Annotated in this window: 71 protein-coding genes and 1 other annotated feature (2 of these 72 running past the window's edge); of the genes, 46 read left to right on the top strand and 25 right to left on the bottom strand. The window is 37.9% G+C overall.

Features of this window, described 5'->3' with window-relative positions:
• The 15 genes from rsmD to opp3b all read right to left on the bottom strand — a co-directional run.
• A protein-coding gene (gene rsmD, locus HMPREF3103_RS04890) for a 16S rRNA (guanine(966)-N(2))-methyltransferase RsmD (RefSeq protein WP_070437766.1) crosses the window boundary here: on the bottom strand, positions 1-285 show its beginning. 291 nt of this gene lie to the left of the window's left edge; 285 of the gene's 576 nt are visible here — the first part of the coding sequence; its start codon is at positions 283-285; the stop codon falls past the left edge of the window.
• Between the two features lie 510 nt (positions 286-795).
• On the bottom strand, positions 796-1,227 hold the full coding sequence (locus HMPREF3103_RS04885; protein WP_049554353.1) for a NusG domain II-containing protein: 432 nt from the start codon (positions 1,225-1,227) through the stop codon (positions 796-798).
• Complete coding sequence (locus tag HMPREF3103_RS04880; RefSeq protein WP_148128808.1) at positions 1,211-1,645, bottom strand: hypothetical protein; 435 nt, start codon at positions 1,643-1,645, stop codon at positions 1,211-1,213. Before HMPREF3103_RS04880 ends, HMPREF3103_RS04885 begins: the two co-directional genes overlap by 17 nt.
• Before the next feature lie 180 nt (positions 1,646-1,825).
• Positions 1,826-2,746 carry an ABC transporter permease gene (locus tag HMPREF3103_RS04875; RefSeq protein ID WP_070437760.1) on the bottom strand — a complete coding sequence of 307 codons (921 nt, stop codon included), beginning with the start codon at positions 2,744-2,746 and terminating at the stop codon, positions 1,826-1,828.
• An 18-nt stretch (positions 2,747-2,764) separates the two neighbouring features.
• The gene (opp4B, locus tag HMPREF3103_RS04870) at positions 2,765-3,727 is read right to left on the bottom strand and encodes an oligopeptide ABC transporter permease (protein ID WP_070437757.1); all 963 of its coding nucleotides are present in this window, start codon (positions 3,725-3,727) and stop codon (positions 2,765-2,767) included.
• Between the two features lie 2 nt (positions 3,728-3,729).
• Positions 3,730-4,674, bottom strand: coding sequence for an ABC transporter ATP-binding protein (locus HMPREF3103_RS04865; protein WP_049554349.1), 945 nt, complete (start codon positions 4,672-4,674; stop codon positions 3,730-3,732).
• Entirely contained in the window at positions 4,674-5,675 is a 1,002-nt protein-coding gene (locus HMPREF3103_RS04860) for an ABC transporter ATP-binding protein (protein ID WP_005607318.1), read from the bottom strand. Before HMPREF3103_RS04860 ends, HMPREF3103_RS04865 begins: the two co-directional genes overlap by 1 nt.
• A gap of 308 nt (positions 5,676-5,983) precedes the next feature.
• Positions 5,984-7,768, bottom strand: a complete 1,785-nt coding sequence (locus tag HMPREF3103_RS04855; protein ID WP_070437754.1) for an oligopeptide ABC transporter substrate-binding protein — start codon at positions 7,766-7,768, stop codon at positions 5,984-5,986.
• A gap of 193 nt (positions 7,769-7,961) precedes the next feature.
• On the bottom strand, positions 7,962-9,761 hold the full coding sequence (locus tag HMPREF3103_RS04850; RefSeq protein WP_070437751.1) for an oligopeptide ABC transporter substrate-binding protein: 1,800 nt from the start codon (positions 9,759-9,761) through the stop codon (positions 7,962-7,964).
• Between the two features lie 244 nt (positions 9,762-10,005).
• A complete protein-coding gene (locus HMPREF3103_RS04845; RefSeq protein WP_070437748.1) occupies positions 10,006-11,799 on the bottom strand; it encodes an oligopeptide ABC transporter substrate-binding protein in 1,794 nt (597 codons plus the stop codon).
• Positions 11,800-12,056: 257 nt separating this feature from the next.
• Positions 12,057-12,299 (bottom strand): acyl carrier protein, encoded by a 243-nt coding sequence (gene acpP, locus HMPREF3103_RS04840; protein ID WP_049554341.1) that lies wholly within the window; start codon positions 12,297-12,299, stop codon positions 12,057-12,059.
• Between the two features lie 180 nt (positions 12,300-12,479).
• On the bottom strand, positions 12,480-13,373 hold the full coding sequence (locus tag HMPREF3103_RS04835) for an ABC transporter ATP-binding protein (RefSeq protein WP_070437746.1): 894 nt from the start codon (positions 13,371-13,373) through the stop codon (positions 12,480-12,482).
• A complete protein-coding gene (locus HMPREF3103_RS04830; protein ID WP_070437738.1) occupies positions 13,366-14,412 on the bottom strand; it encodes an ABC transporter ATP-binding protein in 1,047 nt (348 codons plus the stop codon). Before HMPREF3103_RS04830 ends, HMPREF3103_RS04835 begins: the two co-directional genes overlap by 8 nt.
• 10 nt (positions 14,413-14,422) lie before the next feature.
• Complete coding sequence (locus HMPREF3103_RS04825) at positions 14,423-15,415, bottom strand: ABC transporter permease (protein WP_049554338.1); 993 nt, start codon at positions 15,413-15,415, stop codon at positions 14,423-14,425.
• Positions 15,415-16,359, bottom strand: a complete 945-nt coding sequence (gene opp3b, locus HMPREF3103_RS04820; RefSeq protein WP_070437735.1) for an oligopeptide ABC transporter permease — start codon at positions 16,357-16,359, stop codon at positions 15,415-15,417. The genes HMPREF3103_RS04825 and opp3b overlap by 1 nt, the downstream gene beginning before the upstream one ends.
• 147 nt (positions 16,360-16,506) lie before the next feature.
• Here opp3b and HMPREF3103_RS04815 point away from each other — a divergent pair, with 147 nt between their 5' ends.
• Entirely contained in the window at positions 16,507-16,824 is a 318-nt protein-coding gene (locus tag HMPREF3103_RS04815) for a hypothetical protein (protein WP_070437732.1), read from the top strand.
• Between the two features lie 40 nt (positions 16,825-16,864).
• On the opposite strand, the gene HMPREF3103_RS04810 is transcribed toward HMPREF3103_RS04815, so the two are convergent.
• The 8 genes from HMPREF3103_RS04810 to HMPREF3103_RS04775 form a co-directional block, all read right to left on the bottom strand.
• Positions 16,865-17,164, bottom strand: coding sequence for a YlbG family protein (locus HMPREF3103_RS04810; protein WP_005607343.1), 300 nt, complete (start codon positions 17,162-17,164; stop codon positions 16,865-16,867).
• A gap of 12 nt (positions 17,165-17,176) precedes the next feature.
• The gene (locus tag HMPREF3103_RS04805; protein ID WP_246826959.1) at positions 17,177-18,391 is read right to left on the bottom strand and encodes an FtsW/RodA/SpoVE family cell cycle protein; all 1,215 of its coding nucleotides are present in this window, start codon (positions 18,389-18,391) and stop codon (positions 17,177-17,179) included.
• Between the two features lie 12 nt (positions 18,392-18,403).
• Entirely contained in the window at positions 18,404-18,676 is a 273-nt protein-coding gene (locus HMPREF3103_RS04800; RefSeq protein WP_070437729.1) for a DUF1507 family protein, read from the bottom strand.
• Between the two features lie 708 nt (positions 18,677-19,384).
• Positions 19,385-21,580, bottom strand: a complete 2,196-nt coding sequence (locus tag HMPREF3103_RS04795; protein WP_070437726.1) for a Tex family protein — start codon at positions 21,578-21,580, stop codon at positions 19,385-19,387.
• Positions 21,581-21,710: 130 nt separating this feature from the next.
• Positions 21,711-23,174 (bottom strand): NCS2 family permease, encoded by a 1,464-nt coding sequence (locus HMPREF3103_RS04790; protein ID WP_070437723.1) that lies wholly within the window; start codon positions 23,172-23,174, stop codon positions 21,711-21,713.
• Between the two features lie 281 nt (positions 23,175-23,455).
• On the bottom strand, positions 23,456-24,550 hold the full coding sequence (locus tag HMPREF3103_RS04785) for a site-specific integrase (RefSeq protein ID WP_070437720.1): 1,095 nt from the start codon (positions 24,548-24,550) through the stop codon (positions 23,456-23,458).
• Between the two features lie 131 nt (positions 24,551-24,681).
• Positions 24,682-24,888, bottom strand: a complete 207-nt coding sequence (locus HMPREF3103_RS04780) for a hypothetical protein (protein WP_070437717.1) — start codon at positions 24,886-24,888, stop codon at positions 24,682-24,684.
• A 21-nt stretch (positions 24,889-24,909) separates the two neighbouring features.
• Positions 24,910-25,626: an XRE family transcriptional regulator gene (locus HMPREF3103_RS04775; protein ID WP_083278737.1), complete on the bottom strand. Its 717-nt coding sequence runs from the start codon at positions 25,624-25,626 to the stop codon at positions 24,910-24,912.
• 534 nt (positions 25,627-26,160) lie between these two features.
• Here HMPREF3103_RS04775 and HMPREF3103_RS04770 point away from each other — a divergent pair.
• From HMPREF3103_RS04770 to HMPREF3103_RS04555, 45 genes are all read left to right on the top strand, one after another.
• Positions 26,161-26,355 carry a helix-turn-helix transcriptional regulator gene (locus HMPREF3103_RS04770; protein WP_070437714.1) on the top strand — a complete coding sequence of 65 codons (195 nt, stop codon included), beginning with the start codon at positions 26,161-26,163 and terminating at the stop codon, positions 26,353-26,355.
• Positions 26,356-26,402: 47 nt separating this feature from the next.
• Positions 26,403-26,594, top strand: coding sequence for a hypothetical protein (locus tag HMPREF3103_RS04765; RefSeq protein ID WP_070437711.1), 192 nt, complete (start codon positions 26,403-26,405; stop codon positions 26,592-26,594).
• A gap of 5 nt (positions 26,595-26,599) precedes the next feature.
• Positions 26,600-26,782, top strand: coding sequence for a helix-turn-helix domain-containing protein (locus HMPREF3103_RS04760; protein ID WP_148128807.1), 183 nt, complete (start codon positions 26,600-26,602; stop codon positions 26,780-26,782).
• 491 nt (positions 26,783-27,273) lie between these two features.
• Positions 27,274-27,579, top strand: a complete 306-nt coding sequence (locus HMPREF3103_RS04755) for a hypothetical protein (protein WP_070437705.1) — start codon at positions 27,274-27,276, stop codon at positions 27,577-27,579.
• Entirely contained in the window at positions 27,576-27,794 is a 219-nt protein-coding gene (locus tag HMPREF3103_RS04750) for a hypothetical protein (protein WP_070437702.1), read from the top strand. The genes HMPREF3103_RS04755 and HMPREF3103_RS04750 overlap by 4 nt, the downstream gene beginning before the upstream one ends.
• Positions 27,787-27,981: a hypothetical protein gene (locus HMPREF3103_RS04745; RefSeq protein ID WP_070437699.1), complete on the top strand. Its 195-nt coding sequence runs from the start codon at positions 27,787-27,789 to the stop codon at positions 27,979-27,981. The genes HMPREF3103_RS04750 and HMPREF3103_RS04745 overlap by 8 nt, the downstream gene beginning before the upstream one ends.
• Positions 27,982-28,054: 73 nt before the next feature.
• Entirely contained in the window at positions 28,055-28,843 is a 789-nt protein-coding gene (locus tag HMPREF3103_RS04740) for a conserved phage C-terminal domain-containing protein (protein WP_070437696.1), read from the top strand.
• 1 nt (position 28,844) lies between these two features.
• Positions 28,845-30,101, top strand: coding sequence for a replicative DNA helicase (locus HMPREF3103_RS04735; protein WP_070437693.1), 1,257 nt, complete (start codon positions 28,845-28,847; stop codon positions 30,099-30,101).
• Positions 30,098-30,472: a hypothetical protein gene (locus HMPREF3103_RS04730; protein ID WP_070437690.1), complete on the top strand. Its 375-nt coding sequence runs from the start codon at positions 30,098-30,100 to the stop codon at positions 30,470-30,472. Before HMPREF3103_RS04735 ends, HMPREF3103_RS04730 begins: the two co-directional genes overlap by 4 nt.
• Before the next feature lie 29 nt (positions 30,473-30,501).
• Positions 30,502-30,963 (top strand): DUF3310 domain-containing protein, encoded by a 462-nt coding sequence (locus HMPREF3103_RS04725; RefSeq protein ID WP_070437687.1) that lies wholly within the window; start codon positions 30,502-30,504, stop codon positions 30,961-30,963.
• A 16-nt stretch (positions 30,964-30,979) separates the two neighbouring features.
• Positions 30,980-31,330: a hypothetical protein gene (locus tag HMPREF3103_RS04720; RefSeq protein WP_070437684.1), complete on the top strand. Its 351-nt coding sequence runs from the start codon at positions 30,980-30,982 to the stop codon at positions 31,328-31,330.
• A gap of 8 nt (positions 31,331-31,338) precedes the next feature.
• Positions 31,339-31,557: a hypothetical protein gene (locus tag HMPREF3103_RS04715; protein WP_070437681.1), complete on the top strand. Its 219-nt coding sequence runs from the start codon at positions 31,339-31,341 to the stop codon at positions 31,555-31,557.
• A 15-nt stretch (positions 31,558-31,572) separates the two neighbouring features.
• Positions 31,573-31,788, top strand: a complete 216-nt coding sequence (locus HMPREF3103_RS04710; RefSeq protein WP_070437678.1) for a hypothetical protein — start codon at positions 31,573-31,575, stop codon at positions 31,786-31,788.
• 90 nt (positions 31,789-31,878) lie between these two features.
• Positions 31,879-32,439, top strand: coding sequence for a hypothetical protein (locus tag HMPREF3103_RS04705; protein ID WP_070437675.1), 561 nt, complete (start codon positions 31,879-31,881; stop codon positions 32,437-32,439).
• On the top strand, positions 32,440-32,802 hold the full coding sequence (locus HMPREF3103_RS04700) for a hypothetical protein (protein WP_070437672.1): 363 nt from the start codon (positions 32,440-32,442) through the stop codon (positions 32,800-32,802).
• Positions 32,799-33,017: a hypothetical protein gene (locus tag HMPREF3103_RS04695; RefSeq protein ID WP_148128806.1), complete on the top strand. Its 219-nt coding sequence runs from the start codon at positions 32,799-32,801 to the stop codon at positions 33,015-33,017. Before HMPREF3103_RS04700 ends, HMPREF3103_RS04695 begins: the two co-directional genes overlap by 4 nt.
• A 7-nt stretch (positions 33,018-33,024) precedes the next feature.
• Positions 33,025-33,531: a hypothetical protein gene (locus HMPREF3103_RS04690; RefSeq protein WP_070437666.1), complete on the top strand. Its 507-nt coding sequence runs from the start codon at positions 33,025-33,027 to the stop codon at positions 33,529-33,531.
• 156 nt (positions 33,532-33,687) lie between these two features.
• Positions 33,688-33,897 (top strand): hypothetical protein, encoded by a 210-nt coding sequence (locus tag HMPREF3103_RS04685; RefSeq protein ID WP_070437663.1) that lies wholly within the window; start codon positions 33,688-33,690, stop codon positions 33,895-33,897.
• Positions 33,878-34,114, top strand: coding sequence for a glutaredoxin family protein (locus HMPREF3103_RS04680; RefSeq protein ID WP_083278736.1), 237 nt, complete (start codon positions 33,878-33,880; stop codon positions 34,112-34,114). Before HMPREF3103_RS04685 ends, HMPREF3103_RS04680 begins: the two co-directional genes overlap by 20 nt.
• A complete protein-coding gene (locus HMPREF3103_RS04675; protein WP_083278735.1) occupies positions 34,114-34,455 on the top strand; it encodes a hypothetical protein in 342 nt (113 codons plus the stop codon). The genes HMPREF3103_RS04680 and HMPREF3103_RS04675 overlap by 1 nt, the downstream gene beginning before the upstream one ends.
• Positions 34,448-34,852, top strand: a complete 405-nt coding sequence (gene ssb, locus HMPREF3103_RS04670) for a single-stranded DNA-binding protein (RefSeq protein WP_070437657.1) — start codon at positions 34,448-34,450, stop codon at positions 34,850-34,852. The genes HMPREF3103_RS04675 and ssb overlap by 8 nt, the downstream gene beginning before the upstream one ends.
• An 11-nt stretch (positions 34,853-34,863) precedes the next feature.
• Entirely contained in the window at positions 34,864-35,316 is a 453-nt protein-coding gene (locus HMPREF3103_RS04665; protein ID WP_070437654.1) for an ArpU family phage packaging/lysis transcriptional regulator, read from the top strand.
• Positions 35,317-35,585: 269 nt separating this feature from the next.
• Entirely contained in the window at positions 35,586-36,128 is a 543-nt protein-coding gene (locus HMPREF3103_RS04660) for a site-specific integrase (RefSeq protein WP_070437651.1), read from the top strand.
• Positions 36,129-36,380: 252 nt separating this feature from the next.
• Positions 36,381-36,725 (top strand): HNH endonuclease, encoded by a 345-nt coding sequence (locus HMPREF3103_RS04655; protein ID WP_070437648.1) that lies wholly within the window; start codon positions 36,381-36,383, stop codon positions 36,723-36,725.
• 92 nt (positions 36,726-36,817) lie between these two features.
• On the top strand, positions 36,818-38,281 hold the full coding sequence (locus HMPREF3103_RS04650) for a phage portal protein (protein ID WP_070437645.1): 1,464 nt from the start codon (positions 36,818-36,820) through the stop codon (positions 38,279-38,281).
• Between the two features lie 38 nt (positions 38,282-38,319).
• Positions 38,320-39,237, top strand: coding sequence for a hypothetical protein (locus tag HMPREF3103_RS04645; RefSeq protein WP_070437642.1), 918 nt, complete (start codon positions 38,320-38,322; stop codon positions 39,235-39,237).
• A gap of 13 nt (positions 39,238-39,250) precedes the next feature.
• Positions 39,251-40,663, top strand: coding sequence for a terminase large subunit (locus HMPREF3103_RS04640; RefSeq protein ID WP_070437639.1), 1,413 nt, complete (start codon positions 39,251-39,253; stop codon positions 40,661-40,663).
• 84 nt (positions 40,664-40,747) lie between these two features.
• The gene (locus tag HMPREF3103_RS04635) at positions 40,748-41,209 is read left to right on the top strand and encodes a capsid assembly scaffolding protein Gp46 family protein (protein ID WP_070437636.1); all 462 of its coding nucleotides are present in this window, start codon (positions 40,748-40,750) and stop codon (positions 41,207-41,209) included.
• Positions 41,210-41,233: 24 nt separating this feature from the next.
• Positions 41,234-42,139: a phage major capsid family protein gene (locus HMPREF3103_RS04630; protein ID WP_070437633.1), complete on the top strand. Its 906-nt coding sequence runs from the start codon at positions 41,234-41,236 to the stop codon at positions 42,137-42,139.
• Between the two features lie 9 nt (positions 42,140-42,148).
• Positions 42,149-42,277 carry a hypothetical protein gene (locus tag HMPREF3103_RS09690; protein WP_256365584.1) on the top strand — a complete coding sequence of 43 codons (129 nt, stop codon included), beginning with the start codon at positions 42,149-42,151 and terminating at the stop codon, positions 42,275-42,277.
• Positions 42,277-42,669 carry a phage Gp19/Gp15/Gp42 family protein gene (locus HMPREF3103_RS04625; RefSeq protein ID WP_070437630.1) on the top strand — a complete coding sequence of 131 codons (393 nt, stop codon included), beginning with the start codon at positions 42,277-42,279 and terminating at the stop codon, positions 42,667-42,669. The genes HMPREF3103_RS09690 and HMPREF3103_RS04625 overlap by 1 nt, the downstream gene beginning before the upstream one ends.
• A complete protein-coding gene (locus HMPREF3103_RS04620; RefSeq protein WP_070437627.1) occupies positions 42,659-42,994 on the top strand; it encodes a hypothetical protein in 336 nt (111 codons plus the stop codon). The genes HMPREF3103_RS04625 and HMPREF3103_RS04620 overlap by 11 nt, the downstream gene beginning before the upstream one ends.
• Entirely contained in the window at positions 42,987-43,223 is a 237-nt protein-coding gene (locus HMPREF3103_RS04615) for a hypothetical protein (protein WP_070437624.1), read from the top strand. The genes HMPREF3103_RS04620 and HMPREF3103_RS04615 overlap by 8 nt, the downstream gene beginning before the upstream one ends.
• Positions 43,220-43,558 (top strand): hypothetical protein, encoded by a 339-nt coding sequence (locus HMPREF3103_RS04610; RefSeq protein WP_371440381.1) that lies wholly within the window; start codon positions 43,220-43,222, stop codon positions 43,556-43,558. Before HMPREF3103_RS04615 ends, HMPREF3103_RS04610 begins: the two co-directional genes overlap by 4 nt.
• 16 nt (positions 43,559-43,574) lie before the next feature.
• Entirely contained in the window at positions 43,575-44,141 is a 567-nt protein-coding gene (locus tag HMPREF3103_RS04605; RefSeq protein WP_070437621.1) for a phage tail tube protein, read from the top strand.
• Positions 44,142-44,145: 4 nt separating this feature from the next.
• Complete coding sequence (locus tag HMPREF3103_RS04600) at positions 44,146-44,403, top strand: hypothetical protein (protein WP_070437618.1); 258 nt, start codon at positions 44,146-44,148, stop codon at positions 44,401-44,403.
• An 11-nt stretch (positions 44,404-44,414) separates the two neighbouring features.
• Entirely contained in the window at positions 44,415-44,792 is a 378-nt protein-coding gene (locus HMPREF3103_RS04595; RefSeq protein ID WP_070437615.1) for a DUF5361 domain-containing protein, read from the top strand.
• Positions 44,792-46,804 carry a phage tail protein gene (locus HMPREF3103_RS04590; RefSeq protein ID WP_070437613.1) on the top strand — a complete coding sequence of 671 codons (2,013 nt, stop codon included), beginning with the start codon at positions 44,792-44,794 and terminating at the stop codon, positions 46,802-46,804. The genes HMPREF3103_RS04595 and HMPREF3103_RS04590 overlap by 1 nt, the downstream gene beginning before the upstream one ends.
• Positions 46,804-47,544 carry a phage distal tail protein gene (locus HMPREF3103_RS04585; RefSeq protein ID WP_070437610.1) on the top strand — a complete coding sequence of 247 codons (741 nt, stop codon included), beginning with the start codon at positions 46,804-46,806 and terminating at the stop codon, positions 47,542-47,544. Before HMPREF3103_RS04590 ends, HMPREF3103_RS04585 begins: the two co-directional genes overlap by 1 nt.
• On the top strand, positions 47,541-49,622 hold the full coding sequence (locus tag HMPREF3103_RS04580; protein ID WP_070437607.1) for a phage tail spike protein: 2,082 nt from the start codon (positions 47,541-47,543) through the stop codon (positions 49,620-49,622). The genes HMPREF3103_RS04585 and HMPREF3103_RS04580 overlap by 4 nt, the downstream gene beginning before the upstream one ends.
• On the top strand, positions 49,615-51,654 hold the full coding sequence (locus HMPREF3103_RS04575; RefSeq protein WP_070437604.1) for a DUF859 family phage minor structural protein: 2,040 nt from the start codon (positions 49,615-49,617) through the stop codon (positions 51,652-51,654). Before HMPREF3103_RS04580 ends, HMPREF3103_RS04575 begins: the two co-directional genes overlap by 8 nt.
• Before the next feature lie 14 nt (positions 51,655-51,668).
• The gene (locus tag HMPREF3103_RS04570) at positions 51,669-51,884 is read left to right on the top strand and encodes a hypothetical protein (RefSeq protein WP_070437601.1); all 216 of its coding nucleotides are present in this window, start codon (positions 51,669-51,671) and stop codon (positions 51,882-51,884) included.
• Positions 51,884-52,306 (top strand): phage holin family protein, encoded by a 423-nt coding sequence (locus tag HMPREF3103_RS04565; protein ID WP_070437598.1) that lies wholly within the window; start codon positions 51,884-51,886, stop codon positions 52,304-52,306. The genes HMPREF3103_RS04570 and HMPREF3103_RS04565 overlap by 1 nt, the downstream gene beginning before the upstream one ends.
• Positions 52,296-52,556 carry a phage holin gene (locus HMPREF3103_RS04560; protein ID WP_083278734.1) on the top strand — a complete coding sequence of 87 codons (261 nt, stop codon included), beginning with the start codon at positions 52,296-52,298 and terminating at the stop codon, positions 52,554-52,556. The genes HMPREF3103_RS04565 and HMPREF3103_RS04560 overlap by 11 nt, the downstream gene beginning before the upstream one ends.
• 66 nt (positions 52,557-52,622) lie before the next feature.
• On the top strand, positions 52,623-53,582 hold the full coding sequence (locus HMPREF3103_RS04555; RefSeq protein ID WP_070437595.1) for an N-acetylmuramoyl-L-alanine amidase: 960 nt from the start codon (positions 52,623-52,625) through the stop codon (positions 53,580-53,582).
• A 165-nt stretch (positions 53,583-53,747) separates the two neighbouring features.
• On the opposite strand, the gene HMPREF3103_RS04550 is transcribed toward HMPREF3103_RS04555, so the two are convergent.
• Both HMPREF3103_RS04550 and HMPREF3103_RS04545 read right to left on the bottom strand, forming a co-directional pair.
• Positions 53,748-54,596, bottom strand: coding sequence for a MetQ/NlpA family ABC transporter substrate-binding protein (locus HMPREF3103_RS04550; RefSeq protein ID WP_049555001.1), 849 nt, complete (start codon positions 54,594-54,596; stop codon positions 53,748-53,750).
• A 107-nt stretch (positions 54,597-54,703) separates the two neighbouring features.
• Positions 54,704-54,958 (bottom strand) — a binding site (T-box leader).
• 177 nt (positions 54,959-55,135) lie between these two features.
• On the bottom strand, positions 55,136-55,197 hold the 3' end of the coding sequence (locus tag HMPREF3103_RS04545) for a peptidylprolyl isomerase (protein WP_005607355.1). 886 nt of this gene lie beyond the right edge of the window; only the last 62 of its 948 coding nucleotides appear in the window; its start codon lies beyond the right edge, outside the window; its stop codon occupies positions 55,136-55,138.

The raw sequence follows: 55,197 nt of genomic DNA, 5'->3' as shown, positions 1-55,197 counted from the left end.
TAAATGAAACTGCTCGGGCGATTTTGTAATCTCGATATTTTGCTCAATCGTCTTTTGTGCAAGGCGATTGTTCTCGAATAGAAACGCACGGTCCATCCCACGAGAAACGGCCTCAATGGCAACGGCTCCGCTTCCACTGTACATATCGAGCATGACTCCTCCGTCAAAATAACCGCCCAAAATATTGAAGAGCGATTCTTTTATCTTGTCTGTCGTCGGACGAGTATTTTGGCCCGGTACTGCCTTTAAGCGTCTTCCGCCAAATTCTCCTGAAATAATTCGCACAGTGCATTCCTCCTTATTTCACTATAATACCATATTCCAGCGCTCTTTCGTGAGTTTTTTATAAAATAAGTGGTGCATTAACTATTCATAGGATTTCTTTTGGTGCTTCTTGAAGGTTGGGCTTATGACGCTGATTCGAATCCTTGCGGATTTTTTTATTATAGCTGTAATGGGGCACCGGCTTGAGCCATGGTCTCAAGCTCTTTCAAGATTCAAACGTACTCTAGAAAATAAATTTTCAAGAGTACGTAATTCACTTTGAATGCTATCCCCCATTACTGCTATTATAAAATCCGCTTGATTCTCCTCATCGTCTTCTTCATAGAGAAATTCTTACTAGGAGGATGTCCTAATAAAACTCCGAAATAGCTTGGTGTATAAAAATTTGCTGTGTGATTTTAGTCCATTTGGCGTACCGCAAAGGCAACGGGAAAAATACTCTCCTCCTTGGAACGGGAAATGTCGAGAAATCAAAAAGTCCGCTACAACTGCAGCGAACTTTCCTTTATTTTATAACGGGATAATGGTGTCATTATCACTATTGGCAGGCTCGGTTGAGACAATTTCAATCATCAAGCCATGTGGTAAGCAGATGCTGGTCTGCCCCGGTTTAGAAATCCAGCCCGTATTCACAGCAATCTGATCGGGGCTATTATCCTCTTTATCTCTAATTCTAGTTCCATCAACTTCGATAATATTATATTGATTATCATGAGGTTCAAAATAAAACTCTTCACGAGGCGTGTTTTCGCTCAACTCGATGCGCTGAACTTCCTCCCCATCAATGGTAATGATGGCATATATTTTGGCTTCCTCTTTGACGGTTGCTTGTTGGTAAGCATAAATTGCATTTGGTAAAAATGATAAGACCAATAACACGAGCACAATAATAATGTCGAATGGCTTTATCAAATCAGAATACTTCTTAAATATCGTTCTCATCCTTTAACTCTAATAATGTTCTTCGTACTTCTGAGGCAATTTTTGAACCAATCACGAGTAATTCATACAAAGTGAAAGTTTCAAATGGAGTTACTCTTCCCACATAGCGAATAAAAAGTTCACCGTCTGGATCCATGAGTAGCGTATAGTAGGCCACTAACTCCTGGTTTAAGCGATTAATGGTAAAAAGTACATCGAATAAATCTAAACCTAAGTCTTTTCCATTTCCGATTCCTTCATAAGTGATTTGGTAATCGGTACGGTCCTGGCTATCATCAAACACGACGCTAAACGGAAACTCATCTTCTCCTTCTGAATACAGACCCAGAAACGCAATTCCGTCATTGCCTAAATCTTTCTTATCCAGTTTCAATTCACGGTTCTTTAGTACCGTTTCAAATGATTCACTTACGTACATCGTGGCCACTCCTTTCGCCATTTGTATTCTCTATTTTACTAGATTCCCTTCTATTTCACAACCAAACATCGAAAACCTAAACTTTTCTTCTCTATTAGGTACGAAAAAATTTTCTGTTTGGCCTTTTGCGCACAAAAAAAGAGACTGAAGTTTCCTTCAATCTCTTTTGCTGTTTTATGATTAACCTAAACGTTGGCGAGAATCCGCTGCACGTTGTAAGGCTTGACCAACATAGTTGATACATAACATCATGATTAAGATTAAGATTGTGGCTGGTAACCAAACCCATAATTTGTTTTCAATGATGTCCGCATTTTTCGCTGCAGAGATTAATGTACCAAGTGATGGTGTTGTAAATGGTAAACCGAAACCTAAGTAAGTTAACCCTGTTTCAATACCGATGTTCCCTGCTAAACGTAAGATTAAGTTAACGATAATTAATGAACTTAAGTTTGGCAAGATTTCACGGAACATAATACGGATATCACTTGAACCTAATGTCTTAGATGCATTTACATAGTCTAAACTTGCTTCTTGAAGTGTACGTGTTCTGAATAAACGAGCAGAACCTACCCAATAGAAGGCTGTCATGATAAATACGAAGTGGAACATTGTGTAGTTTGGAATCACTGTTACGAACACGATGATGATCATCAATGTTGGTAAGATCATGATAAAGTCAACGACACGCATTAAAGTTGTGTCCACCCATTTACCGTAGTAACCAGAAATCAATCCAACGATGATACCGATGATACATGTCAAGATTGTAACTGAGAAACCGATTAATACTGAGTTACGAGCCCCGATAATTAATAAGGCTAAAACGTCACGACCACTTTCGTCAGTCCCTAAAATGTGCGCATTTGATGGAGCTTTATAACGACCTAAAATGTTTACTTTAAGAGCTGTATCTTCATTAATAAACATTGGTCCAATAAAGATCACTAAGAAAATTAACACTAATAAAATTAACGCTGTTAAGGCAATTTTATCTTTTAAAAACTCCCGTACAATAACCTGAAAACCAGCAGGCGGTGTAGATACGGTGCTTTCTTCAACGACAGTTTCTTCAACTGTATTTACATTATTTTGCTCCATTTGCTACTCCTCCTTTAATTATTGTACACGGACACGTGGGTCTACAATACTCATAATAATATCTGATAATAGCGTACCTAGAAGAGTCGCTGTACCAAATAGTAATAGTAACGCTAAGATTACTGAGTAGTCACGTCCTGTAATAGATGATACGAATAAGTTCCCCATTCCTGGATATGAGAAGATGTTTTCGATAAATACAGAACCACCGATTAAACCAGTGAATTCATATCCTAAGAAAGCTGCAATCGGTAAGATTGAGTTACGGAAGATGTGGCGGTTGAACACAACATTTTCAGGAACCCCTTTCGCACGTGCTGTACGAACGTAGTCTTGGCTCTTCGCATCGATAACCCCAGTACGTAAGTATTGAATCGTACCAGTAGTTGAAAGAATCGCCATCGTAAACGCTGGTAGAATTAAGTGGTGGAATTTGTTCAAGTAGTAAGCTAATGTTCCGCTCACGACGTCTGAATCGACAGAACCACGAGTTGGGAACCAACCTAATGTATAACCAAATAACCATAATAATACTAAGGCGAATACGAATACTGGGATTGAGTAAGTAATGAATGTATATACTACGATTGCTTTGTCAGCCCAAGAGTTTTGGTAGCGACCTGCAATCATCCCTAATGGTAATGCAATTAAGTAAGTTAAAATCAATGTTAATAATGATAACCAAACTGTGTTACCAATACGTTCACCGATTAATTTTGTAACTTCATATTTGTAAGTATAACTTTGACCGAAGTCTCCGCGGAAAGCTTTAGAAATCCAGTTCCAATATTGTACAGGAAGTGGATCATAGAATCCAGATTTCACACGTAAAGCTTCAATTGTATTTGGATCCGTTTCTGGAGTAATTAAACCTGTAAATGGATCCCCTGGCATCATCTTCGCGATTAAGAATGCTAACACACTAAGGATGAAGATTTGTGGCAACATCAATAACACACGACGTAAAATGGTTTTCCACATAATTAGTTTCCTCCTTTTGGATTTAATGCAACAGCATGTGTGTCTGAGATTTTTTGTAAATCGAATACACGACCGTTTTCATCATAATAAAGTTTTTGATTTTCTTGATAGAATTTCTCAGCTTCTTTACGACGAAGTTTGTTTGCTTCACGGTTTTCTGGATCGATAACCGGAATCGCAGATAATAGACGTTTTGTATAAATATGTTGTGGATTTGCATAAATATCCTCAGCACGTCCAGTTTCAACGAAACGTCCACGGTACATGATGAATAACTCATCACACATATGTTTTACAACCCCAAGGTCATGGGAAATAAATAAGTAGCTTAAGTTGAACTCATCTTGGATACGTTTCATGTAGTTTAACACTTGCGCTTGTACAGATAAGTCTAACGCTGATACTGGTTCGTCGGCGATGATTAAACGAGGGTTACTTGCTAAAGCACGAGCAACACCGATACGTTGTCTTTGACCACCTGAGAACTGGTGTGGATATTTTAATAATGCTTCTTCAGATAATCCGATAATTTCCATTAATTCGATAACACGTTTTTTCTCTTCTTCTGGAGATAAACGTTCAAAGTTTCTTAATGGTTCAGCTACGATATCTAAAATACGTTTTTTAGGGTTAAAACTTGATAGTGAATCTTGGAAGATCATTTGTACATTACGGTTATAGTCTGAAGTACGACGACGTGCTTTGTTTGTTACGTCTTGCCCTTCGTAAATGACTTTACCGCTTGTTACGTGTTCTAGACCAATAATCGATTTACCGATAGTTGATTTCCCAGAACCTGATTCTCCAACAAGACCGTAAGTTTTCCCTTCTTCAATTTCAAGTGACACTCCGTCAACCGCATAAACATGATCCGTTACTCGGTTAAAGAAGCCACTACGAATCGGATAGTGAACTTTTAAATCTTCAATGGTTACAAAACCGCTCATTATGCTTCCTCCCCTTCAAAATGGAAATGTTTATAACATGTACAACGAACGAAGTGATTTGGCCCAACTTCATGAAGTGTTGGATCTTCTTCGTGAGCGTCCGCTGAAATCCACGGAATACGTGGAGCGAAACGGCAACCTTTACGTGGTAATTTTGGTAATGGTGGCACTGTTCCTTTGATTACGTGTAATTCTTGACCTTCTGAACCCGCTTGTGGGATTGATTGTAGTAATGAACGAGTATAAGGATGTTGTGGGTTTGTAAATAATTCAGCAACTGGTGCCACTTCTACAAATTGTCCAGCATACATCACGGCTACACGGTCAGCTGTTTCTGCTACTACCCCAAGGTCGTGAGTGATTAAGATGATTCCAGATTCTGTTTCTTTTTGGATATCATTTAATAAGTCTAAGATTTGCGCTTGGATGGTTACGTCCAAGGCAGTGGTTGGTTCATCGGCAATGATGATTGGTGGTTTACATGATAATGCAATCGCGATAACCACACGTTGACGCATCCCACCTGATAATTCATGTGGATATTGTTTGAAAGTACGTTGTGGGTTTGGAATCCCTACTTGTCCTAACAATTCTAATACACGTTCTGTACGTTCTTTTTCATTTAAATCTGTATGATAATAAAGAGCTTCGTCGATTTGAGCACCAATCGTCATCAAAGGATTTAATGAAGCCAATGGATCTTGGAAAATCATTCCGATATCATTTCCGCGAATTTTGTTATATAACGCTTCATTTAAGTTTACTAAATTCACATCATTATAAATAATGTCTCCAGTAATCTTTGTGTTGTTTTTATTGTGTAATCCCATGATAGTTGTCGCTAGTGTAGATTTCCCACATCCTGACTCCCCAACAATGGCCAAAATTTCATTCTTTTCTAATGTTAAAGATACATTATCTACTGCATCATAAAAATCATCTTTGATACGGAAACCAACGTGCAAGTTATTGATTTCTAATAGTGGCTTATCAATTGTCAAATCCGATTCCTCCTTATTTTTTGTAGTGTAACTATTTGTATTTTAAAATAATAAACATTGTTTCCATTATACGTTGATTCCAGCTTGAATGCAAATTGTAAGACAATTCCAGCGCAAATACAACGTATTTTTAGTTTACCATGAATTAGACTTGAATGCTATTATTTATGAGCAAAAAATTAACTTTTCTCATGTTATTTTAATTTTGATTCATTCTAAAAAATGAAAAAATCTTCCAATTGATTTTTCTTTTAAAGCTTTTTTCTATAGGAACGAAAAAGACTGGCAGTGCCAGTCTTTTTGAAACCTTATTTCGCTGCTGTATCACTCGTTAATTCGATTTGATATAGAGCTGATTTTTGACTACCTAAGTTAACATCGTAGTATTTCACACGTTTGTTAACAGCAGTAATCGATTCTCCGACTAACGTTGGGAAAATAAACGCTTTATCATGAACGTATTTTTGCCATTCTTTGTAGAACTCAATGTTTTTCGCTGAGTCAAAGGCTTCTGTTGAACTGATTTTCTTCATAATTGCAGTTCCTTCTGGATCTACATAACGTTCAAAGTTAAATTTCGCTGTTTCCCCGAACAATCCTTCTGGGTTTGGATCGTAACCTGTTGACCATCCTGCTGCAAACACATCGATTTCTGGATCGTCTCCTTGAACTTTATCATAGAATGAGTTCAATTCAATCGTACGTCCTGTGTACAGTTGAACGTCTAACCCGATTTCTTTCCACCAGTTTAAGTATTGTTGTACTAATGATTCGTTGGCTTCGTCACGTGTACGAGCGGCAAAAGTAATTTTCAACTTAGAACCGTCTTTGTTTTCACGAAGCCCATCTCCATCCACATCTTTATATCCTGCTTCATCCAATAATTGTTTCGCTTTTTCAGGATTGTAAGTAAATCCTTCTTGGTCTTTATTATAAACATCATTAAAGAACGGAATGATAATAGAATTTGAGGCATGTTGTAATCCGTTATACAAGTTTTGACCCGCTGCTTCAACATCTAGTGCATACGCCATCGCTTGACGTAGGTTTACATCACTCATTTTTGCATTTGGATTTGTTACGTTTTTACCTGTAGCAGTATCATATTTTCCTAAGTGGAAACCGATATATTCATAGGTTGAAGCTTGTGAACTTAAGAAAGTCACATTTGTTAAATCTTTATAAGCTTCATATTGCGCGTTTGGCATTGTCGCGATATCGTAATTACCAGCTTTCATTTCTGACACGATATTATCTGGTGAAACGACTTCCATTACGACTTTATCTACTTTAGCAACACCTTTATAATAGTGTTCATTTGGAACGAGTGTCACAGATTCTCCGGCTACAATAGAATCAATTTTGAATTGTCCTAGTCCAACGAATTTTTTACCACGAACGTAATCACTTTGTTCCCACTCCGCTTCAGGAATATCTTTGAAGATATGTTTTGGCATGATGTATGCAGAAACAGAACCTCCCGCTAATTGCATTGACGGGCTCATTTCTTTGAAGTGAATTTTTACAGTGTAATCATCCACTTTTTCAAGACCTGAAACACTATCTGCTTTTCCACTGTGATATTCCTCCATTCCGACGACATTTTTAAAATCACCGTCGTAACGAACACCTGTATAGTCTTTATTTCCGATAGCTTGATAAGCGAAAATATAGTCATCGATTGTCACTGGTTGACCATCCGACCATTTATACTCTTTTGAATTTAAAGTGACCGTTGCTGTTTTATTCTCAACATCAAATTCAATACTTGCTAGACCTGTATTGGTTAATTTACGGTTCTCATCATATTCAAACATGCTTTCATCTATAAGCCCCCCGATCGTTGAATCGGTAGTATTTTGAGATAGCTCATCCGCAAAAATTCCAGCAAACGGTGATGAAGATACGATAGCATATTTTAATGTGCCGCCTTTAATCGGCGTGCCTTCATGAGTGACTTCTGATGCATACTTCGTTTTGGGTGTACTAGCTTCAGTACTTGTTGTCGACGAACTACTATTATTTCCGCCACAAGCAGCTAAGGTTAAAGCTGTCGTTGCAGAAAACAAAATCATCATTTTTTTCTTGTTCATATTCATTCTCCGTTCTTTTGTTTTGCGCTTATTTCGAATCCATAAATTTATGTTGGGACTATAATACTTGATTTTTTATCAAATTGCAAGTGTTTTTTAATCTTATTTTAATTTTCATCATTTTTTACTCATTTTTGAATTTTTTCAAAAACAAAACAAGCCTAGGAAATTTCCTAGACTTGTCTTCATTTTATTATTTTGCTCCATCTTCAGAAGTCAATTCGATTTGGTAAACTTGAGCTTTAGAACCACTTGTTGCAATTGAAGTGTCATAGTATTTCACACGTTTATTAACAGCAGTTACACTATCCCCTACTAAAGTTGGAATCATGAAAGCTTCATCTTTAGCATATGCTTGCCATTCTTTGTAGAACTCTTTATTTTTCGCATCGTCAAAAGCGTCTGTTGAAGAAATTTTCTTCATAATTTCAGTACCTTTTTCATTTACATAGCGAGAGAAGTTAAATTTAGCTGTTTCACCAAACAAGTTAGATGGGTTTGGATCATAACCTGTTCCCCAACCACCAGCGAACATATCGATTTCTGGATCATCTGCTTGGATTTTAACGTAGAAGTTATTTGATTCAATTGTACGACCTGTATAAAGTTGTACATCTAAACCAACTTCTTTCCACCAAATTAAGTATTGTTGGATTAATGACTCATTCGCTGCGTCACGAGTACGAGCGGCAAAGTTAATCGTTAATTTAGAACCATCTTTATTTTCACGGATTCCGTCACCATCAACATCTTTATAACCCGCTTCATCTAATAATTGTTTTGCTTTCTCTGGGTTGTAAGTAAATCCTTCTTGCTCTTTGTTATATACATCTTTGAAGAATGGTAAGATGATAGAGTTTGTACCATAGTTCAATCCGTGGTATAAGTTTTCACCAGCTGAATCGATATCTAGTGCATAACCAATTGCTTGACGAAGAGCAGGATCACTCATTTTAGCGTTTGGATTCGTTACGTTTTTACCTTGTGATTTATCAAATGTTCCTAATTTGAATGAAATATATTCATAAGAAGGCGCAAATGAACTTAAGAATGTTACGTTTGTTAAATCTTTGAATGCTTCGTATTGAGCACTTGGCATGCTTGCGATATCGTAGTTTCCAGCTTTCATTTCTGAAACGATTGAGTCTGGAGAAACTACTTGCATCACCATTTTATCTACTTTAGGACGACCTTTATAGAAGTTTTCGTTTGCTTTTAAGGTTACAGATTCCCCTGGAACGATTGATTCAATCGTGAACGGTCCTAAGCCAACTACTTTTGTACCACGAACATAGTCACTTTGTTCCCAATCTTTAACTGGAATATCTTTGAAGATATGTTTTGGCATTGTATATGCTGGAATCGCTCCACCTGCTAATTGCATTGATGGTAACATTTTTTCAAAGTGAAGTTTAACAGTGTAGTCATCCACTTTTTCAACACCAGAGATTTTATCTGATTTACCTTCGTGGAAGTCTTTCATTCCAACAATGTTTTGGTAACGGTCATTATAACGAGACCCTGTATAGTCTTTATTACCGATTGCTTCGATCGCAAAGATATAATCGTCGATAGTGAACGGTTGTCCATCTGACCATTTATAGTCTTTTGCATTTAATTTTACAGTTGCTGTTTTCCCTTCAACGTCTAATTCTAATGAAGCTAAACCTGTATTTGTTAATTTACGGTTTTCATCATATTCAAACATTGATTGGTCTACTTGACTTGCAATTGATGAGTCAGTCGTGTTTGTTGATAATTCATCAATGAAAATACCACTGAATGGTGAAGCTGCTACTAAAGCGTATTTTAATGTTCCGCCTTTAATTGCAGTTCCTTCATGAGTAACTTCTGAATTGAATTTTGATTTTGAACTTGCTTTTGCTGGTTCAGATGAAGTGTTTCCACTATTTCCATTATTAGCATTCCCACATGCTGCTAATGTTACTGCTGCCGCTGCAGCTGATAAAAATAATAAGCTCTTCTTTTTCATTTTTCCTCCACTCTCAGACTTCAAGTCCATCCTAACTTCAGATGAATTGTCTGACAAATTAATTCTTGATGTTAATTTTAACAGAATTTTAATTATTTGCAAGAAAAATCTATATTCTTTTTTAACTTTATTTTAAGTACCTGATTTAGACTATATTTCATTAAGAACTCTTTTCTTTTTAAACTTCTTTTTATACAAAAAAAGACCTTGCAAAAGCAAGGCCTTAAAATAAGATTTCATTCAATTATTTATCAGCAACACCAGTATCAGAAAGTAATTCTACTTCTTCCCATCCTGTTGATTTACCTTGAGCGATATCTACATGTTTAACACGTTTGTTTACTGCTGTTAGTGAGTAAGTGTTGAAGCGTGGAACTTGGAATGGGTTTTCGAATACGAATTTTTGCCATTTTTTGAATAATTCAACACGTTTAGCTTGATCGAATGAAGCTTCAGAAGCAATTTCTTCGATTAACTTATTGTGTTCATCATTCACGTAGTGTGAGAAGTTGAAACGAGCTTTTGGTCCGTATAATCCATCTGGGTCAGGGTTGTAACCAATTGTGAATCCACCTAACCACATATCGAAGTCATCCGCATATTTTGTTAATTTTTCAGCGTATGCGTTAAAATCTAATGCACGACCATTTAATAATTCTACGCGTAAACCAACATTTTTCCACCATTCGATGTATTGTTGAATAACAGCTTCATCTGTTTGGCTACCAACTGGAACTAATAATGTAATCGTTAATGGTTTACCTTCTTTATCTTCTACATAGCCATCATTATCCGTATCTTTATAACCTGCGTCGGCTAAGATTTTCTTAGATTCTTCTGGATTGTATGTGAATCCTGGAACTTCTGATTTATCCGCATAGATTTCACCGAAGAATGGTGTTAATAATGTATTTGCTGCAATACGTAAACCTTGATAAGTTTCGTTAGCTACTTGTTCATTATCTAATGCGTAAGCAATTGCTTTACGTAAAGCTGGATCACTCATTTTCTTAGAAGGTTCAAATACGTGTTCACCTTTTTCTTTGTCAAAGTGACCCATATTGAAACCAACATAAGAAATACTGTTTGTGATGTTACCAAGCAATGTGATATTTGATAAGTTTTTATAAGTATCATATTGTTCTTGAGGCATTGAAGCAAAGTCATATTTACCAGCTTTCATTTCTTGAACGATTGAGTCTTGAGATACAATGTCCGCTTTTACGCCGTCCACTTTAGGTTCACCTTTGTAGTAATAAGGGTTTTTCTTGAATGTTACAGATTCCCCTGGAACTACTTTATCAACGATGAATGGTCCGTTACCAACAACTTTAGTACGAGCCGCGTCTGAAGCCACTGCTTGATCATAAGTCATATCCTTGAAGATATGTTTTGGCAAGATATTACTCATAATAGCATTTCCACCTTTTTCTAAAGCTGGATATACTTCTTTCAAGTGAATTTTAACAGTTTGGTCATCCACTTTTTCAAGTCCTGAGATTTTATCTGCTTTTCCTGCGTGGAATTCTTCCATACCAACAACATTTTCAGCATTTTCATCGTAACGAACACCGTTATAGTCTTTATTACCAACAAATTCATAAGTAAAGATATAGTCATCGATTGTTAAAGGTTGTCCGTCTGACCATTTGTAGTCTTTAGAACGTAATTTTAACGTTACAGTTTTATTTTCTCTGTCTAAAGTGAATTCCATCATACCGCCATCTTTTTTGATGCGTTGGTTTTCATCGAATTCGAATAAGTTTGCAAAAGCAAAATCTTCTAATGCACCATCTGAATTATCAATTGATAGTAATGGGTTAATTAACCCTTTAAATGGTGAATCAGATACAATCGCATAGTTAATTGTTCCGCCTTTTACAACTGTCCCTTCATTTGATACTTCAGTTGGGAATTTACGTTCTGATGCTTTTGCAGCAGATTCCCCACCCGCGTTATTCGCTTTGTTATTATTACATGCAGCTAAAGTTACTAATGAAGCAGCACCTAATAAACCAGCAATTGCTTTTTTGTTCATGTGTTTCCCTCCAAGTTTGGATTTGTTTTTAGAATATCTTAGATTTTACTCTTATTCCCATCTCACTTCAACCTTAAATATTATTTCTCATTATTTTTTTATTATTTTTTCATTTATTTTTAATTATAAAAACCGCACCACTTCAACATTTTGTACACATTATGTAGAAATTGTCTTTAATTTGTGAACATCATGAATATTTTATTTCTTTGTTAATAAAAAAAGATGGTAGAAAAATCTACCATCCTTTTTGAATATTAAGCTTGATGTTCAGTGATATAATTCACTGCGTCTCCAATTGTTGTGATGTTTTCTGCATCTTCATCAGAAATTTGAATTCCAAATTCATCTTCTAATTCCATAACTAATTCCACGACATCTAGTGAATCTGCGCCTAAGTCTTGTTGGAATGTCATGCCTTCCGTTACGGTTGAAGCGTCAACGCTAAAACGGTTTGCAATCAATTGAGCTACTTTATCAAAAACTACTTGATTTGACATAACTTTCTCTCCCTTCTCATTAAGGTTTCCTAGGAGGAAATGCAATCAAATCCTCAAACCTTATTCATCCGCATTTGAAAGCGGACTATCTATTAATTCAGATAGTACTGTTATTTTACAGAATTCTACCAAAAATGTCTATAGCTTCCATAAAAAGTACGATTTTCCTCTATTTCTTCATTATCTTAAAACGAAATGACCAGGTTCCACTTCTTGCAGAGTAGCATTCTCATCGAAATCTTCACCTTTATAAACAATCCGCTTGCGATTTTTCTCTTCACGAGGATCTGGAAGAGGAATAGCAGATAGCAAACTCTTCGTATAAGCGTGTTGTGGATTCGTATAGACACATTCTGCAGAGCCCATTTCTACAATACGGCCACGATACATGACAGCAATCCGGTCACTAATATATTTCACCATGGATAAATCATGAGCAATAAAGAGATAAGTGAGTCCTTTTTCTTTCTGGAGTTTCTTTAGCAAATTCACAATTTGTGCTTGAATCGAAACGTCTAGTGCAGAAATTGCCTCATCACAAACGATGAATTTTGGATTTAAGGCGAGCGCCCTGGCAATCCCGATTCGTTGACGTTGACCTCCTGAAAATTCATGCGGATAACGGTTGGCATGTTCTCGGTTGAGCCCCACTGTTTCTAGCAACTCATCGACCATTTGGTTTCGTTCTTCTATTGTTGAAGCCAAATGATGAATATCAATACCTTCTGCAATAATATCACGCACCTTCATCCGGCTATCTAGTGAAGCATAAGGATCTTGGAAAATCATCTGCGCTTCTTTTCGAAACTCAAGAAGTTCCTTCCCTTTGGTTAGTGTCGCAATATCTTTCCCTTCAAAAAGGATTTCCCCATCTGTCGGTTGGTATAGGCGTAAAAGTGCTCTTCCTGTTGTTGATTTTCCAGAACCTGATTCTCCTACTAACCCGAAAGTTTCCCCTTCGTATATATCAAAGGAAATATCATCAATGGCTTTTACGACATTTTTCTTTGTTCCAAAATACTGCTTTAAATGTTTCACTTCAACCAGTTTCTTCTTTTCAGTTGTATTAGTCATTAGACGCACCTCCTTCTCCAAAAAAGATTTTACGTCTTCTCAAAATCTCCTCAGGCACTTCTACTTTTGGCGCACGTGGGTCCAGTAGCCAAGTAGCTGCAAAATGCGTCTTAGACACTTGGAACATAGGCGGTTCTTTTACGCGGTCGATTTCAAGCGCCACATCGCTACGAAGAGCAAATGCATCTCCCTTAGGTGGATCTAATAAATCTGGTGGTGAGCCTGGAATCGCATATAAGGTATCTCCTGTATGTAAAGTCGGCATCGAACGAAGGAGCCCCCATGTATAAGGATGTTGAGGATTATAGAAAACTTCATCAGAAGTTCCGACTTCAACAACTTTACCTGCATACATCACGGCAACACGGTCTGCGACATTTGCCACAACCCCAAGATCATGCGTAATAAAGATGATGGCCATTTGGAATTTACATTGCAATTCTTTTAATAGCTCTAAAATTTGTGCTTGAATCGTCACATCTAAAGCCGTTGTTGGTTCATCGGCAATTAAAATATCAGGATTACATGCTAGTGCAATCGCAATCACAATCCGTTGACGCTGACCGCCAGAGAATTGGTGAGGATAGTGCTTCATCCGTTCTTTTGGATTTGGAATTCCTACAAGCTCTAGTAATTCTTCTGCACGTTTATAGGCTTCTTCTTTTGAAGCTTTTTCGTGTTTAATAATCACTTCTGCAATTTGTAGTCCAATTTTCATGGTTGGATTCAAAGAGGTCATTGGATCTTGGAAGATCATCGCAATCTCTTTCCCGCGAATGGATTGCATTTCACGTTCGCTTTTTTCTAAGAGATTCTCTCCTTTAAATAGAATAGATCCTTCTTTAACCATCGCATTGTTCGACAACAATTGCATTACACTTTTAGCAGTCACACTTTTTCCAGATCCTGATTCTCCCACTAAAGCAAGAGTTTCCCCTTTTTGTAGATTAAGATTAACTCCACGAATCGCTTGTACTTCTCCTGCGAAAGTTTTGAAGTGGATTCGTAAGTTTTCAATAGATAAAATTGTTTCGCTCATTCGAATCCTCCTAATCTTTCATTTTCGGGTCAAATGCATCTCGAAGTCCGTCTGCTAATAAGTTAAAGCTAATCATTAAGACACAGAGGACTCCTGATGGGAACCACATTAAGTTTGGATAAATACGGAATGTTTTATATCCTCCATTAATCAGCGAACCGAGTGAAGCATCCGGAACTGGAATCCCAATTCCTAAGAAGCTTAAGAAGGCTTCAAAGAAGATTGCTGAAGGAATTGAAAACATGGTTTGAATAATAATCAAGCCTGCCATATTCGGTAGTAAATGCTTAAAGGCAATTTTCCAAAAACTTTGTCCTAAAGAACGAGAAGCTAAAATATATTCAAGATTTTTTAATTTTAATGTTTGCGCACGGACAACACGAGCCATTGTTACCCAACTCGTAAACCCAATCGCAACGATAATCGAAACGAGGCCTGGTTTCATCACTAATAACATTAAAACAAGAATAATTAAGTTTGGAATTGCTGAAATAATTTCTAAGAATCGTTGCATAACGGTATCTACCCGTCCTCCAAACCATCCAGAAATAATTCCGTAAGTCACTCCGATAGTAATATCAAACAAAGCAGCAGCAAAGGCGATAATTAATGAAGTTTGTGTCCCATATAAAACACGTGAAAATAAATCTCTTCCTAAATTATCTGTCCCAAAATAGAAGTTGACTCCTTCAGGAACTCCTTGTTGCGCATACACATCTACACCATTTCGAAGACCACTAAAGAGTCCAGGAATACGAGCAGGTAAATTCGCAAATTGCGCATTTTGTTCGAGAGGATCAAACGGAGCAATCACTGGAGCCAAGATGGCTAGCAAAATAATCGCTAGTACGATGACTAGAGAAAATACCGCTCCCTTATTTTTCGTTAATCGTCTCCAAGAGTCTTGTAAAAAGTTTAAAGACGGAGAAGCGATTTTTTCTCGGTCAGCCGTATGACTCAAATCTACTCTTTGGAATAAGTCTTTTTCAGATACTTCTGCCATTATACTCCCCCTCCTTCATCTGTAATACGAATACGAGGATCAATCCAAGCGTATAGTAAATCGACAATTAAAATCACAAAAACGAGTAATGTTGAATACAACATCGTTACACCCATAATCGTTGGATAGTCATTCGTTAAAATGGACTTCACGAATTGCTCACCGATACCAGGGATAGAGAAAATATTTTCAATAACCATTGACCCTGTCATCAATCCTACGAGCATCGGTCCAAGAATCGTCACGAGTGGAATAATCGCATTTCTAAAACCATGTCGAAATGCCACTTCCAAACGACTTAATCCTTTTGCTTTAGCAAGTTCAATATAATCCGAATGCAACACTTCTACCATTTCCGTTCTTACAAAACGAGCTGAATCGGCAATCGGTGAAATCGAAAGCGCTAGTGTCGGTAAAATTGAGGAAACAAAACCTTGATTCCATAAAGCAATTGGGAAAATAGGGAATATCACCCCAAACAACAATTGTAAAACGACAGCGAACACGAAACTTGGAACAGAACGTCCGATAATCGCAAAGAACGTCGCTAGAGTATCTACCCAAGTATTTTGTCTCATGGCTGCCACCATCCCTAAGAGAGAACCCACAATCGTTCCAAAGATTAGCGCTTGGAATCCGAGTTGGAAAGAAGGTCCTACCCTAGAGAAAATCAAATTCGCTACCGTCGAATTATATTGGAAAGATTGTCCAAAATCTAAACGGAATAGACCCGTAATATAAATCCAGTATTGAACGAATACGGGTTTATCTAAACCATACTTCGCATTCATAATTTCGAGTTGAGCCTGCGTTAGTTGCTCCTCATTTGCGTATGGAGACCCCGGCAATAGTTTCATTAAAAAGAACGTAATTGTCGCAATTAAAAATAGTGTTAAAAACATGTAAAAAACACGTTTTGCGATATATTTAAGATAGTTTTTCAACCTTACACCTCCATTATTTATCTTCTAATTCTGTTTCATCATACTATCTAAAGAATTAAAGTTTCAACTAATTAGTTTCACAAAAGAAATTGCGCTTTTTTAAATGTTCTGGTACATTGTAGAGAATCAATGAAAAGGAGCAACTTTATGAAATTTGATTTTAAACAAATCGGAATCTTTTCCGGTAGCATCATTCTTCTTTGTGCACTATTAGTGAGCGTCACCAGTGGCTTCTCCTTTCTACACTTTAGCAACGCTTTATTTATGTGCGCTTTAGTTTTCTTAATGCTAGGCCTCTTCGCCTACTTAAGTCGTACAGATTTTTTGAAATCATTCTCTCGTCGTCTCTCTTCTGAAACAGAAGGAAAAAAATGGATTGTTTTCTCCTATTCTTCTGTCATTCTTTTTCTGGTAGTGGCTACTGTTTTAGGGGCGCTATCCATCTTTATCGGCCTCTTTTTATAAATGACAAAAATCCGTGTACAAAGTGAGTACACGGATTTTTCTATAATCTCTCTGAAGCTTTTTGTTCAGCTTTCTCTTTTTCAATTTCTTCTCTTAATTCAGGAAGAATCTGAGTGAAATCCATTCGAATTTCTTTTCGAAGAGAAGGCTCAACTTTACGAACAAAATGGAAATTAGATAAACGTTCCATCACACTTTCTACTTCATCTTTGTTCACATATAAGTAGATATATTTCAAACGCTTTGAAATATAATGAATATTTCCAAATCGCTTCAATTGTTTAATTGGTTTCAATGTATACAACCAAACAACGAGTGCTTGTCTTTCTTGTTGTTCCATTCTTTCTCCCTTCTACATCGCTTTTAATTCTATTGGTTGTTGTTCTTCTTCTGGAGTCGCTTCTTCTTTTGGAGGAGTTGGTTCTTTTTGTTTTTGATCATTTCGAATAGCCCAAAGCACAAAGCCCACCCCTACACTAGAAGCTAGGAAGCTAGAGCCTCCATAACTGATAAGTGGCAGTGGAACCCCTGTTAACGGTGCAAATCCGACTAGCGCCCCGATATTAATTCCGGATTGAATTAAAAATAAAATCGCTACTCCATAACATAAGTATTTTGCAAACAGGCTTCTACACTTGTTTCCTTTATAGATCATCGCAATAATGAACCCTACAATGGCCAGCATCAAGACGAAAATAACAACAAACCCAAGTTCTTCCCCAACAATAGCCAAGATAAAGTCCGTATGAGCTTCTGGAAGGAACCCCGTTTTTTGAACAGAATTTGATAAACCTGTTCCAAACCAATTTCCTCTAGATAATCCTAGAAACCCTTGAATGGATTGATATCCAGAACCTGTTGCATCCGACCACGGATTATGAAAAGATGTAAAACGACTGACTTGATAGGCTTTTAGTCTGATTTTTTCAAAAACAGACGAATCTAAATACGTAATTCCATATAGAAGCGCAAAAACTGCACCCCAGGAAGCTAATGCACGATTAGAAACACCCGTCATTAACCCTAGTAAAAGGGCCACTGCAACAACAATTATCCCCGTCCCTAAATCGGGTTGAAGCATAATCATTCCAAAAAGGAAGATAGTGACAGCAGCTGGGACTAAATAGAATCTCCAATCTCGTTTACTTCTTTCATTCTTACTATATAAATAAGCAGAAATCCAAATTACAAATAGTTTTACTAATTCTGACGGTTGCAAATTAAACACTTTTAAGTTAATCCAACTCTTTGCCCCATTTATTCCTTTCGTGAATAATACGACAACCAGTAGTATAAAAATGACCCCAAAAGTAGCGCCCATCACTTTTTCGCTCTTCATCCATTTCTCTGGAAGAATGGAAATTCCTAGCGCCAATAGCACCCCAAGGACGATATATAAGAGCTGTTTTACCATAAAAGCTTCGGAGTTTCCTTGATTGACTAAAGCATAATAACTACTTGCGCTATAGACCATAACTAGTCCAAATACAGAAAGTAATACATATAACCCCATAATTAGCGGATCTACTTTTAGGAGGCGTTTCATTTTTTCATGAAAATTTAACACGAGAGTCCTCCTCTACTTTTGGTACGTTTCTTCATAGATTTGGGTATACATATCATTTAAAGCATACTCCAAATCCGCCATAATTTTATGTCCTTCATTTGCATGGATTAAATCCATCGCTACAGCAAATTCTACTTGTTTTGATAAACCGAATAATTGTGTGTCGATAATCTCTTCGAAAGCAGGGCATTTCGCCAAGCAAAGATGTGTTTTTTGTTTTGAAATCAGTTGATAGATTTGTTTTGCATTTTCTTTCAACTGAACTAAAGCAGGATTTTGAGTCATCTCACATTCCCCTTTCCGTTATGCATATACTATTCTAGTATACTTGCATCTATAAAAAAATACCACTAATGCAAGTGGAATTTACTGAAAATTTAGAGTTCGCTGTGATGGACTGATGATTCCTCTTCGCCTAACGGATTGCTTCATCATCACTGTAACGTTGCACCGGTTCGAGCCACTAAGTCTCTCACCTTTAAATCCTCAAACAAGGCGTATGAAATAAATTTCTACGCCCTGTAATTCGCTTTAATACATATCACGTTACTGTGATTATAGAATCCGTTAGTCTTTGCGGAATCATCTTTATACAGCAAATTATTTTTTGTATTCTACTTTTTAGTAGTTTTTCTGTGCAAGTAACTAAAAGAGAATTCTATCTTTCCATCTAGCTAAAACTGTGCTAGTACTAACTCTTATTTATGGTTGTACAGAAAATCTTTTATGGAGCTCTTACTAGGAATTGCCATACACGCTTCCTTTCCACTAAGGCTTCTCTATGACGAAAACAAAAAAAGCTATTACGAAGTTCTGCTCGGAATCTATAGTAGCAACAATAGCGAGTGTAACTGATGTGAATTAGGGACTCTAGGGGTTTCCCGTAGAGTCCCTTTGAGGCTCAGTAGTGAGTGAGACTAAAAAGCTCACCCCGGTACAGCTATTGTCGCTACTATGAAGAGTTCCGTCAGAACAGAGTAATAGCTTATCTACTTATTTATTTTCCGGTCCGATCATAGAGAGGCCGACACGACCTTTTTTGAGGTCAAGCTCCGTCACCCACACTGTTACGATATCTCCAACCGCAACGACATCACTTGGATGTTTCACGAAGCCTTTTTTCAATTTCGAAATATGCACAAGACCGTCTTGTTTCACACCAATATCGACGAATGCGCCGAAGTCCACTACGTTACGAACGGTTCCTTCGAGTTCCATTCCCACTTGTAAGTCTTCCATCTTCAAGACATCGCTTCGTAAGATTGGGCCTGCGACTTCCTCACGTGGGTCACGTCCTGGTTTCAATAATCCATCCATCACTAATTCCAGTGTTTCTTGTCCGATGCCAAATTCTTCTTTTAATTCTTTAGTATTAAGGCCTTTAAGAGCTTCTTCTAACTCTGGTGAACCCAACGCTAATTTTTCGGCATTGGCTTTTTTCAAAATGGCTTTAGCGACATCATAAGACTCTGGGTGAATGTCGGTACCGTCAAATGGGTTTGTTCCATCGATGATTCGCAAGAACCCAACGGCTTGCTCGTAAGCTTTTGGCCCTAAGCGAGGTACTTTCTTCAATTGCGTACGGTTTGTGAACTTGCCGTTTTCGTCACGGAAAGTGACCATGTTTGCTGCGGTTGTTTTCGTTAATCCTGCAATGTGCTCTAAGAGAGCGGCACTAGCCGTATTCACATTTACCCCAACCTTGTTCACGGCTGTTTCAACAACAAAGTCTAACTGCTCATCTAGTTGTTTTTCCGGAACGTCGTGTTGGTATTGTCCAACCCCAACAGCTTTTGGATCGATTTTTACAAGTTCTGCAAGTGGGTCTTGCAAACGACGAGCGATGCTAACTGCTGAACGCTCTTCAACTTGGTAATCAGGAAATTCTTGACGGGCTATATCGCTGGCAGAATAAACTGACGCTCCTGCTTCGCTGACGATGGTGTAAACAACTTTGCGTGGGATTTGTTTTAATTGCTCTGCCACAAATTGTTCAGACTCACGGCTAGCCGTTCCGTTTCCAATTGCCACAAGTGTCACGCCATATTGTTCCACGATGCGACGGAATTGTCCGCCTGCTTGAGCGCGTTTGGCTTCTGAAGCTCCTACGTGAGGGTAAATCACAGACTTACCAAGTACTTTTCCTGTTTCGTCGATTACCGCTAATTTACATCCTGTACGGTATGCTGGGTCGAGTCCTAAGATGACTTGGCCTTTCATTGGCGCTTGTAATAATAGATTCTTCAAATTCTCCCCGAAAATGGCAATCGCTTGCGTTTGCGCCTTTTCACTTAATTCATTACGGATTTCGCGTTCGATAGCTGGTCCGATGAATCGTTTGTAGCTTTCTTCAATCGCGCCTTCAACAATCGCAGCTGACGGCGAAGAAGGATTTTTGATTTTCTCTTCTTTAATCTTTGTAAGAGGGTTTGTCACGTCGACTTCAATCGTCACGCGGACTACATCTTCTTTTTCTGCACGGTTAAGGGCAAGCACACGGTGAGGAACGATGGATTTCACTGGCTCTTCGTAGTCATAGTACATTTCGTAGACTTTCTTCTCGTCGAGCTCTTCCTTCTTCACGACAGACTTCACGATTCCGTTCTTTTGCGTAAATTGACGTAATTGTTTACGGTATTTCGCTTCATCGGAAATCCATTCAGCGATAATTTCTACGGCACCGTTAATTGCATCTTCGACCGTTAGAATCGCTTTTTCTTCATTGATAAAGGTTGCTGCTTTTTCCTCTACAGAATCCTTTGTCGTCATGAGTAACCATAATGCAAATGGCTCTAATCCGGCTTCTTTAGCAATCGTTGCCTTTGTGCGGCGTTTTTGTTTATACGGACGATAAATATCTTCCAACGCTGTTAACGTTGTCGCCTTGCTTAACGCAGCCGTAATCTCTGGCGTGAGTTTGCCTTGCTCGTCAATCAGACGGCTAATTTCTTCTTTCCGTTTTTCGAAGTTTTCCAAATACCGTTGGCGCTCTTCGATTTCACGGATTTGCACCTCATCTAAAGAACCGGTTTGGTCTTTACGATAACGTGCAATAAACGGTACGGTGTTGCCATCTTGCAAGAGGCCTAATACCGTATCGATTTGTTTTGGTTTATATTGAGTGAGTTCTGCCTTCACAAGCGCTACGGAACGCTCGTAAGCAGTGATTTCAGTTGTTTGTTCTGTCATAGTCAACTCCCTTTCTGTCTTCTCTATCCTATCATGAAATAAAAGGAAAAGCACCTAAGCAAAAATGCCTAGGTGCCTGATTATGGCTAAAGTTTAAAAAGGTTTGTTCACTTTCAGCTGATTTTGACTCTTATAGAAGAGCTAAAATAATGAAGTTAAGGATGAATAATCCTGTAGCGACCCATAAAATTGGGTGAATGTCTTTTGATTTACCAGTAATGACTTTCACTAAGCAGTAGAAGATGAATCCTGCTGCGATACCGTAAGAGATACTGTAGCAAAGTGCCATGAAGATGCCGGCAAAGAACGCTGGGATCGCTTCGTCCAACTCGTCCCATTTCACATCAGCGAATGAAGAAAGCATCATCACCCCAACGATAATTAACGCTGGTGCTGTCGCTTCTGCAGGAACGATGCCCACGAATGGTGCTAATAAGGTTGATAATAGGAATAGACCTGCTGTTACGACTGCTGTTAAACCAGTACGTCCACCAGCTCCGATTCCGGCTGCACTTTCAACATAGGTTGTAGTGTTAGAAGTCCCAAAGATAGCCCCAATAGAAGTCCCAATCGCATCTGCGAATAAGGCTTTATCCATCTTAGAAGAGAACCCCGAGCCGTTTTCAAGTTGACGTTCGTCTTCTTCAGAGAAGATACCCGTTTTACGACCTGTACCGATGAAGGTTCCAAGCGTGTCAAATGTATCGGATAAGCTGAATGCGAAAATTGTCATTAATACTAATGGTAAGCGCGCTGGATTAGAGAAGAGTTTCACGATTCCTTCTGAACCAAAAGCGGCCATGAATGTTGTGCCTAAATCATTGAACGCTGCTCCAAGAGAGTTGCTTTCAAAGCTGACTTTTGATAAATCGACAACACCCATTGGAATCGCTAAAAGTGTTGTTAACACAATCCCGATAAGGATAGCTCCTCGAACTTTTTTCAATAATAAGAATACGGTGATAATTAAACCAATCACTGCAAGGAGGGCTCCTGGAGACGTGAAGTTTACAAGTGATGGAACAATCCCACCGTTTGAGTTCACGCTGAACACGCCGCCTTTGTATGCTTCTGTTGCGACATTATACGTAACGCCGTTTACTTGAGTAATGGTTTTTGAATCAGAAAGGAATTCTAATAGGTTGGCGTTTTTTAAACCAATATAAGCGATGAAAATCCCAATCCCGCCCCCGATGGCATGTTGCATACTGACCGGAATGGCTTTAATAATCATCTTACGAACTTTTGTTACTGTAATGAAAATGTTGAATAAACCACAAATAAATACCATTGCTAATGCTTCTTGCCAAGTGAATCCAAGGCCAAATACAACTGTAAATGTAAAGAACGCATTCAACCCCATCCCTGGTGCTAATGCGTAAGGAACGTTTGCGAAAAGACCCATCACTAATGTGCTGACAACTGTTGCGATAATCGTTGATAAGAAGACCGCTTGGAATGGCATTCCTGTTTTACTTAGAATGTTCGGATTGACAAAAATAATGTAAGACATCGCGAAAAATGTCGTTAACCCTGCCAAGAATTCAGTAGTTACCGTCGTGCCGTTCTCTTTCAGTTTAAAAAACTTTTCCATTAATTTTCGAACCCCTTTATAAAAGAATGAGTGATGAATTTAGTATACAGAAAATTTAATAGAAAAACAATATAGGTGTCGAACTATTTTAAACATCATTTATTTTATTGTTCGTTATTTTGTTTAACGTATTTATTTTATAGCCTTTATAAGTAAATAGAATTCATGATTTATCGAACATTAAACTACATCATCCATTTTTCTCTATAGTTTTTAAACTATAGAGACAACAAAAAAGAAGCAGCCCAAAGCTACTTCTTTCCTTAAACAGGGCATATATATCAACGTTTATAGAGGTTTTGTTCCGCGTTTGTTCCGTTGGATAAAATCTCTTTTATTTTTTGAGCTTCTGAAACTCTCATCTCATCCAGGATGTGAGAGTAAGTTTTAAGTGTGATATTAGCATCGGAATGGCCAAGCCTTCTGCTGATGGTTAGAAGCTGCACTCCTTGAGAAAGAAGTATGCTCGCATGAGTATGCCGCAGCGCGTGGAATGTAACCATCTTATCGATTTTAGCATGCTTTAGAGCGTGTGTAAGGCTGCGGTTCACTGTGTTATTAGAAACACGTTCAAACACTCTGCTTGAATCTCTAGGCAGCGTGTCTAATATGTCTAATAGTTTACGAGGAACATCAATTATACGATTGGCATTCTTAGTCTTGCCGTCTGTGTAATCATTTGTATACATATAATCAAAGCCTTTTTCGATGTGTATTTCTTCATTCTCAAAGTCTATGCAATCCCACGTTAAACCTAAGCATTCTCCAAAGCGAGCACCAGTATACATGGATGTTAGTATGATGTATCGGCTTGTCATGCTTGTATCAATTCCATCAAGCACTGCTGTCTCTAATCTTCTAAACTCATCTATACTCAAGAACTTCATATTATCTTTTTTAGAATCAAGGCCTTTAACCACAATTCCAACGGTTGGATCTATCAGAATTATTCGAGTTTGGATGGCATGCCTAATGCAAGCCTTAATATATGAGTGATACTTTTTCACTGTCGTTTTAGTTCTAATAGATGAGAGATAGTTAATAAAATGCTGATAATTCTCATGGTTAATATCCTTCAGCATTGGATTGTATTGTTCTTTTAGAACTTTGATAATAGTATCTATTCTTTTCAAGCTTCCTACAGAGATAGTATCGTCTTTGTATAGTTTCTTCCAATGCTGCAGATAATCTGCAAGGTGCATGCGTTCTTTGGCAAAATTCTTACCTTGCAGCATCTCGTTTTCGCGGAGAATGGCAGCATCCTTAGCTTCGGCTTTAGTTTTAAATCCGCTCTTGGAAACTGCTTTCTGTTTTCCGTTATCGTGATAATAGACTTTATAAGCCCATGTTTTGCCACGCTTATAAATACTTGCCATAGTTTACCATCCTTTATATTTATGATAAAATAGGGCATAACAAATAGCCCTTATTTTAGGGTGATTTTTGAACTACGCCACACTGAATCCGCCAAGATTGATAGTGTGGTGTTTTTAATTTTAATTAAACATCACTTTAATCCTAAAAGTTTAAAAATATCAAATGAAGTTTTACGGTATACTTTGTTATATAACGATTTTTTAGGATTTCTAAACAATCCAATACCTTTCTTCCCATATCCTGGAATAACAGCCTTTTTGATTTGTCTCTTCCATTTTGAAGTGGTACGAGCTTTAATCATCTTTTTCAAGCTAGGTGTTCTTAAACCAAATTTCATTAATAACACTCCCTTTTAATTCTAGATTAATACTTTACCAATAACGGAAACTTTATTGGCATCAACAACCATATCATCATATTTAGAATTCTCGGATTTTAAAATAATGTTCTCACCGTCTCTAAATAAGTATTTACATGTAACCCCTTCATCTTCAATTCGAACGATAGCAATCTCACCATCCTCCACAGTTGGTTGATATCTTAAATATACTTCAGAGCCTTTCTTTATTATAGGTTCCATCGAATCTCCAGTGATTTGAACTAATTCATTAGCACCATTCGGCACTATAGAGGATGGTAATACGCCCATTTCAGCATCTACGTCATCAACGTATATCATAGAGCCTGCTGCAGATTGACGGCCAAAAACAATAGGAATTATATTATCTTCTTTTATTTGTCCATTCTGCTCGTTTAGCTGTTCTTCTGCATAATTGTAGACGTTATTCTGCCTAGAAAGAGTGAGCTGTGCAGTGATATCTGTAATTTGATTGAGTAATGTGTCTTCTTGACCATAATTATCGATAGTATCTGTAGGGAAGAAATCATCTAAAGTAACGTGGAATATATCGCATAATTTAAAAAGTATATCTTGATTAACTTTTCTAGCACCTTTTTCATAACGACCTATAGTTTGTTTAGTCGTGTTTAATCTGTCCGCTAAATCTTGCTGAGTCATCTTATTATCTTTTCTATATTCTTTTATTTTAGCACCTATATAATGTTTTAATTCCATAGATACACACCTCGTTTCTGATTAAATAATAACACAAAGTAACCAAAATAGAAACTTTTTTTATTTTTTAGCAAGAAAACTATTGACAAGTAACCAAAACGGTTATATAATAAGTTTGTAAGGTTGATTAAGACCTTAACTAAGCAGAAAGGAGAGCATGATGAAGGAAGTTAGCGAACTTCTAACAGCACTAGGAACATTCCTAGTAGGACTTGCAAGCTTGATAAAAGTTTGCAAACAAAAAGAACAGCCTAACAATTCTCGAAAAGCACGCAAGCATAAGAGAAATTAAAAGCTGTTCAGCTGTTCTAGCTCGAGGAGCTAAGCTCCTCGGTGCTAGTATATCATGAATGAGGATATTATGCTACATGGTATAAGTGCATTCTTATTTTGCCTACTAGTATTTCTGTGGATTAGTAGGGACGATAAGAAACATTAGAGAGCCTACAACAGGCTCTCTACAAAAAAACAATATTTTTTTATTGATAAAGTAACCGAAATGGTTATAATATATATTAGTGGAGGTGATAAATATTGCAAACAACTTTATACGGATTAAGAAAGGCTAAAGGTTTAACTCAAAAAGAACTAGCTAAAGAATTGGGCATTTCTGAACTGTCTTACCGAAATAAAGAGTTAGGAAAGAATGAATTTACACAAGATGAAATGTTCTTCTTAAGTCGTTATTTCAACGAAAGAATGGACAAAATTTTTTTGCCAAGGAAGTAACCAAAACGGAAACTTTATCAATATGGGATAGGAAAGGAGGAAATAATATGAATATCAAAGCATTATCGGATATCACAAAAATAGTCGTAGAAACAGACGAACAAGACTCTAAAACAATTGCAGTCATCACGGCAGAGGATATTGACAGTGCAGAAGGTTTTAGAGTCAGAATTACCCCTAAATACGATTATTGTTCAGCATCTCGTGGTGGAAGTGGATCGTCATGTAATAGGAAGTGAGAAGAATGCTAAAAAGACTTCGCAAAGAACGTGATTTAACCCACGACCAATTAGCGAAAGAGTTAGGAATAAGTAAATCATATTACGTGAAAATCGAAAATGATTTTATGAAACCTAGTTACAAAGTGTTGAAGAAATTAAAAGATTTCTACGGAGAGGATATTAATTTGAATGAACTTTTTAAATAAAAAAACGCGTCTTATCCGCTATATAAGACACGCTACGGAAATTGTTCTGCTCAAGTTAATAGCGGTAACCAGCAACACTTCGCCAGTATCGTCCCTGACACTGCAGTTACCATAAATAAGAATAAAGACCTATAGAGCTGGGAGCTCTAATACCAATTTTTACGACTCTTGTTTGTCAATGCTGGCAGTCAGACCAGAAAATATATCCCTATTTATTGAGACACAGTACCTTTCAAAAATTCTGATAATAATGTTGTCATCATCATCATCCTTTCTGCCTACTAGGATTTCAAAAGAGGTAGGCAAGGATATTATAACACTAGTTTCATAAATAGGGAATGTTTATTTTTTAAAAAAAGGAGGTGATACGAATGCACCATTACATGACATTTTATGAAGAAAATGGAATCAAGTATGCAGAATCTTGGTTGCAAATTAATTTTCTAAGTTGGTGTTTTTGCTTTTGGAAAATTAAGAAAGGAGTTTAAATCATGGAAAAAGCAACAATTGATTATTACGAGCCAATATTTCTTGAAGTCGTAAAAAGAAATCCAGAGAAATTTGTTGATTTAATAAAGCCATTTATTGATTCAAGAAGTAGACAGAGATGGATAACAACTGAAGAATTGTGTGCTGAAATCGGAACGAGTTCCAGCGCGTGGCTCAAAAGTGATGTGAGAAATCATCCTGTAGTCGTTGCTGCTAGAAGAGTTGATACAAGGCCATATAAATATAAAGCTGATCATATTGAAGCCATACAGAAAGTGTGGGATGAACGGAAGGAAAGAAGAAGATGAGCAGAGTTGAAATATCAAGAGCTAGAAAGCTGAAAAGAAAAGCTTTCTGGAAAGAATTCAATAAGAACTTCATTAAGAAATACTTTAAATTCTTAGGACTTTCAGCATTAGCAACCGTTGGAATAATTGCATTTATGCACTTATGGATTGGAGCAGTTAATCAACACCTGGATAAAGTGGATGCGATTAGGCAAGGTGTGATTTTCGATGATTAGCTTTGAAATGAACATGTTCGAACCAAACGAATACGATGTAATGCTCGGAAACGAATTGAGAGGGGAAATAAGATTCATAGATGGAAAATATCGATTGGTCGTATTTCTTGGAAATTACAAAAGCAGCAGCATTCATTCAAACTTAGAGGATGCATACGATACTGCAAGAGAGCTTTTGAATGTATAAAAAAGACGACTTATAAAAGCCGTCATACAAAAATTAACTAAAGTTATTATAACACGTTGGAAGGGGATATTCAATGAGTCGGTTATTAATTAACGAACCACCTTTACAAGTGCTGCCATCGCTTGCTAAAGAAATCGGCTTAAATGAAGCAATTATGCTCCAACAAATGCATTATTGGTTACTTAAGAGTGCCAATGAATTTACAGGAGTTAAGTGGTTTTACAAGACACTTGAAGAATGGCAAACAGAGTTCCCTTTTTGGTCGGCAATGACTATCAGACGAACTCTAGGCAGTTTAGAAAAACAAAAAATCATTAAAATAGGCAATTTTAATAAAAAGAAATTTGACAAAACGAAATGGTACACAATCGACTATCAACGAGTGAACAGTCGATGTGTTCAAAATGAACAGTCGATGTGTTCAGATTGTACAGATGGATGTGTTCAAAATGAACAGACCAATACCAGAGACTACCAGGAGAGTACTACAGAGAATAATGTCCCCAAGGAGAAACCGCTCAAGGTTGTATGGACTGAGGAGACTAACCATATCATTGATTATCTGAATAAACGAACAGGTAAGAAGTACTCTGTTAAGACTAAGAAGACGGCACAGCTAGTACATAAGTTACTGGATAATGGCTTCACAGTGGAAGACTTTGAGAGAGTGATTGATATCAAGTGTAAGCAATGGCTAAACAATGAAAAGATGAATCAATATCTCAGACCAAGAACGCTATTCAGCGAGAAGTTCGAGGACTATTTAAACGAGGCACCAGCTAGAGTGAATCAGCAAGGAGCTTCTGGGCAATCAGTAGCAGATAAGATGAGAGAGCTATTTGGCTCAGAATGGCAGGCTTGATATGAATCACTATGAACTAGAGAAATCAATCATAGCAGCATTGTTGAATGACTTTGACAAAGCACAATCAACATATCTGCAAGCTGAGTGGTTTACGGATAATAATTTCAAAACGATCTTTGAAATATTGAATAATAACGGAAGCCGTCTAGATGGACTGATGGAGCTTTTCGCTAAAGTGAGAGCTGAATTAAAAGATAAAGCTATCGGATATGAGTATCTGATGGCCTTGCAGCAAGAAAACGCGACTACAAGCGGATTAGACTATCTATCTAACCAGCTACATAAGGAGTACTTAAGGGCTAAGTTAGAGAAGGTAAAAGCAGAACATACAGAATTCCCAACTAAGCAGCTTGAAGCTGAGATGTTAGAACTATTGAACGCAATCTCTAAGCTATCACGCAAGAAAAATGTTGGTGATTTAGCTGAAACATTCGAGCAATTCGAGTATGAGTTAGAGCATGATATCGAAGACGGCATTAAGACTTTCAGCGGATTAGATGCTGCTCTAGGAGGAGGCATCGGACCTGGAATGCTCGTTACAGTTGGAGCTCGTCCATCAGTTGGAAAGAGTGCCTGGACTATCAATCTTATTGATAGAGCGTTAAGACGAAATGAAGGCTTAAGAGTAGACTTATTTAGCTTAGAAATGAGCAAAAAAGAAGTATTCTCCAGATTCGTGGCCAAAATGACGACATTAAACACATACTACTTACGGAAAATGAATAAGATGCTTAAAGATAGCGATAAGGAGCTAGTGAGAGCGACTATCGAATACTTTAAGAAGAAAGACTTGAAAGTATATGACACAGTGTCTGAATTGAACCACATTCTAGGAATTATCAAAGAACGAGCTGCAGGACAAGCACCAGGTAAATACTTGGCTGTCATTGATTATGTAGGATTAATTAAAGTTAACAACAACCGCGACAGAAGGCTGCAGATTGAGCAGATTACACGCGAATTGAAGAATTTGGCCAACGAGCAGCAAGTTCCTATTGTCATCTTGTCGCAGTTATCTCGTGGAGTAGAACAGCGCCAGGATAAATCACCAGTGCTAAGCGACTTGAGAGAATCTGGATCTATTGAACAAGATTCGAATGTAGTCGGATTCTTGAGCAATGAAGAAACAGAAGCCAATCATGAAGGCTATCAACGAGTGAAGTTCTCTATCAAGAAGAATCGTGAAGGTGATTTGATGGATTCTGTCTTTAAATTCTATAAATCACGTATGGACTTTGTGGAGGAATTTAAATGACACTGAATGCGATAGAGTTCGAAAAGATTATGAAGTCTGAAGGATTAAGGACTACAAGAGCTGTAATTGTTATGCTGCAGGAAGCTAAACAATGCCAGAAAAACATTAAAGCAATGAGCCTGTATAAACATCTTCCATATGCAGCAGCATACATCGAGCAGCAGAAGGAACAGAAAGATAAGGCTATCTGTCAAGCGTTGGAAGTGGCTCAATTAGAGAAGCTTTATGGCTTCCGTCTGATTGAAGATAGAAACAGTGTAATAATAGCCACTTACCAAACATCCGAACCACATAGCGACATTATGAAAAAAATCAGAAGCCACATCGAAATAATGGCTGAATTGGAGCAAGCGTATGGTATTTGTAATTAAACATGGCAATTTGAAGGAGCTGGAATTAAGTGAATTTAAAAGAATATATAAAAGAACTAAAAGAAAAATCTGAAAACGAAAGGCTAATAGATGAAGAAATAGCACAAAAAAGACAAAAACAATGGGATAAATCTCGCAGCAACAGCGCTGTTAACCATCCCAGCCATTACAGAGGAGTAAACGGATTAGAAGTGTTTGAAGTGATGGATAATTTTCTGCCGAAATACGAGAATGCGATAGATGGTTATCTAGTCGGAAATATCTTGAAGTACGTGCTGCGTGCGCCTTCTAAGGGCAAGATGAATGAAGATTTAAGAAAAGCTGAAAAGCATTTGAAGATGTTGATTAAGCGAACAAGCGATGAAAGCGAGTCTTATGATAAGGCAATATACGATATACTCGCCGAACTGCCAAAAGGAAGTGCAACAGTGGAAGAAGGACACATTGATAACACGATAGTTATCAGAATTAAAAAAAATATTTTTATGTAAAAGTGGAGGAATAAGGATGAATACAGATATTTTGAGTAAAATAGCAGACTTACTGAAGGTTAGCGTTGAAAAAGTGATTGAATTATATCCACAACTAAGAACAGAGGCTGTATTTTACTCGTTAACACAGAATATTCTTGGTGGTCTATTAGGTTTAGCAACTATAATCATATTTTTTATGTTTATTGATTTTATGAACTATAGCATGGGTTCATCTTGGGATGAAAGTGTAAAAAAAGATGCAGGAAAAAGATTGAAAGTGTTAACTAAGTTTCTGGTTTTTATAGGTGTATTAACATTGATAATTCTTGTAGTATCTCCATTCTTATATCCAGACATTGTATTTTTTCAACAGTTTATTAAGTAGGTGAGAAGATGATTATTTCAGTACATGCGAATGGATTAAATACGAAGTTTCGTGGTGCTCAGTTTTTAACTATAAAAGACGGCAAACAAATATGGTTTAGAGGAAAAGAAAAAACAAACGCAGTCTTTGTAGATTTGAGTAACAAAACTGTAGAAATAGAACTGATTATACATGATGGATTAGGGGTATCGTGCCCATTAGAAGTATATAAACAAGAAATTGAATAAATCGGAGGAATAAGGATGGATGACAAAAAAACAGGACTACTAACATATATGTTTGTAGCAGCATTAAGCTTAAGCATGATCTTAGCAATTATTAAATTAGTTGGAGCACCAATCACATGGTTTGCAGTCATGCTGCCAGCGGCTACTTACTTAGTAATTATATTCTCGTTGATGTTAATTGGTTCAATCGCAGGGATTGTGATGTCAATCCAGAAGAACATGAGAGGTTAAGAAACGATGTAATCAATGAATTGGATGAAGAAAGCAGAGATTAAGTATTACAACAGATGTTCGATTTAGAAAAGCAATAGGAGGATAACAATGAAAAATAAAAAACAAGACGTAAATTCGTTGGAAGATTTATTGAAGGCAGCTGATGAATTTCGAAAATGGGCTGTTGATTTTGGAAATAAATTATCAAAAGTATTGGCTGATATTCAAACTTCTAAGAAAGAGGAAGATACGTGGGAGATGGAAATCCCGTATGAAGATGGGGATGAGTATTATTATATCCAATCGAATGGAGACATTTTCTCAGATGATTGGTATGGCACAGAAGCCGATGATAGATATTTTAGTCAAGGTAACATATTCCCAACTGAACAAGCAGCAGAACTTGAAGTCAAACGCAGAAATCTACTAACACGATTTAGAGCGTTCAGAGATGAGTGTAATGGGTATTGGAAGATAAATTGGAAAGATGCAGAACAAGCAAAATACATTATTAAAAGTAACAATGAAGGAGATTTATATGTTGTAACATATTGGACTGTGAATGAATTTCATTTTTTTGGATACTTTAAAAATTATAAGGACGCTCAATGTGCTATTGAACTTTTCGGTGACGAAATCAAAGAATTGTTTGTGGAAGGTGATGCTTAAATGAAAACAATTAACGAAATACAAGACGATGAATTGTTGTTTAACGAACAAACCCATTCTCAAATAGAGGCATGCGATTTAAAACATGAATGGAATTCGTTAAATGAAGATGAAAGAAGTGGTTGGCGAACGCTAAAAGAAAGAACAATCAAATTATCAGCTGAATCTGTATTGGATTGGATATATGAATATATGGAACAAGACGGATACGAAGATATGTTTGTTCATTTGTGGGACGACACGTCTGAAGAATTTAAACAACGAATGCAAGGGCTACTTGATGAAATTTCTAATTTTCCAAGTGCGAAAGTTTATGACATTGATGAGTCTATCAATCCATTCGTGGATTTGGAGGATGAGTGAGGATGGAAGAAAAAGCAGAACTACTAATATATATATTTGGATTAGCGTTAAGTTTAACTGTGTTATTAGTAATTATTAAATTAGCTGGAGTTCTAATCAATTGGTTTGTAGCCACGCTGCCATTACTGATATACGCAGCAATTATGTCAATTCTAATATTAATTGGTTCAATCGCAGGGATTGTGATGTCAATCCAGGAGAACATGAGAGGATAAAATAACAATGACAAAACTAGACAAACTAAAACAACAAGCAACAGACATGGAAGCGCAGTTAAAAGAAATAAAAGCAGAAATCGAACGATTGCAGAAAGGTTGGGAGATGAAAGTTCCAGACGAGTATATGGACGTCTACATTTATACTTTGTTATCTTCTGGGAAAGTGACAGAAAACTACTGGGCAGGTTCTAAAGACGAACAATATTGTTTTTTTCAGGGAAACATCTTCCTAACTAGGGAAGCAGCCGAACTAGAAGGAAAACGCAGAGATCTACTGACACGATTTAGAGCGTTTCGTGATGAGTGTAATGAAAGTTGGTATCCTAATTGGAAGGATAGCGCAGAAAGTAAATATTTTATCGGTTTTCAAGATGAAGAATTAGGTATAGGAGTAGATTATAGCTGTCAACACTTTTTAAAGTTTGGATATTTTAAAGAATATAGAAATTGTAAAAAAGCATTTGAATTATTCGGTGACAAAATCAAAGAACTTTTTGTGGAGTGTGAGTAAATGATTACAAAATTAAAACATTTTTTATGCGCTGTATTATACCATCATAAATTAAAGCTCGGATTTTATGTAGATTCAGAAGGGGAACTTTGGTTCGTCAGTAGATGTGAGCGGTGTGGAAAGAAAATAACAATGAAATTCAAGGGGGAATAATAGATGGAACTAAGGTTATATTTAGAAAATGGGAAAATACTAATATTTGAAAATGTAACTGATTTAGAACAAGAATCATATGTTACAAGCCTTTGTACCTTTAATTATGTAAGTGTGGAAGATGGCAAAAAGAAAAAAATGATTTTTGACTCAAAAATTTTGTTAGGTTTATCGGTCGACAAGGAGGATTTTGATGTTAACAGTTTATTCTAAACCAAACTGTATCCAGTGTGAGATGACTAAAATTTGGCTAGATCAAAATAAAATTCCATACGTGTCAGTAGATGTATCTGAGCATCCAGAGAAACTAGAAGAAATTAAATTAAACGGATTCCAGCAGCTTCCTGTAGTGGCATTGGATGAGCACTTCGATAATGCCTGGTCTGGATATAATTTAGACAGATTAGAAGAATTGAAGGAGAGCTGCTAATGGAAAGAATGGGCGCACAAGAGAGACTAGTGTTGAGATTGATTCCAGTAAGCGACACGAGAAGAATTAATAGAGTAGACATCTCAAGAATCACTAAACTATCAGAGAGACGAGTTAAGAAGATAATAGACACATTAGTTAATCGTTATGGGATTGTGATAATCGGTGAACGAAACGGAAGAACAGGATACTACATTCCAGAAACAGACGAAGCTAGAAGAGATGGCATTAAGCCTATGAAATCTCAAGCCATCAAAGAATTTAACCGAGTGACTCGAATTCTTAAAGGCGATTTGAAAGCACACGAGAAGTATTTATTGGAGGATAAAGATAATGATTAATCATGTAGTTGTGGTTGGCAGACTTACTAGAAAGCCAGAACTTAAATTTACAGCAAACGGAACTAAATACACGCAGTTCAGCGTTGCAGTGCAGCGCAACTTCAAGAATAATAGCGGAGAATATGAAGCAGACTTTATTAATTGCCTAATGTGGCGCAATGCTGCAGAAAACTTCGTTAAGTTCACAAACAAAGGCTCACTTGTAGGAGTTGAAGGAAGAATTCAAACACGCAGCTATGATAAAGACGGAAGGACAATATATATCACAGAAGTAGTATCGGAAGGCTTCTCATTATTAGAAACTAAGGCAGCAACGGAATCAAGAAACAATCAACCTGTATTCAATAGCAATGAAGCTGAACCAATCGAATTCAGTGAGGATGACTTACCGTTTTAGGGAGGAGTTAGATGAAGCTAGATACTAAGGCCACGATTGAAGGAATAACTGAAGTATTAGAACATTATAAGACTCTCAAAAAGATTGCAGGAGATAATTATGTGAGTAAGATTACAGCAGTATTCTCATTCGAGCCTAGAAGTTACACAGGGACTGTGCGCAATCCTATTGAAGAACATATTGTCAGACAAGAAACAGCCAGAAGTTACATGGATAAGATAGAGCAAGCTATTAATAAGATACGTGATCCGTATTATCGGCAGGTTTTAATTGAGAAGTATGTTAAGAGTAATATAAGCGACATTGCTATCTATATGGACTTAGAGTATTCATCGACAGAATTCTATAGACTTCTCGATAAAGCCAAAATAGAATTTGCGCATTATTATGATGGCGGCTCATTCTTAAAGTATGAGAAAGGAAAGAGTGTCAAAGATTTGTTTGATTTTCTGGGAGAACTTTGAAAGTAATTTGAAAGTTTAACAGTAGAGAAACAAGTTATAATGTTAATATAGAAAAAGTGGGAAATAAAGATGAAGCTGCGGAAACAACTTCATCAAAGCCAGTCCTGGAAAAGGTGTATCCAAGTTAGTAGCATGGACGACTGCTAACAGTGCCGTATTGGATGTAGAGTGGTTCGACTCCACTCACGGCAATTCCCTAATAAACCAACAAAAACTGTCAAAGAGCGTGCTGCAATGTGCGCTCTTTAGTTTTTAAGAAAGGAAACAGTATGAACTTCGTAGAACCTATTCGCGATCCTGATGACATCCAGGCTATGAAAGATTATTTAAAAGAATGGAACGAACGTAATTACATGCTGTTCGTATTTGGAATTAATCTTGGATTAAGAATCAGTGACATTATCAAATTAAAAGCTAAGGATGTTCAAGGGCAGTATGTGAACATCAGAGAATTAAAGACAGGTAAGATTCTCAAAAGAAAGATGAACAAGTCTTTCAAGAAGGAAGTACAAGAGTACATCAAAGATATGAACCCACATGATTATCTATTCAAAAGCAGAAAAGGGAAGAATAAAGCAATCACTCGTGAAGCTGCTTACTACATTCTGAAAGCTGCAGCGGAAGATATCGGCATTGAGAACGTTGGAACGCACACAATGCGTAAAACTTTTGGATACCATCATTATAAGAACAATAAAGATGTAGCGATGTTAATGGTCCTATTTAACCACGCAAGTCCAGATATTACACTTCGATATATTGGGATTCAACAAGACCAACAAGATAAATCGATGGACGATTTCTACTTATAATGATGTTCAATTTAACATAATGAGAAAATGTAAATTCAAAAAAGGGAAGTAAAAAAAACATTGTTATATCAATGATTACGAGCGTTGCTCGAATTTAACACAATATAAGATATGATAAATTCAAAAAGACTCCGAAGAGTCCTAAAACAAGATGCCAAACTGCCACTAGCTATATGCACAGACACGCTCTGATAGTGGCTTTTTTAATGTTTATACAATAAAAAATACCCACCTACCCTCAAAAGAAAGGAGATGGCATTTGAAATGGTCCGTCCAGATAGAATTGGCCCCCATAGAGTCGCGTACGAGAAAAATAAGAAGATAATACTGAAAACTCAGAATATCTGTGGAATTTGCGGAAAGCCTGTCGATACAAGATTGAAGCATCCGCATCCACTATCACCAGTGATTGACCACATTATTCCGATAAACAAGGGAGGACATCCAAGTGACATAGCCAACCTGCAGCTTGCTCACTGGACATGTAATAGAGAGAAATCAGATAAATTATTCAATCAAGCACGAGAAATCAAACAAACCGTAGGGAACCGAAATTTGCCACAAACTAAAGATTGGACAAATTACGTTCCAGACTAGAGGGGGGAGGGTACCTACCCTGCAGCTCTCGCGACCTTCACGCAGTCACTGTACATATTTTCTCGCGCCAAAAACACGAAAAGGAGAAAGAAATGGAACTAAAAGGCAAAGCATATCTGCAGAACAAGCTGAATCTATATCGCAGCAGAGTATTAATGCGATATGACTATTATTCAATGCAGAAACTTGACAATTCGGATGGAATTACAATTCCAGCACAGATTAGAGATAAATATAAGACTGTTCTGGGATGGACTACAAAAGCAGTAGACAGCCTAGCCGATAGATTGGTGTTCAGAGAATTTGCAAACGACAATTTTAACGCTAATGAGATATTCCGATTTAACAATCCAGATATCTTCTTTGATTCAGCAATCCTATCTGCACTGATTGGTTCATGCTGCTTCATTTATATATCGAAGGATGAAGAAGGAATGCCACGCTTGCAAGTTATCGAGGCAAGCAATGCGACTGGTGTGTTAGATCCAATCACTAACCTATTAACAGAAGGCTATGCGGTGCTAAAACGAGGAGAAAACAACACTCCTACCTTAGAGGCATATTTCACTCCAGAAGAAACAATCTTCTATCCAATCAATGAAGAGCCTTACTCGATTGAAAATCCTACTGGAATTCCATTACTGGTGCCAGTAATTCACAGACCAGACGCTTCTAGACCGTTTGGGCGTTCTCGTATCACTCGCTCTGGAATTGATTATCAGAAGACAGCACAGCGCACTATTGAGCGCTCAGAGGTAACTGCTGAGTTCTATTCATTCCCTCAAAAGTATGTGCTTGGAGTTAGCCAGGATGCACAGCCAATGGAAAGCTGGAAAGCCACTATTTCAAGCTTCATCATGTTTACTAAAGACGATGACAGAGATAAGCCTACTGTAGGGCAGTTCACTGCAGCAAGCATGACTCCATTTGTTGAGCAGCTCAAGATGGCTGCTGCTGGATTTGCTGGAGAGACTGGATTAACACTTGATGATTTAGGCTTCGTGTCAGACAATCCGTCAAGCGTTGAAGCTATCAAGGCAAGCCATGAGAACTTAAGACTTGCAGGGAAGGCTGCACAGCGTTCTCTAGGCTCTGGACTTCTTAATGTAGCGTATGTATCTGTATGTCTACGCGATGAAATGCGCTACTTGAGAAAAGAATTCTCTAATACAGTACTCAAGTGGGAACCGCTGTTCGAAGCGGATGTGTCGGCACTATCGCTATTAGGTGATGCCGTTTCTAAATTTAATCAAGCAATGCCTAACTTCTTGACTCCAGACATTATCTACGATTTGAGCGGAATTAAAGGAAATATGGATGTTAAACCTGCTCAAGAGGTAATAGAGCCAAAAACGGAAGTTAGTGATCATGGAGCTGATAAACAGAAAAATAGAATTATCTCAACTTATGAGATAACTTCACTGCTAAGTAATTACCAGAAAGGTGTCCTTTCTAAAGAAAATGGAATCACGCTGCTTATGTCAACAGGAATGAGCGAGGCAGAAGCCACAGAAATGTTGAATAAGACTAAAATTGAAGATAAAACTGCTGAATAATGATGTGTTAGCAATAAATGTGAAAGGAGCTGATATGAATGGATGATATTGTTCCAGATTTGCTTGAAAAAATTCAAAAAGATTTCTTTGCAGCTGCTGAGAATAATCCAGAATTAAAAAGATTGCTGCTTCTATTAACAAATGGCAAAGCTAACTTCATCGATGCGCATGAATTTGCCGTATCGCTCGGAAGGCTAATCTCAGAGGCTCTACAGCAGAACATTAGCAGTGCTGTTCTACCAGATGGAAAAATGTATTACAACATTGCAGAGCGTATCTTAAACGATGTACTAGGAACTAACCACAAGATGGTTAGTTCTTATGCTATGAGAGTGCAAGAAACGCTTAACAAAGAAGCTGGAATTGGATTGAAGTCGATTCAAGCGCCTATAAATCAAGCGAGAATAGACAGCTTAATCAATCGCATAGCTTATGAGAATACATTTGATGATGTTTCATGGATTCTAGGCGAACCAGTAGTGAATTTTAGCAAAAATGTAGTAGATAAGCATATTCAAATTAATGCTGACTTTCATTACAATGCTGGACTGCAGCCGAAAATCATCCGCAGCACGGATGGTAACTGTTGCGAATGGTGCGACAGAATAGCGGGTGTGTATCACTATCCTGGTGTGAGTAGAGATGTGTTCAGACGGCACGATAGATGTACATGCACTATTGATTATCATCCAGGCGATGGCAAGAAGCAGAATGCCTGGTCTAAGAAGTGGAGTAATGAGGTTAATACGCGTGCTGCATTTAATAAGCAGCGTGAGAGTGATGTGGCAGATAATCTAGCATCCGAAGACAGAAGAGAATATCAAGCCATGGTTAAGAAGCTTGGGCGAGCAGCAATGAATAACATCTCATTACAAGATTTTGTAAATCAAAAAAATCAAAAGAGCTCAGCATATCTTGAATTAAAAGACAAAGCTGCTAAAAAGGCTGGAAAATAGAAAGGATGATTGAGTGGCTAGGAAGAAATATGGGAATCAAATTCCTACACAAGCTGTCCTCTTGCCATTTGTCAAAAAGCGTTCTCTAGCTAAAGAAGCCATTGAGATATACGAGAAGACAGGACTGTCATGTTATACATGGCAACAAAAGCTTCTGGAGCCTGTTATGGCTTTAGATAAAAAAGGCTTGTGGGTTCATCAAAAATTCGGATATTCAATCCCACGGCGAAACGGAAAGTCTGAGATTCTCTACATAGTTGAATTGTGGGCGCTGCATAAAGGATTGAACATCCTGCATACGGCACACAGAATCAGCACATCTCATTCATCTTTTGAAAAGGTGAAAAAATACCTTGAAAAAATGGGTTATAAGGATGGAGAAGACTTCAACTCTATCAGAGCTAAAGGTCAAGAACGTATTGAGCTGTACTCTACTGAAGGAGTAATCCAGTTCAGAACGAGAACATCGAACGGTGGTCTCGGTGAGGGGTTTGATATCTTAATTATTGATGAAGCGCAAGAGTACACCACAGAGCAAGAATCAGCTCTGAAATATACAGTCACAGATAGTGATAATCCTATCACTATTCTATGTGGAACACCTCCAACACCAGTCTCCAGTGGAACTGTTTTCTCTAAATTTAGGGAAGCATGCCTGTTTGGTAAAGCTAAGTATTCTGGATGGGCGGAGTGGTCAGTTCCAGAAGAGAAGGATATTACAGATAAAGAAGAATGGTATAAAACGAATCCATCTTTAGGATATCACTTGACAGAACGAAAAATCGAAGCAGAGCTTGGTGAGGATAAGCTGGATTTAAACATCCAGCGGCTTGGCTATTGGCCTAAATATAACCAGAAATCAGCTATCTCAGAGACAGAATGGGAAGAGTTGAGAATTGAAGAAATGCCTAAATTTAAAGGGCAGCTATTCGCTGGGATTAAGTATGGTCAAGATGGTACGAACGTTTCATTAAGTATCTCTGTTAAGACAGATTATGGAGATATATTCGTTGAGGCTGTTGATTGCCAATCTGTTCGAAATGGTAATGACTGGATTGTGTCATTTATTAAAAAAGCAAACGTTGCTCAAGTTGTTATCGATGGCGCTTCTGGACAAAAGGTGCTATATGACGAATTAAGAGAGTATGGGATAAAAAATGTCGTGCTGCCAACGGTTAAAGAGATAATCGTAGCTAATGCTCTATGGGAGCAAGGCATTTACCAAAAAACAATTTGCCACTCTGGGCAACCTTCGCTGTCAAAGGTTGTAACAAACTGCGACAAGCGAAATATTGGCTCGAATGGTGGCTTCGGATATCGTTCACACTTTGATGATATGGATATCAGCTTAATGGACAGTGCGCTATTGGCACACTGGGCATGCGCTACGGCTAAGCCTAAGCGCGTTCAAAAAATCAGTTATTAAACTAAAAGCGGCTATTTTTATAGCGGCTTTTTTAAATAAAAAAATTACTGCACTCACAGGTTAAAGAGGGAAAGGAGACATTATATGTCTGAAAACACAACATTTACACAAGAAGAGCTTAACAAGATTGTTAGTGAACGAATTAAACGCGCACAAGCAAAAACTGAAGAGCTTGAAAATCGTGTGAAGGAATTGGAAGAAGAAAGAGCTGGATTGCTTTCAACAATCGAGGCAAATAATCAGCTGCTCATCGAGAAAGATGGCCTTATTAGCGCTAAAGAGGCAGAATTCGCGGAGCTGCAGAAAGTCTCAGACGGATACAAGGCATCACAGCTTAAGACTCAAATTGCTGTTCGTAATGGATTACCTTACGACTTAGCCGAACGACTTCAAGGAAGCGATGAAGAGAGCTTGCAAGCCGATGCAGAACGATTATCTGCATTTGTTAAACAAAAACAAGTAATCGCGCCAATGAAATCGAATGAGCCAGAAGTTGATTCAAGAACAGCAGCAGTGCGACAAGTACTGCGACAATTAAACCAATAAAACAAAAGAAAAGAGGAAATAAATATGGCAGAAAAAACAGCATTAGAAGCAGGAACATTATATCCACCGCAATTAGTAAAAGAATTATTTTCAAAAGTAAAAGGGAAATCAGCATTAGCTAAAGTTTCAAAACAAGATCCAGTTCCTCAAGAAGGAAAAGAATACTTTGTATTTAACCTAGATGGAAATGCACAAATCGTTGGCGAAGGCGAGCAAGTAAAAGCTGGTAAAGCAGATATTGCGCCTAAAGTAGTTCGCCCTTATGAAATCATGTATCAAGCTCGCGTATCAGATAAATTCTTAACAATGAGTGAAGATAAACAAATTAATTTCTTAGAAGCATTTAATGAAGGATTTGCTAAAAAACTTGCAGAAGCGATTGATATCGCAGCTATCCATGGTTTAGAGCCTAAATCAATGACGGATGGAACATTCAAAGCTACTAACTCATTTGATGGCCAAGTAACTACTAACGTTGTAACTTATGCAGAAGGTTCTATTGAAGGTAATATCGATGCTGCAGCGAACACAATCACAGCAACTGGAGGAGTAGTTAACGGAATCATCTTCTCTCCTCAAGCGACAAGTGCTATGGCAAAAGTTAAAGAAAATGGTGTAACTCAATATCCAGAATTCAAATTTGGACAATGCCCAGAAGTATTCGCTACCATGGCTGCTGATTCAACAAAAAACATGATCCCAACAGGCAGCAACACTGCTAAGAAAGACCATGTTCTCATTGGAGATTTTGCAAATAGCTTCAAATGGGGTTATTCTGACGCAATCTCATTAGAAGTAATTCAATTTGGTGATCCAGACGGCGCTGGACGTGACTTAAAAGCTCATAATGAAGTGTGCTTACGTACAAAAGCAAGCATTGGATGGGGCATCTTAGATGAAACAGCCTTCGCACGCGTTGAAGAAGCGTAGGGCAGCGATATGAAATATATCAATAAAGATAATGGTGTCATCATTGAGTCAGACAGCACTCTGTCTGGCTCATGGGAGCCATTAGAAGAGCCAAAGAAGAAAACAACTAAAACGAAAGAAGCAAAGGATGATGAGTAATGGCTTCATTTGCTACTTTAGACGATTTACAGAAGATGTGGAGAAATCTGCAGCCTACTGAGAGAGAAAGAGCAGAAGCGCTTCTTGACACAGTATCAGACATGCTGCGTGAAGAGGCTTATCAATACGGCAAAGACTTGGACAATATGATTCTAGAGCGCGGAAGCTTTAGAAACGTTGTTAAGTCTGTGACTGTCGATGTTGTATCTCGCGCTCTAATGACATCTACGAATCAAGAGCCGATGACACAGTTCGCACAGAGCGCAATGGGTTACTCGGTTAGTGGCTCGTATTTAATTCCAGGAGGCGGCATCTTCATTAAAGAGTCAGAAAAGAAACGATTGAAACTAACAACTCAAAGATTTGGAGTGATTGAGCCTTATGGAAATTAAAGGAATTACAGTCACTCTATATCAAACTGTCAAAACTGGCAGCGATGGATTTGGAGCTGACATCTTCGAAGAGCAGGCTGCTCAAGTAGAGGATGTCCTTGCTGCTCCAGCAAGTGCTGATGATGTTATTAATTCAGTGCAGCTTGAAGGGAAGAAAGCAGTCTATCTGCTGGGGATTCCTAAAGGAGACACTCACGAATGGGAAGATAAGACTATCGAATTCCTTGGTAAGAAGTTCCGTTCATTTGGCCCTGTCCAGGAAGGGATTGAGGAGCTAGTTCCTACTCGTTGGCATAAGAAAGTGATGGTGGAACGATATGAGTGATTTCAAGCTAAAACTTAATAGTAAAGGTGTACGAGATATGCTGCGCTCACAAGAGATGCAAGCAATGCTCAGAGATCGCGCTGAAGCAATCAGAGGGAGAGCTGGAGATGGATATGAAGTATCTACTATGGCAGGAAAGACTCGTGCCAATGCGAGTGTTAAAGCTTCCACCGTAAAGGCCATTATGGACAATAAGAAAAACAATACTCTTCTGAAGGCGGTGAGATGATGATTCTTGAAGTAATCCGTAATTTCTTAGCTACTAAACTTGATTGCAAAATAGTCATGGAACGCGTAGCTAAGATGCCAGATAAGTTCGTATTAATCGAACAAACTGGAGGGGGAAAGAGAGAGCATCTCAAGTCTTCAACTATTGCATTTCAGAGTTATGATTCAAGTCTGTACAAGGCTGCACAATTGAATGAAGCGGTTAAGCTGGCAGTTGAGATGTTAGTCGAACTAGATGATGTATCTAGTGTATCGCTTAATAGCGACTACATATACACAGATACGGAAAGTAAAAAATATAGATATCAAGCAGTATTTGATATCAAACACTATTAATTAAAGGAGAATTGTGATGGCAGAAAATAAAAACGATGTTACAAAGGTAACTACCGCAAAGCCTAAAGTCGGCGGTGCCGTGTTCGTGGCGCCATTAAAAACAGCATTACCAGAAGATGCAAAATCTGAATTAGATGCAGCATTCAAAAATCTTGGATATATTTCAGAAGATGGAATTAAGAATGAAAACACAGCATCTACTCAAGACATCAAAGCATGGGGCGGTGCTGTTGTTAATTCGTCACAAAAAGATAAGACAGATAAATTCAAAATGACATTTATCGAGGCTTTAAACATTGATGTTCTTAAATTCATTTATGGCAAGTCAAATGTTGAAGGATCTCTTGAAACAGGTATCAAAATTAAAGTAGGTTCAGATGAAGCTGAAGAGCAAGCAATGGTTATCGATTCTGTGTTAAAAGGTGGATACTTGAAACGAGTTGTCATTCCTATTGCTAAATTGACTGAAATGGGTGAAATTGAATACTCAGACTCTAACACACACGGTTATGAAAGTACTGTATCTGCATTCCCAGATACTGATGGATTCACTCACTACGAATATATTTCAAAGAAGGGGTAATTAAATGATTACAGGAACAACAGAAGCAGGATTCAATTACAGTCTATCTAAAGAATTGCTTGAGAGTTACGATTTTTTAGATGCACTTTCAAAAGTCGAAAAAAGTGTGTTATATCTTCCAGATTTGGTAGAGCTACTCTTTAAGGATGAGGCTAAAGCATTCATTGATAGTATGCGCAATGAGCATGGACTAGTCTCAAAAGATGATGTAGTTACTACTATCAAGGCACTTTTCGAAAATGAAGAATTAAAAAAATCTTAATCCTCGCTAAAATGATAGCGACTGATGAAGACGCGCTTATCTGTGATCTTGCTGAAACATATCAAATATACGATTACAGACGGCTGCCATTAAAAATGGTGGCCGTTTTTTCTTTTGGTCTGAGAGAAAATTCCAGAATCAAAATGAAGATGAATGATATCGAAGTTCCGTTTGAGACTATGCTGCTCGCTGGAATACAGGACAAATTAAACGTGTTGATATGGCAGCAGACAAAAGATGGCATGAACGGTCGCAACTATCCTAAGTCAATGGTTGCTACATTGATAGGCTCTCAAGAAAAAGCGAAAACTAGCGACTTAATTGGATTTGAATCAAGCGAGGACTTCTTAAAAGAAAGAGAGAAATTGTTAAGAAAGGATGATGAATAATGGCAACAGAATTAGGGGCTGCTTATGTTCAAATTATCCCATCAGCGCAAGGAATTAAGGGCATGATTCAAAAAGCAATGGGACCAGAAGCAGCAAGCTCTGGAGAACAATCAGGAACCAGCTTCATGAGCGGATTTAAGGGTGCGGCATTGAAAGCCGCTGCAGCACTTGGAATTGGTGCGGCTATTAAGAGTGGTATATCTGCTGCACTAAATGAAGGAGCTGCCTTGCAACAGTCTTTAGGTGGTATCGAAACACTATTTAAAGGTAGTGCAGATATCGTTAAAGGATACGCAAAAGAAGCATACAGAAGTACTGGATTATCTGCTAACGCATATATGGAAAATGTGACAGGATTTAGTGCGAGTTTGCTTCAATCATTAGGTGGAGATACTGCGAAAGCTGCAGAAGTGGCCAACATGGCGATGATTGACATGGCCGATAACTCAAACAAGATGGGTACTTCAATGGAAAGCATTCAGACGGCCTATCAAGGATTTGCTAAACAAAACTATACCATGTTGGACAACTTAAAACTCGGTTACGGTGGTACAAAAGAAGAAATGCAGCGCTTATTAAAAGATGCAGAGAAGCTCACTGGAACTAAATACGACATCAACAATCTGAATGATGTGTATCAAGCTATCCATGCGATTCAAGAGAATCTCGATATTACAGGAACTACTGCAAAAGAAGCCTCAACGACTTTTACTGGTTCATTTAACGCGATGAAGGCTGCAGCACATAACTTGCTCGGCAATTTGGCACTTGGAGAGGATTTAGGGCCATCTCTAAGAGCATTAGTAGATACTGCGAAGACATTCCTTGTAGACAACTTCTTGCCAATGCTCTGGAATATCGTTAAAGGTGTGCCAGACATTCTAAAATCAGCTTTTGACTTGGCCAAAGAAGCTATAGGAGAGAACTTGGGTTCAATCATGGACTCAGTGCCAGGCTTGCTACAAATGGGGCAAGATATGATCATGGGTATTTACAACAGCGCTCTAGCAGCAATCCCAGAACTGTTGAACATTGCAAGTGATATCGTTAATGGACTTGTTGAAGCATTTATGCAGAACGGCCCATCAATCTTACAAGCTGGTATAGACTTTGTGTTCCAATTAATTGATGGATTGGTTCAAGCAGCTCCAGGCATTTTACAAGCTGGAATTGACTTAGTTTCATCGCTGCTACAAACAATCTACAGCAACGCGCCTCAATTTATTAATTCTGGATTTGAAGTTATTCGTAACTTAATCAGTGGAATCATCCAGAGAATTCCAGACATTGTGAACACAGGAATCAATATGATTACTAATCTAGTTACTACAATCTGGAACAACTTGCCTCAAATCTTGAACGCTGGTGTGCAAATTATATCTAGTTTAATCAAAGGTATAGCCAAAATGATTCCAGAAGTACTTGGCAAGATAGTGAATATGGGTGGCGAGATTGTTTCAAACTTGAGCCATATTGATTTGTGGTCAGCAGGTAGTGCTATCATCAACGGATTCTTAAACGGTATAAAATCAGCGTTCGAGGGCGTTAAGAACTTTGTTGGGGGCATTGCTAACTGGATTGCTGAACACAAAGGCCCAATCAGCTATGACAGACGATTATTAATCCCACACGGAAATGCAATCATGGACAGCTTACAAGAAGGTTTACAGCTCGGCTTCCGAGGTGTTAAGACTACTGTTCAAGCTATCGCAGAAGGTATTAACGATGTAGTAGACAAGTATCTTGATAATCAAGTGTTCAATGATGTCGAAATCGGCAGCAGTGTGGCTGTAGCTGGTGGAATTCAGTTATCTAAGCAGCAAGCTGCTCAAATGAGCGCATGGAAGCCAGAAAAAGTCAAAGACGATGCAGAAACAGATATCAAAGTAGTAGAACTCCACACTACTGTAGAGTTAGATGGGAAGAAAGTAGGAAAACAAATTACACCTTATGTAACAGACGAGCAAGCAAAAAACAATAGAAGAGAGAATAGAAAGAGAGGTGAACGCTAATGTTTAGCTTCAAAGTTAATGGCCAAGAGCTTGGCGATTTATTAATAATTAATAATATTGATTTTGGATTCAGTCCAAGCATTAGCACCACTTCTAATAAGTATGTTCTTGCTGATGGTGAGCGTTTTATTCGTAGACGATTCGGAAAAAGAGTGATTAAAGTCAAATTCACTCTTTTAGGTGATCGCATTGAGAAGAGCAAGATTGCTCTTCAACGTGCGCTGCTAGTGCCTGGATTGAGTCGCTTTGAGTTTGGTTATCAGCCAGAGGTGTATTATGAGGGCATCGTGGCTGGAACTACTGACTACAATCTGATTACATTCAGATATTCAGAAGGCTCATTTGAAATTCACTGCTTCAATCCTTTTGCAATCTCGAAAACTGAAAAGGCTGCAAGAAGAGAATCGAACAAGCTAATCTTCAACAATGAGGGAACAGCTCCTGTATATCCTATTTACAAATTCACTGCAGAAAAGGCGTATAAGATGATATCTTTCGCCCATCCTAATGGAAAGATAGTGCAGTACGGCTACGAGAATGGCCCAGCAGTGATTAATACTAATGACTTAGTTGTGTTTGATAGTGCTGAGAACAAGCTCACTATCAACGGTGAACGTAAGTACATCAATGCAGCAAGCCAAGTGTTCTCTATCCAAACTGGAATTACAGAAGTCGCTATTCTTGGCGATGACAATAAGATTCCAGTCGTAGATGCTACATTTAAGGAGCGGTGGATATGATAACAATTACAAATAGACGATACGAAACACTCTGCCAGTTAAGCTTTGACTTAGCTGGCGGTTTAATCGCGTATGATGATTGGTTTGAACAAGATCTAGACACTGGAATTGGAACCTATGAGTTTACAGTAGACAAGGACGGCAATCCAGAGATTGAGAAAATCATCAATGGCTGTTATGTATTCGTTATAGACGGAACTCAGACACGAGGCTTCGAGATTGTATCGATTGAGCAAGATAACGACAGTAAGACATTCTACTGTGAAGACGGTGGCCTTGATTTGCTTGGAGAAACAGTGTGGCCACTAGACGGCACCTCTAGGACTCTCAAAGAGTACTTTGCTGCTGCTTCCTTAGATTCTGGCTGGGAAATCGGAGTGAACGATGTTCCAGATAGTAGCAAGCGCAGCATTAAGGTTGAAAGCTTCGAGACTGCCGTTAAACGCATGAGAAGGATTGCTAAAGCATTTGATGTAGAGCTGAGCTTCAGCTATGAATTCGTTCATGGCAAAGTACATCGTAAACTAGTGAACTTTCACAAAAGAATTGGAGAGGATAAGAAGATTCGTCTAGAGTATGGAATTAACGTAAGTAAGATTACAAAGAAAGAAAGCATTGAACATCTTGCTACAGCGTTAAGAGCTCACGGTGCAGACGGATTAACACTGCAAGGATATAAATACGATGATGGCCGCTATTGGGTGGGTGGAGACACTCTTCATGACATCCTGGAAGGCAAACGCTGGAGCCGTCATGATAACGTTGAAAGAGATGGTGGTTACATCGTAGATACTTACCAGAGTGAAGCTAAGACTCAAGAAGAACTCTTTAAAGAGACGATGCTACAGCTCAAAAAAAGAGCTTATCCAGAGGCTACTTATGAAGTAGATATCACTCTACTTCCAGAAGGCACCTCTATCGGTGACAGTGCCTCTATCGTGGATAATGACTATCTGCCAGCTATTCAGATTGAAGCTCGCATCGCTAAACTGAAAAAGCAACTGTCCCAGCCTAACATCGGTAAAGTTACAATTACTAATGTTGTTGAAAATCCAGACACAATCTCTGAGAGGGTGCAGCGTTTGAGTACATTGGTTAAAGAACGCTTGTTTGACTTTACGGAAGTGCCATTTGTAATGACAATCCATTCTACGGATGGTGTAATATTCCAGAACAGCAATATAGCGACTAAATTAATTGCCAGTGTCAGTAAGATGGACATTCCAATGAATAACCGTTTTTCCTTTCGATGGAAACGCGTGAGCAAATATGGTACAGACGATGCTACATGGAATCAACAACACACAAGTAGCAGCAATGAATTGTCAATTACTGTCAACGATGTTGATAGGGAAGCCTCCTTTATCTGTGAAGCCATCGAAGGAAATCAAGTTGTTGCAAGTAGCTCGATTGTTATCAAAGACTTTATTGTTAACAAATCAATAGGGCCAACTCCTCCAACAAATCCTAGTCCTGGAGATTTGTGGACTGATACGAGCATTCCTGGAAAGGATGTTCCAAAAATTTACACAAATGGCGAATGGAAGCCTGTTTTAAACAAAGATGACAAAGAGCTGGAACGACTTCAAAAAGAATTTGAAGATCGTAATAGGGAACACGCTAACCAATACGCTAAGGTCATGGAGATTATCAATAAATCTCAAGTAACAGAAGACACATTCAGAGATTTAACTGGACGATTCAGCAGTCTTGAAGAGTCTTACAAGCGAATTCAAGAGACTGCGGAAGAGATTCGAGGACTGGGTCAGAGAACAAAAGCAGTAGAGCTTAACATCGAGCAATCAAGAGTTCTTCTTAATGCTCTCTCAACATATTTCAACGTTGATGAAGATGGAATGCTCATCGGGAAAAATGGTAATAAATTGCAAACTCGATACACAAACGAGCGCATGGAATTTATCGATTCGGGCCGTGTCGTAGCGTATGTGTCTGGCCAACAAATGAATATTGTTAGCGCCACATTCTGGAATTCCGTTACTATTGCCAATCATATATTTGAAAAATACGATAACGAGTTCACTGTAATATCATACGTAGGAGGTGCTGTAAATGGTTAGGATAGAGAAATATACTAGTAGCGGATATGCAAAGCTTGCAATGGAAGTTACTGAGACTACTTACAGCATTGAGAACAATGATTCACCAGTTCAGTATAATCTGTGGTTAGAGAGAGGTAGTACTTGGGTTTATGACTTAAATAATGAGACGTGGGCAGAAGCTACGATTAACGGCCAGACAGTAGTTAATAAGTATGTAAGCTTTGATTTAAGAAATACAAACAGAGTGCTTCTAGGCAGTGGAACTATTACAATCCCTCACAACGATGACGGCAGCAAAACAATCACATTCTTGGCAAGAATTTTGAATGTTGCAGATCAAGGAGATATTAACTGGTTCAGTGGAGCTCTTGATTTAACAAATATCCCACGCGCCAGTGCTATCGGCTCAGTTACTGCTACAGAACTTGGGCAGCCAGTGACTATCAAAATCAATAAAAAAGTTGACGAGTTTAGGCATCAAGTCTGGTGGCAAGTTAACGACAGCGGTTGGATTGATTTAAGAACTGGACATGATTCAAATGTGCAGTTCACAGTTCCAATAGATTATGCAGCACGTATCACTAACAGCGATACTGGACTTCTAGATGTCTGTGTACGCACATTCAAAGGCAATGGCAAGATTGGAAACGATGTATATCAGAGAGGAATTGGCATTAAAGTTCCTGCTTCTATCGTTCCTACCCTTGAAGATGTCACGATTACTGAAAGAACAGCACAATTAGCAGAATTCATTCCTGTTGGCAATTTTGTAAAAGATAAATCTGTCATGAGAGTTGAAGCAAATAACGCAGCAGGCACTCATGGCTCAACTATCGTATCTACTGAGTTAACTGTGGATAGTTTAGTGGTTAGAGCAGCAATAGGAGACTTTCCAGCAAACAAAGCTGGTAATTTAGAAGTTACGGCTAAAGTTACTGACTCACGCGGAAGAACCGCGACAAAGTCAAAAACTATCAAAGTATGGGATTACTACGCACCTAAAATTATAGGCTTCCTGGCCAATAGAACAGGTAACGGTACTAATAAAACTATCATCGCAACAGTTGCCGCCAATGTAAGTCCATTAGTGATTGATGGAATTAATCGAAATCCTTATACTCTTAAAATCCAGTATTCAGCTAAGAAGGCTAATAGATGGATTGATGCCGTAAATCTCACGAATGAGAGTACAGAACGGATTAACCGCCAAATTGACTGCGGATCATTCTATGAGATTTCTAAGGCATATAATGTGAGATTAGTAATCCAGGATAAACTGAGCGACTTAGTAGACTCTGTGCTTGTAGTACGCTCATCCAGAGTATTGTGGGCTTGGGGTGACAATCGCGCTGCAATTGGTGGATTCCCAGAATTGGATGGACATTTTGAGTCATTCCTTCCAGTTGCGTTCCATAGTAGCTTAAATGTTGAAGATGGTCTTATGTCCAGAGGAAAGCCAATCCAGGAATTTGCACTCACATCTAGAGATGGTAAGTCGTTAAAATATAATGGAGATCTTAATAATTTAAGAACAGCAGGGTGCTACCATGCTTTTGGTGTGCAGCATAATCCGACAGGAACAAATAATTATGGATATGTGAATGTTACTACTCACAGTACAGATAATAATTTCTGCGTTCAAATATATATCCCTTTCAATCAAGATTCTATTTTCATGAGACGATGCGAATCTGGAATCTGGAAGAATTGGGTTATAGTATCTACAAACGAAGTAGAAACATCTTGGAAAACAGCTACATTAACAGAAGGATGGAAACACTATACCGACTATGGTAACGTTCAGTATTCTAAGACTAGTGATGGGATGGTATTTATTCGCGGGACCTGTAAAGACGGAAACACAAAGACTGAATCAGTTATATTCAATCTGCCAGAAGGCTATCGACCTAGATCTGGAATATTTAAGACAGGATTAAATAATAGTTACGGACTCGCTATTATCGCGGTTTATCCTTCAGGAAACGTAGTCGTAAAAGGCAATGTAGATTCAAAGTGGTTAAATTTAGATAATGTAACATTTAAAATTTAAGGAGGCACATACCTATGGAATTAGAGACAATTAAAACAAAAATCACAGCATTAGAATCGAAAGTAAAAATTAAACAAGACGAAATCAATAAACTCGGAGAAGAAAAAGCCCAATTTGAGCAAAAAGTTCAGAGTTTAAATGATGAAATCCAACGTTTAGAGCAAGAGAATTCTAATAAGCGTGAAGAAATCAAAAAATATAAAACAGTCGTAGAGGTTATGGAATTATAATGGCAAACGACATTGAATTAAGACTTTTAAACGAACATCTTCAATCGCTTTTTAAAAGTCCATACATTCAAATATTGCTTTGGCTTGTATTCTTCGACATTCTGTCTGGATACATCAAAGCCTTCAAATTAAAAAAATTTGACAGCAAGACAAGTACTAACGGCTTGCTTCGTCATTTCTTTGGTGTAGCTGTCGTGATGGTTATAGCACTATACGCACGCGCACTTGGTCATCGCGAGCTTGGCATTACAGCCTGTTTATTCTTTATCGTTAGCTACATAGGTTCCTTAATGGAAAACTGGGAGGCGCTTGGATTGCCGTTCCCAGAAGCTATGAAGCCATACATTAATCAAATGAGAAAGAATCAAGAAACAAAAATTAAAAAATTAATTATGAAAGAGGTAGAAAAATATGATGATTAATTGGAAAGTACGCATTTTAAATAAAACATTTTGGATTACACTCGTGCCTGCTCTAGCATTGCTATTACAGGCATTCTTAGCAGTATTTAATATCCGATTGGAGCTTGGAGATACTACAGATAAGCTGCTAGTATTCATCAATGCACTGTTTGCAGTTTTCGTAATTGTGGGTGTTGTTAACGATCCTACGACTAGCGGAGTAAGTGATAGCACTCGTGCAATGACTTATGACCGTCCGAACAATCAATAAAATTATTAGGCAGCTACAATCGTGGTTGCCTATTTCATTGTAAATCAAACGAAAAGAGGATTTAATATGGTTAAAAAAATCAATGAAACTTTAATGAGCAACAGCGGACGATTAGTCAATTTGGAATTTGTTGTAATTCACAACGATGCGGGAAGTATGACACCAGAAGAGTACATTGATTGGTTACGCAATCGTGATAAAGCACTAGGAATTGCACACTACTATTGCAATCGCAATACTATTGCTCGAGTAATTGATACATTCAATATCGGCTATCACACTGGAGACTGGTGGAGTAATTGCCGTTCGATTGGATATGAAGTGTGTGAGAGCTTGAAAGTTAGTGACGAGGAATTCCTTCAAAATGAAGATATGACACTCATGCAAGCTACTGAAGATTTATTGTTCTATGGATTGCCAATCAATACACAAACAGTAAGACTACATCATGAGTTTGTGTCTACTACATGTCCACACCGTTCACTAGAATTACACGGCGGAACGACTGAAAACGTGAAAGAATATTTCGTTAATCGTATGCAGTATTTCGCTACTCTAGGCTCAACCGTCGAGGAAATGCTTAACAGTGAAGGTCAAAGTCCTGAAGGTTGGGTGAAAAATTCAACGGGTTGGTGGTATCGTGAATCAGACGGAACTTATCCTGCAAATAAATGGCGTAAAGTCGGTGCGGAATGGTTCTGGTTTGATGAACGTGGATATTGCTTAATGAACACATGGAGAAAGATTAATAATCAATGGTATTGGTTTGACAATCGTGGAGCAATGGCTGTCGGATGGAAGAATATTGCAGGATCATGGTACTATTTCCACGATAACGGCAGTATGGCTACTGGTTGGGTTAAGTATTACGATAAATGGTACTATTTAAACACAAATAATGGATTCATGGAATCGAACGCATTCATTAAAGGCAAGGATGGATGGTACTATATCAGCGAAGACGGAACAATGGCAGACAAGCCCGACTTTACAGTTGAGCCAGAAGGATTAATTACAGTTAAATAATATAAAGAAGGCTGCCAATTCGGCAGCCTTTTTTTGTTCCGTATTTGTTCCGTATAAATAGAAAACGTATGATATAACATGACACAGAAACGCTGTCATTATAGGATATGAATCATTATGAAACGTTATGAAACGTTAAAGAAAGCAACTTCGTTCTATACTTGATTATTTTTCAGATTTCCAAACTGGGAAATATTGTCCAGGACCGATTTCATCCATTTTTTTAGCAACATCGTCTGTTTGGTATAATTCAACGATTTTTTTATAAACTGGGTTGTCTGCATCTTTTCCATTCACAACGATAATGTTATAACGATCTTTTGGAATCGTATCTAAATGGTTTGCATCTGTAAAGATGTTATCTTCAATCTTCAATCCAGCATCTTGAGCCATTGAACCATTGATAGAAGCTGCATCCACATCTTGTAACATTTGAGGAGCTTGAGCAGATTCTGCTTCGATGATTTCTAAATTACGAGGGTTGCTTGTAATATCTGCTAGTGACGCCTTTGTTCCAACGCCCTCTTTCAATGTAATTAATCCTTCAGTTTGTAGCGCTACTAATGCACGACCTTGAATCGCTACCTCTTTAGGAACTAAAACTTTAGCTTTCTCAGGTAAATCTTTTAATGATTTATATTTTGTTGAGAAATAGTATAATGGTGTGATGAAAGTTGTTCCGATTTCTTTTAAATCGCTCCCTTTATCTTTGTTCCATTGCGCTAAGTATGCACGGTGTTGGAAGGCGTTCATTTGAACTGAACCTTCTTCTAAAGCTGTATTTGGTAAAACATAGTCGTTCATTTCTACAACTTCGATATTAATGTTTTCTTTCTTCGCCTTTTCAGCAACATAATCCCATAATTCATGGGCTGCACTTCCGACAACTGCAACTTTAACCGTTTGAGCTGCTTCAGTAGTAGATTCCTTTACTTCTTCTTTTGATGTTTGACTGCCACATGCAGCTAATGTGATCGCCGCAATTGCCGTTAAAAATAAGTGTTTGATTTTCATTGTTTTTCCTCCAATAATTGTATTTATTATTTTTCATCAACCTGTATTGTCTACCCATTCCCCCTCATTTTTTCGAACACAATAAAAAAATCCTCTGCCCAAAATGGACAAAGGACGATCATTTCAATAATACCGTGTTACCACCTTTATTCGTTCATTCATCACTGAATAAACCTCAATCGATTCCATTGATTCTTCTTTGAAATCGTGTCGCTATAACGGGCGCCCCGTACTTTCCTTACTTCACAAGCTCAAAAAGTCCACTCAATGGCCATTTTCATCTTCTTATCACTACTTGGTTTCACCAACCCCAAGCTCTCTACCAATGCCTCAAAGATTACTTTCCATCTCATCGCGTTATAGATTGAATTATACAGCTATTCTCTAATATGTCAACGGTTATCTATGAAGTAAAGACACTTTTTAACAGAAAAGACACTAAAAACACAAATCTGCTCATAAAAAATCCTCGAGAAGCTATTTTAAATAGCCCCTCGAGGAAAATTTCGTTTTCGTTATCAGCAAATGCTGTATAAGAATTATTTAGAAGATGTTGTTGTTGAATCAGCTGCATCTAAGAAGTTCTTCAATGCATTTTGTA

The sequence above is a fragment of the Granulicatella sp. HMSC30F09 genome, assembly GCF_001806915.1.
In the GTDB taxonomy this organism is placed as follows: Bacteria; Bacillota; Bacilli; order Lactobacillales; family Aerococcaceae; genus Granulicatella; species Granulicatella adiacens.
This window is presented reverse-complemented; position numbering and strand designations above follow the sequence as displayed.

What these genes read in the sequence shown, in the direction of transcription:
- HMPREF3103_RS04865 (WP_049554349.1), bottom strand. Translation starts at nt 4,674, where the DNA reads ATGAGCGGTTTTGTAACCATTGAAGATTTAAAAGTTCACTATCCGATT.
- HMPREF3103_RS04630 (WP_070437633.1), top strand. Translation starts at nt 41,234, where the DNA reads ATGGCAGAAAAAACAGCATTAGAAGCAGGAACATTATATCCACCGCAA.
- HMPREF3103_RS04680 (WP_083278736.1), top strand. Translation starts at nt 33,878, where the DNA reads ATGTTAACAGTTTATTCTAAACCAAACTGTATCCAGTGTGAGATGACT.
- HMPREF3103_RS04875 (WP_070437760.1), bottom strand. Translation starts at nt 2,746, where the DNA reads ATGGAGCAAAATAATGTAAATACAGTTGAAGAAACTGTCGTTGAAGAA.
- acpP (WP_049554341.1), bottom strand. Translation starts at nt 12,299, where the DNA reads ATGTCAAATCAAGTAGTTTTTGATAAAGTAGCTCAATTGATTGCAAAC.
- HMPREF3103_RS04645 (WP_070437642.1), top strand. Translation starts at nt 38,320, where the DNA reads ATGGATGATATTGTTCCAGATTTGCTTGAAAAAATTCAAAAAGATTTC.
- HMPREF3103_RS04595 (WP_070437615.1), top strand. Translation starts at nt 44,415, where the DNA reads ATGATAGCGACTGATGAAGACGCGCTTATCTGTGATCTTGCTGAAACA.
- HMPREF3103_RS04605 (WP_070437621.1), top strand. Translation starts at nt 43,575, where the DNA reads ATGGCAGAAAATAAAAACGATGTTACAAAGGTAACTACCGCAAAGCCT.
- HMPREF3103_RS04845 (WP_070437748.1), bottom strand. Translation starts at nt 11,799, where the DNA reads ATGAACAAAAAAGCAATTGCTGGTTTATTAGGTGCTGCTTCATTAGTA.
- HMPREF3103_RS04625 (WP_070437630.1), top strand. Translation starts at nt 42,277, where the DNA reads ATGGCTTCATTTGCTACTTTAGACGATTTACAGAAGATGTGGAGAAAT.
- HMPREF3103_RS04570 (WP_070437601.1), top strand. Translation starts at nt 51,669, where the DNA reads ATGGAATTAGAGACAATTAAAACAAAAATCACAGCATTAGAATCGAAA.
- HMPREF3103_RS04610 (WP_371440381.1), top strand. Translation starts at nt 43,220, where the DNA reads ATGATGATTCTTGAAGTAATCCGTAATTTCTTAGCTACTAAACTTGAT.
- HMPREF3103_RS04665 (WP_070437654.1), top strand. Translation starts at nt 34,864, where the DNA reads ATGAAGCTAGATACTAAGGCCACGATTGAAGGAATAACTGAAGTATTA.
- HMPREF3103_RS04710 (WP_070437678.1), top strand. Translation starts at nt 31,573, where the DNA reads ATGGATGACAAAAAAACAGGACTACTAACATATATGTTTGTAGCAGCA.
- HMPREF3103_RS04750 (WP_070437702.1), top strand. Translation starts at nt 27,576, where the DNA reads ATGAGCAGAGTTGAAATATCAAGAGCTAGAAAGCTGAAAAGAAAAGCT.
- HMPREF3103_RS04730 (WP_070437690.1), top strand. Translation starts at nt 30,098, where the DNA reads ATGACACTGAATGCGATAGAGTTCGAAAAGATTATGAAGTCTGAAGGA.
- HMPREF3103_RS04745 (WP_070437699.1), top strand. Translation starts at nt 27,787, where the DNA reads ATGATTAGCTTTGAAATGAACATGTTCGAACCAAACGAATACGATGTA.
- HMPREF3103_RS04560 (WP_083278734.1), top strand. Translation starts at nt 52,296, where the DNA reads ATGATGATTAATTGGAAAGTACGCATTTTAAATAAAACATTTTGGATT.
- HMPREF3103_RS04690 (WP_070437666.1), top strand. Translation starts at nt 33,025, where the DNA reads ATGACAAAACTAGACAAACTAAAACAACAAGCAACAGACATGGAAGCG.
- HMPREF3103_RS04685 (WP_070437663.1), top strand. Translation starts at nt 33,688, where the DNA reads ATGGAACTAAGGTTATATTTAGAAAATGGGAAAATACTAATATTTGAA.
- HMPREF3103_RS04790 (WP_070437723.1), bottom strand. Translation starts at nt 23,174, where the DNA reads ATGGAAAAGTTTTTTAAACTGAAAGAGAACGGCACGACGGTAACTACT.
- HMPREF3103_RS04785 (WP_070437720.1), bottom strand. Translation starts at nt 24,550, where the DNA reads ATGGCAAGTATTTATAAGCGTGGCAAAACATGGGCTTATAAAGTCTAT.
- HMPREF3103_RS04885 (WP_049554353.1), bottom strand. Translation starts at nt 1,227, where the DNA reads ATGAGAACGATATTTAAGAAGTATTCTGATTTGATAAAGCCATTCGAC.
- HMPREF3103_RS04850 (WP_070437751.1), bottom strand. Translation starts at nt 9,761, where the DNA reads ATGAAAAAGAAGAGCTTATTATTTTTATCAGCTGCAGCGGCAGCAGTA.
- HMPREF3103_RS04700 (WP_070437672.1), top strand. Translation starts at nt 32,440, where the DNA reads ATGAAAACAATTAACGAAATACAAGACGATGAATTGTTGTTTAACGAA.
- HMPREF3103_RS04585 (WP_070437610.1), top strand. Translation starts at nt 46,804, where the DNA reads ATGTTTAGCTTCAAAGTTAATGGCCAAGAGCTTGGCGATTTATTAATA.
- HMPREF3103_RS04855 (WP_070437754.1), bottom strand. Translation starts at nt 7,768, where the DNA reads ATGAACAAGAAAAAAATGATGATTTTGTTTTCTGCAACGACAGCTTTA.
- HMPREF3103_RS04600 (WP_070437618.1), top strand. Translation starts at nt 44,146, where the DNA reads ATGATTACAGGAACAACAGAAGCAGGATTCAATTACAGTCTATCTAAA.
- HMPREF3103_RS04705 (WP_070437675.1), top strand. Translation starts at nt 31,879, where the DNA reads ATGAAAAATAAAAAACAAGACGTAAATTCGTTGGAAGATTTATTGAAG.
- HMPREF3103_RS04555 (WP_070437595.1), top strand. Translation starts at nt 52,623, where the DNA reads ATGGTTAAAAAAATCAATGAAACTTTAATGAGCAACAGCGGACGATTA.
- HMPREF3103_RS04780 (WP_070437717.1), bottom strand. Translation starts at nt 24,888, where the DNA reads ATGAAATTTGGTTTAAGAACACCTAGCTTGAAAAAGATGATTAAAGCT.
- opp4B (WP_070437757.1), bottom strand. Translation starts at nt 3,727, where the DNA reads ATGTGGAAAACCATTTTACGTCGTGTGTTATTGATGTTGCCACAAATC.
- HMPREF3103_RS04580 (WP_070437607.1), top strand. Translation starts at nt 47,541, where the DNA reads ATGATAACAATTACAAATAGACGATACGAAACACTCTGCCAGTTAAGC.
- HMPREF3103_RS04735 (WP_070437693.1), top strand. Translation starts at nt 28,845, where the DNA reads ATGAATCACTATGAACTAGAGAAATCAATCATAGCAGCATTGTTGAAT.
- HMPREF3103_RS04830 (WP_070437738.1), bottom strand. Translation starts at nt 14,412, where the DNA reads ATGAGCGAAACAATTTTATCTATTGAAAACTTACGAATCCACTTCAAA.
- HMPREF3103_RS04650 (WP_070437645.1), top strand. Translation starts at nt 36,818, where the DNA reads ATGGAACTAAAAGGCAAAGCATATCTGCAGAACAAGCTGAATCTATAT.
- HMPREF3103_RS04590 (WP_070437613.1), top strand. Translation starts at nt 44,792, where the DNA reads ATGGCAACAGAATTAGGGGCTGCTTATGTTCAAATTATCCCATCAGCG.
- HMPREF3103_RS04675 (WP_083278735.1), top strand. Translation starts at nt 34,114, where the DNA reads ATGGAAAGAATGGGCGCACAAGAGAGACTAGTGTTGAGATTGATTCCA.
- HMPREF3103_RS04760 (WP_148128807.1), top strand. Translation starts at nt 26,600, where the DNA reads ATGCTAAAAAGACTTCGCAAAGAACGTGATTTAACCCACGACCAATTA.
- HMPREF3103_RS04635 (WP_070437636.1), top strand. Translation starts at nt 40,748, where the DNA reads ATGTCTGAAAACACAACATTTACACAAGAAGAGCTTAACAAGATTGTT.
- HMPREF3103_RS04775 (WP_083278737.1), bottom strand. Translation starts at nt 25,626, where the DNA reads ATGGAATTAAAACATTATATAGGTGCTAAAATAAAAGAATATAGAAAA.
- HMPREF3103_RS04720 (WP_070437684.1), top strand. Translation starts at nt 30,980, where the DNA reads ATGAATACAGATATTTTGAGTAAAATAGCAGACTTACTGAAGGTTAGC.
- HMPREF3103_RS04800 (WP_070437729.1), bottom strand. Translation starts at nt 18,676, where the DNA reads ATGACTCAAAATCCTGCTTTAGTTCAGTTGAAAGAAAATGCAAAACAA.
- HMPREF3103_RS04825 (WP_049554338.1), bottom strand. Translation starts at nt 15,415, where the DNA reads ATGGCAGAAGTATCTGAAAAAGACTTATTCCAAAGAGTAGATTTGAGT.
- HMPREF3103_RS04715 (WP_070437681.1), top strand. Translation starts at nt 31,339, where the DNA reads ATGATTATTTCAGTACATGCGAATGGATTAAATACGAAGTTTCGTGGT.
- HMPREF3103_RS04575 (WP_070437604.1), top strand. Translation starts at nt 49,615, where the DNA reads ATGGTTAGGATAGAGAAATATACTAGTAGCGGATATGCAAAGCTTGCA.
- HMPREF3103_RS04620 (WP_070437627.1), top strand. Translation starts at nt 42,659, where the DNA reads ATGGAAATTAAAGGAATTACAGTCACTCTATATCAAACTGTCAAAACT.
- HMPREF3103_RS04835 (WP_070437746.1), bottom strand. Translation starts at nt 13,373, where the DNA reads ATGACTAATACAACTGAAAAGAAGAAACTGGTTGAAGTGAAACATTTA.
- HMPREF3103_RS09690 (WP_256365584.1), top strand. Translation starts at nt 42,149, where the DNA reads ATGAAATATATCAATAAAGATAATGGTGTCATCATTGAGTCAGACAGC.
- HMPREF3103_RS04880 (WP_148128808.1), bottom strand. Translation starts at nt 1,645, where the DNA reads ATGTACGTAAGTGAATCATTTGAAACGGTACTAAAGAACCGTGAATTG.
- HMPREF3103_RS04550 (WP_049555001.1), bottom strand. Translation starts at nt 54,596, where the DNA reads ATGAAAATCAAACACTTATTTTTAACGGCAATTGCGGCGATCACATTA.
- HMPREF3103_RS04815 (WP_070437732.1), top strand. Translation starts at nt 16,507, where the DNA reads ATGAAATTTGATTTTAAACAAATCGGAATCTTTTCCGGTAGCATCATT.
- HMPREF3103_RS04810 (WP_005607343.1), bottom strand. Translation starts at nt 17,164, where the DNA reads ATGGAACAACAAGAAAGACAAGCACTCGTTGTTTGGTTGTATACATTG.
- HMPREF3103_RS04795 (WP_070437726.1), bottom strand. Translation starts at nt 21,580, where the DNA reads ATGACAGAACAAACAACTGAAATCACTGCTTACGAGCGTTCCGTAGCG.
- HMPREF3103_RS04615 (WP_070437624.1), top strand. Translation starts at nt 42,987, where the DNA reads ATGAGTGATTTCAAGCTAAAACTTAATAGTAAAGGTGTACGAGATATG.
- HMPREF3103_RS04755 (WP_070437705.1), top strand. Translation starts at nt 27,274, where the DNA reads ATGGAAAAAGCAACAATTGATTATTACGAGCCAATATTTCTTGAAGTC.
- HMPREF3103_RS04660 (WP_070437651.1), top strand. Translation starts at nt 35,586, where the DNA reads ATGAACTTCGTAGAACCTATTCGCGATCCTGATGACATCCAGGCTATG.
- ssb (WP_070437657.1), top strand. Translation starts at nt 34,448, where the DNA reads ATGATTAATCATGTAGTTGTGGTTGGCAGACTTACTAGAAAGCCAGAA.
- HMPREF3103_RS04740 (WP_070437696.1), top strand. Translation starts at nt 28,055, where the DNA reads ATGAGTCGGTTATTAATTAACGAACCACCTTTACAAGTGCTGCCATCG.
- HMPREF3103_RS04655 (WP_070437648.1), top strand. Translation starts at nt 36,381, where the DNA reads ATGGCATTTGAAATGGTCCGTCCAGATAGAATTGGCCCCCATAGAGTC.
- HMPREF3103_RS04765 (WP_070437711.1), top strand. Translation starts at nt 26,403, where the DNA reads ATGAATATCAAAGCATTATCGGATATCACAAAAATAGTCGTAGAAACA.
- HMPREF3103_RS04565 (WP_070437598.1), top strand. Translation starts at nt 51,884, where the DNA reads ATGGCAAACGACATTGAATTAAGACTTTTAAACGAACATCTTCAATCG.